This window comes from Heyndrickxia sp. FW510-T9 (genome assembly GCF_058781025.1).
In genome coordinates this window covers 26,118-83,788 of sequence record NZ_JBYSWK010000013.1, presented here as the reverse complement: position 1 = coordinate 83,788, position 57,671 = coordinate 26,118, and the positions used below count along the sequence as shown (strand labels likewise).

At 34.4% G+C, this 57,671-nt stretch carries 61 protein-coding genes and 1 pseudogene (1 of these 62 only partly in view); 24 read left to right on the top strand and 38 right to left on the bottom strand.

Annotation, left to right across the window (positions count from 1 at the left end):
- A protein-coding gene (locus tag AC3WJF_RS09245) for a Mur ligase family protein (RefSeq protein WP_492451424.1) crosses the window boundary here: on the bottom strand, positions 1 to 552 show its beginning. 933 nt of this gene lie to the left of the window's left edge; 552 of the gene's 1,485 nt are visible here — the first part of the coding sequence; its start codon is at positions 550 to 552; its stop codon lies beyond the left edge, outside the window.
- A gap of 388 nt (positions 553 to 940) precedes the next feature.
- Here AC3WJF_RS09245 and AC3WJF_RS09240 point away from each other — a divergent pair, with 388 nt between their 5' ends.
- Positions 941 to 2,185 (top strand): ATP-grasp domain-containing protein, encoded by a 1,245-nt coding sequence (locus tag AC3WJF_RS09240; RefSeq protein WP_492451423.1) that lies wholly within the window; start codon positions 941 to 943, stop codon positions 2,183 to 2,185.
- Positions 2,186 to 2,199: 14 nt separating this feature from the next.
- Here AC3WJF_RS09240 and AC3WJF_RS09235 read toward each other — a convergent pair whose 3' ends face one another.
- Positions 2,200 to 4,395, bottom strand: coding sequence for a YheC/YheD family protein (locus AC3WJF_RS09235; protein ID WP_492451421.1), 2,196 nt, complete (start codon positions 4,393 to 4,395; stop codon positions 2,200 to 2,202).
- 355 nt (positions 4,396 to 4,750) lie between these two features.
- Here AC3WJF_RS09235 and AC3WJF_RS09230 point away from each other — a divergent pair, with 355 nt between their 5' ends.
- The 8 genes from AC3WJF_RS09230 to AC3WJF_RS09195 all read left to right on the top strand — a co-directional run bounded on the left by AC3WJF_RS09230 (position 4,751) and on the right by AC3WJF_RS09195 (position 12,847).
- A complete protein-coding gene (locus tag AC3WJF_RS09230; RefSeq protein WP_492451419.1) occupies positions 4,751 to 6,427 on the top strand; it encodes a BC_2427 family protein in 1,677 nt (558 codons plus the stop codon).
- 151 nt (positions 6,428 to 6,578) lie between these two features.
- Complete coding sequence (locus AC3WJF_RS09225; protein WP_492451417.1) at positions 6,579 to 7,400, top strand: CsxC family protein; 822 nt, start codon at positions 6,579 to 6,581, stop codon at positions 7,398 to 7,400.
- 199 nt (positions 7,401 to 7,599) lie between these two features.
- Entirely contained in the window at positions 7,600 to 8,409 is an 810-nt protein-coding gene (locus tag AC3WJF_RS09220) for a CsxC family protein (protein ID WP_492451415.1), read from the top strand.
- A gap of 378 nt (positions 8,410 to 8,787) precedes the next feature.
- Positions 8,788 to 9,801 (top strand): YheC/YheD family endospore coat-associated protein, encoded by a 1,014-nt coding sequence (locus AC3WJF_RS09215; protein WP_492451413.1) that lies wholly within the window; start codon positions 8,788 to 8,790, stop codon positions 9,799 to 9,801.
- Between the two features lie 50 nt (positions 9,802 to 9,851).
- Positions 9,852 to 10,880, top strand: coding sequence for a YheC/YheD family endospore coat-associated protein (locus AC3WJF_RS09210; RefSeq protein WP_492451411.1), 1,029 nt, complete (start codon positions 9,852 to 9,854; stop codon positions 10,878 to 10,880).
- A gap of 171 nt (positions 10,881 to 11,051) precedes the next feature.
- The gene (locus AC3WJF_RS09205; RefSeq protein WP_492451409.1) at positions 11,052 to 11,774 is read left to right on the top strand and encodes an alpha/beta hydrolase; all 723 of its coding nucleotides are present in this window, start codon (positions 11,052 to 11,054) and stop codon (positions 11,772 to 11,774) included.
- A gap of 135 nt (positions 11,775 to 11,909) precedes the next feature.
- On the top strand, positions 11,910 to 12,419 hold the full coding sequence (locus AC3WJF_RS09200; protein WP_492451408.1) for a YjcG family protein: 510 nt from the start codon (positions 11,910 to 11,912) through the stop codon (positions 12,417 to 12,419).
- Positions 12,420 to 12,424: 5 nt separating this feature from the next.
- On the top strand, positions 12,425 to 12,847 hold the full coding sequence (locus AC3WJF_RS09195) for a GNAT family N-acetyltransferase (protein WP_492451407.1): 423 nt from the start codon (positions 12,425 to 12,427) through the stop codon (positions 12,845 to 12,847).
- Positions 12,848 to 13,027: 180 nt separating this feature from the next.
- On the opposite strand, the gene AC3WJF_RS09190 is transcribed toward AC3WJF_RS09195, so the two are convergent.
- The 11 genes from AC3WJF_RS09190 to AC3WJF_RS09140 form a co-directional block, all read right to left on the bottom strand.
- Positions 13,028 to 13,258 (bottom strand): hypothetical protein, encoded by a 231-nt coding sequence (locus AC3WJF_RS09190; protein ID WP_492451405.1) that lies wholly within the window; start codon positions 13,256 to 13,258, stop codon positions 13,028 to 13,030.
- A 74-nt stretch (positions 13,259 to 13,332) separates the two neighbouring features.
- Positions 13,333 to 13,602: a sporulation-specific transcription regulator SpoVIF gene (gene spoVIF / locus AC3WJF_RS09185; RefSeq protein WP_492451404.1), complete on the bottom strand. Its 270-nt coding sequence runs from the start codon at positions 13,600 to 13,602 to the stop codon at positions 13,333 to 13,335.
- Between the two features lie 140 nt (positions 13,603 to 13,742).
- Positions 13,743 to 13,883, bottom strand: a complete 141-nt coding sequence (locus tag AC3WJF_RS09180; protein ID WP_492451402.1) for a YjcZ family sporulation protein — start codon at positions 13,881 to 13,883, stop codon at positions 13,743 to 13,745.
- 98 nt (positions 13,884 to 13,981) lie between these two features.
- Positions 13,982 to 14,338, bottom strand: a complete 357-nt coding sequence (gene spoVAE, locus AC3WJF_RS09175; protein WP_492451400.1) for a stage V sporulation protein AE — start codon at positions 14,336 to 14,338, stop codon at positions 13,982 to 13,984.
- Positions 14,339 to 14,526: 188 nt separating this feature from the next.
- On the bottom strand, positions 14,527 to 15,543 hold the full coding sequence (gene spoVAD, locus AC3WJF_RS09170) for a stage V sporulation protein AD (protein ID WP_492451399.1): 1,017 nt from the start codon (positions 15,541 to 15,543) through the stop codon (positions 14,527 to 14,529).
- Positions 15,543 to 16,019, bottom strand: coding sequence for a stage V sporulation protein AC (spoVAC, locus tag AC3WJF_RS09165; RefSeq protein WP_492451397.1), 477 nt, complete (start codon positions 16,017 to 16,019; stop codon positions 15,543 to 15,545). The genes spoVAD and spoVAC overlap by 1 nt, the downstream gene beginning before the upstream one ends.
- 15 nt (positions 16,020 to 16,034) lie before the next feature.
- A complete protein-coding gene (locus AC3WJF_RS09160) occupies positions 16,035 to 16,508 on the bottom strand; it encodes a YhcN/YlaJ family sporulation lipoprotein (RefSeq protein WP_492451395.1) in 474 nt (157 codons plus the stop codon).
- Between the two features lie 151 nt (positions 16,509 to 16,659).
- Positions 16,660 to 16,791: a hypothetical protein gene (locus tag AC3WJF_RS09155; protein ID WP_492451393.1), complete on the bottom strand. Its 132-nt coding sequence runs from the start codon at positions 16,789 to 16,791 to the stop codon at positions 16,660 to 16,662.
- An 81-nt stretch (positions 16,792 to 16,872) separates the two neighbouring features.
- Positions 16,873 to 17,226: a DUF1360 domain-containing protein gene (locus AC3WJF_RS09150; protein ID WP_492451391.1), complete on the bottom strand. Its 354-nt coding sequence runs from the start codon at positions 17,224 to 17,226 to the stop codon at positions 16,873 to 16,875.
- 236 nt (positions 17,227 to 17,462) lie between these two features.
- Complete coding sequence (gene fabI / locus AC3WJF_RS09145) at positions 17,463 to 18,242, bottom strand: enoyl-ACP reductase FabI (RefSeq protein ID WP_492451389.1); 780 nt, start codon at positions 18,240 to 18,242, stop codon at positions 17,463 to 17,465.
- A 94-nt stretch (positions 18,243 to 18,336) separates the two neighbouring features.
- Entirely contained in the window at positions 18,337 to 20,187 is a 1,851-nt protein-coding gene (locus tag AC3WJF_RS09140; protein ID WP_492451387.1) for a monovalent cation:proton antiporter family protein, read from the bottom strand.
- 196 nt (positions 20,188 to 20,383) lie between these two features.
- Here AC3WJF_RS09140 and prpE point away from each other — a divergent pair, with 196 nt between their 5' ends.
- Positions 20,384 to 21,124, top strand: coding sequence for a bis(5'-nucleosyl)-tetraphosphatase PrpE (gene prpE, locus AC3WJF_RS09135; protein ID WP_492451385.1), 741 nt, complete (start codon positions 20,384 to 20,386; stop codon positions 21,122 to 21,124).
- A 469-nt stretch (positions 21,125 to 21,593) separates the two neighbouring features.
- On the opposite strand, the gene AC3WJF_RS09130 is transcribed toward prpE, so the two are convergent.
- The 3 genes from AC3WJF_RS09130 to yjbM form a co-directional block, all read right to left on the bottom strand.
- Positions 21,594 to 22,472 carry an RluA family pseudouridine synthase gene (locus AC3WJF_RS09130; RefSeq protein ID WP_492451383.1) on the bottom strand — a complete coding sequence of 293 codons (879 nt, stop codon included), beginning with the start codon at positions 22,470 to 22,472 and terminating at the stop codon, positions 21,594 to 21,596.
- 16 nt (positions 22,473 to 22,488) lie between these two features.
- A complete protein-coding gene (locus AC3WJF_RS09125) occupies positions 22,489 to 23,283 on the bottom strand; it encodes an NAD kinase (RefSeq protein ID WP_492451381.1) in 795 nt (264 codons plus the stop codon).
- Positions 23,284 to 23,464: 181 nt separating this feature from the next.
- Entirely contained in the window at positions 23,465 to 24,112 is a 648-nt protein-coding gene (yjbM, locus tag AC3WJF_RS09120) for a GTP diphosphokinase (protein ID WP_492451379.1), read from the bottom strand.
- Positions 24,113 to 24,353: 241 nt separating this feature from the next.
- Here yjbM and AC3WJF_RS09115 point away from each other — a divergent pair, with 241 nt between their 5' ends.
- The 5 genes and pseudogenes from AC3WJF_RS09115 (at position 24,354) to AC3WJF_RS09095 (ending at position 27,688) form a co-directional block, all read left to right on the top strand.
- Positions 24,354 to 24,938: a CYTH domain-containing protein gene (locus tag AC3WJF_RS09115; protein ID WP_492451377.1), complete on the top strand. Its 585-nt coding sequence runs from the start codon at positions 24,354 to 24,356 to the stop codon at positions 24,936 to 24,938.
- Between the two features lie 39 nt (positions 24,939 to 24,977).
- Complete coding sequence (locus AC3WJF_RS09110; RefSeq protein ID WP_492451375.1) at positions 24,978 to 25,601, top strand: lytic transglycosylase domain-containing protein; 624 nt, start codon at positions 24,978 to 24,980, stop codon at positions 25,599 to 25,601.
- Between the two features lie 175 nt (positions 25,602 to 25,776).
- Entirely contained in the window at positions 25,777 to 26,178 is a 402-nt protein-coding gene (locus AC3WJF_RS09105) for a globin domain-containing protein (RefSeq protein ID WP_492451373.1), read from the top strand.
- 23 nt (positions 26,179 to 26,201) lie between these two features.
- Positions 26,202 to 27,040: pseudogene (locus AC3WJF_RS09100) on the top strand (ClpXP adapter SpxH family protein).
- A gap of 471 nt (positions 27,041 to 27,511) precedes the next feature.
- Complete coding sequence (locus AC3WJF_RS09095) at positions 27,512 to 27,688, top strand: hypothetical protein (protein ID WP_492451371.1); 177 nt, start codon at positions 27,512 to 27,514, stop codon at positions 27,686 to 27,688.
- A 187-nt stretch (positions 27,689 to 27,875) separates the two neighbouring features.
- On the opposite strand, the gene pepF is transcribed toward AC3WJF_RS09095, so the two are convergent.
- The 9 genes from pepF to AC3WJF_RS09050 all read right to left on the bottom strand — a co-directional run bounded on the left by pepF (position 27,876) and on the right by AC3WJF_RS09050 (position 39,221).
- Positions 27,876 to 29,696 carry an oligoendopeptidase F gene (gene pepF / locus AC3WJF_RS09090; protein WP_492451369.1) on the bottom strand — a complete coding sequence of 607 codons (1,821 nt, stop codon included), beginning with the start codon at positions 29,694 to 29,696 and terminating at the stop codon, positions 27,876 to 27,878.
- A gap of 87 nt (positions 29,697 to 29,783) precedes the next feature.
- Entirely contained in the window at positions 29,784 to 30,971 is a 1,188-nt protein-coding gene (locus AC3WJF_RS09085) for a competence protein CoiA (RefSeq protein ID WP_492451367.1), read from the bottom strand.
- A gap of 208 nt (positions 30,972 to 31,179) precedes the next feature.
- The gene (gene mecA / locus AC3WJF_RS09080) at positions 31,180 to 31,839 is read right to left on the bottom strand and encodes an adaptor protein MecA (protein ID WP_492451366.1); all 660 of its coding nucleotides are present in this window, start codon (positions 31,837 to 31,839) and stop codon (positions 31,180 to 31,182) included.
- 689 nt (positions 31,840 to 32,528) lie between these two features.
- Positions 32,529 to 32,924, bottom strand: a complete 396-nt coding sequence (gene spxA, locus AC3WJF_RS09075; protein ID WP_492451364.1) for a transcriptional regulator SpxA — start codon at positions 32,922 to 32,924, stop codon at positions 32,529 to 32,531.
- Positions 32,925 to 33,444: 520 nt separating this feature from the next.
- A complete protein-coding gene (locus AC3WJF_RS09070) occupies positions 33,445 to 34,383 on the bottom strand; it encodes an ABC transporter ATP-binding protein (protein ID WP_492451362.1) in 939 nt (312 codons plus the stop codon).
- A complete protein-coding gene (locus tag AC3WJF_RS09065) occupies positions 34,376 to 35,446 on the bottom strand; it encodes an ABC transporter ATP-binding protein (RefSeq protein WP_492451360.1) in 1,071 nt (356 codons plus the stop codon). Before AC3WJF_RS09065 ends, AC3WJF_RS09070 begins: the two co-directional genes overlap by 8 nt.
- Positions 35,447 to 35,462: 16 nt before the next feature.
- Positions 35,463 to 36,479, bottom strand: a complete 1,017-nt coding sequence (gene opp3C / locus AC3WJF_RS09060; protein WP_492451359.1) for an oligopeptide ABC transporter permease — start codon at positions 36,477 to 36,479, stop codon at positions 35,463 to 35,465.
- Positions 36,479 to 37,408 (bottom strand): oligopeptide ABC transporter permease, encoded by a 930-nt coding sequence (gene opp3b, locus AC3WJF_RS09055; RefSeq protein WP_492451357.1) that lies wholly within the window; start codon positions 37,406 to 37,408, stop codon positions 36,479 to 36,481. The genes opp3C and opp3b overlap by 1 nt, the downstream gene beginning before the upstream one ends.
- Positions 37,409 to 37,532: 124 nt before the next feature.
- Complete coding sequence (locus AC3WJF_RS09050; protein ID WP_492451355.1) at positions 37,533 to 39,221, bottom strand: peptide ABC transporter substrate-binding protein; 1,689 nt, start codon at positions 39,219 to 39,221, stop codon at positions 37,533 to 37,535.
- Between the two features lie 386 nt (positions 39,222 to 39,607).
- On the opposite strand from AC3WJF_RS09050, the gene AC3WJF_RS09045 reads away from it, so the two are divergent.
- Together AC3WJF_RS09045 and trpS are read left to right on the top strand one after the other, a co-directional pair.
- The gene (locus tag AC3WJF_RS09045) at positions 39,608 to 39,970 is read left to right on the top strand and encodes a DUF3899 domain-containing protein (RefSeq protein ID WP_492451353.1); all 363 of its coding nucleotides are present in this window, start codon (positions 39,608 to 39,610) and stop codon (positions 39,968 to 39,970) included.
- Between the two features lie 17 nt (positions 39,971 to 39,987).
- Positions 39,988 to 40,974 (top strand): tryptophan--tRNA ligase, encoded by a 987-nt coding sequence (gene trpS / locus AC3WJF_RS09040; RefSeq protein WP_492451352.1) that lies wholly within the window; start codon positions 39,988 to 39,990, stop codon positions 40,972 to 40,974.
- 83 nt (positions 40,975 to 41,057) lie between these two features.
- On the opposite strand, the gene AC3WJF_RS09035 is transcribed toward trpS, so the two are convergent.
- The 4 genes from AC3WJF_RS09035 to AC3WJF_RS09020 all read right to left on the bottom strand — a co-directional run bounded on the left by AC3WJF_RS09035 (position 41,058) and on the right by AC3WJF_RS09020 (position 45,081).
- The gene (locus AC3WJF_RS09035) at positions 41,058 to 41,810 is read right to left on the bottom strand and encodes a YjbA family protein (protein WP_492451350.1); all 753 of its coding nucleotides are present in this window, start codon (positions 41,808 to 41,810) and stop codon (positions 41,058 to 41,060) included.
- Positions 41,811 to 41,945: 135 nt separating this feature from the next.
- Complete coding sequence (locus AC3WJF_RS09030; protein ID WP_492451348.1) at positions 41,946 to 42,737, bottom strand: DUF2268 domain-containing putative Zn-dependent protease; 792 nt, start codon at positions 42,735 to 42,737, stop codon at positions 41,946 to 41,948.
- 85 nt (positions 42,738 to 42,822) lie between these two features.
- Entirely contained in the window at positions 42,823 to 44,064 is a 1,242-nt protein-coding gene (gene fabF / locus AC3WJF_RS09025) for a beta-ketoacyl-ACP synthase II (protein ID WP_492451347.1), read from the bottom strand.
- A 78-nt stretch (positions 44,065 to 44,142) separates the two neighbouring features.
- On the bottom strand, positions 44,143 to 45,081 hold the full coding sequence (locus AC3WJF_RS09020) for a beta-ketoacyl-ACP synthase III (RefSeq protein ID WP_492451346.1): 939 nt from the start codon (positions 45,079 to 45,081) through the stop codon (positions 44,143 to 44,145).
- Between the two features lie 534 nt (positions 45,082 to 45,615).
- Here AC3WJF_RS09020 and AC3WJF_RS09015 point away from each other — a divergent pair.
- Positions 45,616 to 45,975, top strand: coding sequence for a hypothetical protein (locus tag AC3WJF_RS09015; protein ID WP_492451344.1), 360 nt, complete (start codon positions 45,616 to 45,618; stop codon positions 45,973 to 45,975).
- A 249-nt stretch (positions 45,976 to 46,224) separates the two neighbouring features.
- Here AC3WJF_RS09015 and AC3WJF_RS09010 read toward each other — a convergent pair whose 3' ends face one another.
- From AC3WJF_RS09010 to AC3WJF_RS09000, 3 genes are all read right to left on the bottom strand, one after another.
- Entirely contained in the window at positions 46,225 to 46,416 is a 192-nt protein-coding gene (locus AC3WJF_RS09010; RefSeq protein ID WP_492451342.1) for a ComZ family protein, read from the bottom strand.
- 95 nt (positions 46,417 to 46,511) lie between these two features.
- The gene (locus AC3WJF_RS09005) at positions 46,512 to 47,303 is read right to left on the bottom strand and encodes a hypothetical protein (RefSeq protein WP_492451340.1); all 792 of its coding nucleotides are present in this window, start codon (positions 47,301 to 47,303) and stop codon (positions 46,512 to 46,514) included.
- A 60-nt stretch (positions 47,304 to 47,363) separates the two neighbouring features.
- Positions 47,364 to 48,101, bottom strand: a complete 738-nt coding sequence (locus AC3WJF_RS09000; protein WP_492451338.1) for a hydrolase — start codon at positions 48,099 to 48,101, stop codon at positions 47,364 to 47,366.
- A 376-nt stretch (positions 48,102 to 48,477) separates the two neighbouring features.
- Here AC3WJF_RS09000 and AC3WJF_RS08995 point away from each other — a divergent pair, with 376 nt between their 5' ends.
- Positions 48,478 to 48,660 (top strand): YjzD family protein, encoded by a 183-nt coding sequence (locus AC3WJF_RS08995; protein ID WP_492451336.1) that lies wholly within the window; start codon positions 48,478 to 48,480, stop codon positions 48,658 to 48,660.
- A gap of 72 nt (positions 48,661 to 48,732) precedes the next feature.
- On the opposite strand, the gene clpB is transcribed toward AC3WJF_RS08995, so the two are convergent.
- From clpB to AC3WJF_RS08975, 4 genes are all read right to left on the bottom strand, one after another.
- A complete protein-coding gene (gene clpB / locus AC3WJF_RS08990) occupies positions 48,733 to 51,330 on the bottom strand; it encodes an ATP-dependent chaperone ClpB (RefSeq protein WP_492451334.1) in 2,598 nt (865 codons plus the stop codon).
- A gap of 284 nt (positions 51,331 to 51,614) precedes the next feature.
- Positions 51,615 to 51,794: a YjzC family protein gene (locus AC3WJF_RS08985; RefSeq protein ID WP_492451332.1), complete on the bottom strand. Its 180-nt coding sequence runs from the start codon at positions 51,792 to 51,794 to the stop codon at positions 51,615 to 51,617.
- A gap of 79 nt (positions 51,795 to 51,873) precedes the next feature.
- Complete coding sequence (locus AC3WJF_RS08980) at positions 51,874 to 52,182, bottom strand: metal-sulfur cluster assembly factor (RefSeq protein WP_492451331.1); 309 nt, start codon at positions 52,180 to 52,182, stop codon at positions 51,874 to 51,876.
- 69 nt (positions 52,183 to 52,251) lie between these two features.
- A complete protein-coding gene (locus AC3WJF_RS08975; RefSeq protein WP_492451329.1) occupies positions 52,252 to 53,019 on the bottom strand; it encodes an alpha/beta fold hydrolase in 768 nt (255 codons plus the stop codon).
- Between the two features lie 141 nt (positions 53,020 to 53,160).
- Between AC3WJF_RS08975 and AC3WJF_RS08970 the strand changes: the two genes are divergently transcribed.
- The 3 genes from AC3WJF_RS08970 (at position 53,161) to AC3WJF_RS08960 (ending at position 54,413) form a co-directional block, all read left to right on the top strand.
- Entirely contained in the window at positions 53,161 to 53,973 is an 813-nt protein-coding gene (locus AC3WJF_RS08970) for a Cof-type HAD-IIB family hydrolase (protein WP_492451327.1), read from the top strand.
- A gap of 105 nt (positions 53,974 to 54,078) precedes the next feature.
- Positions 54,079 to 54,234 (top strand): hypothetical protein, encoded by a 156-nt coding sequence (locus AC3WJF_RS08965; protein WP_492451325.1) that lies wholly within the window; start codon positions 54,079 to 54,081, stop codon positions 54,232 to 54,234.
- Positions 54,234 to 54,413: a DUF3813 domain-containing protein gene (locus AC3WJF_RS08960; RefSeq protein ID WP_492451323.1), complete on the top strand. Its 180-nt coding sequence runs from the start codon at positions 54,234 to 54,236 to the stop codon at positions 54,411 to 54,413. Before AC3WJF_RS08965 ends, AC3WJF_RS08960 begins: the two co-directional genes overlap by 1 nt.
- 14 nt (positions 54,414 to 54,427) lie before the next feature.
- Here AC3WJF_RS08960 and AC3WJF_RS08955 read toward each other — a convergent pair whose 3' ends face one another.
- Both AC3WJF_RS08955 and AC3WJF_RS08950 read right to left on the bottom strand, forming a co-directional pair.
- On the bottom strand, positions 54,428 to 55,150 hold the full coding sequence (locus AC3WJF_RS08955; protein ID WP_492451321.1) for a BsuPI-related putative proteinase inhibitor: 723 nt from the start codon (positions 55,148 to 55,150) through the stop codon (positions 54,428 to 54,430).
- A gap of 64 nt (positions 55,151 to 55,214) precedes the next feature.
- A complete protein-coding gene (locus AC3WJF_RS08950) occupies positions 55,215 to 56,069 on the bottom strand; it encodes a YitT family protein (protein ID WP_492451319.1) in 855 nt (284 codons plus the stop codon).
- A gap of 130 nt (positions 56,070 to 56,199) precedes the next feature.
- Here AC3WJF_RS08950 and AC3WJF_RS08945 point away from each other — a divergent pair, with 130 nt between their 5' ends.
- Both AC3WJF_RS08945 and AC3WJF_RS08940 read left to right on the top strand, forming a co-directional pair.
- Positions 56,200 to 57,060, top strand: a complete 861-nt coding sequence (locus AC3WJF_RS08945; protein ID WP_492451317.1) for a DegV family protein — start codon at positions 56,200 to 56,202, stop codon at positions 57,058 to 57,060.
- Between the two features lie 63 nt (positions 57,061 to 57,123).
- Entirely contained in the window at positions 57,124 to 57,255 is a 132-nt protein-coding gene (locus AC3WJF_RS08940; RefSeq protein ID WP_492451316.1) for a DUF3941 domain-containing protein, read from the top strand.
- Positions 57,256 to 57,671 lie beyond the last annotated feature (416 nt).

Genomic DNA, 57,671 nt, shown 5'->3' with positions numbered 1-57,671 from the left:
AATAATTCCAATTGTTGGTTTGAAATATTTGCCTGCTTTTAATACATCACCAGGAGCCCCAACAGCCGTTTCAAATACAGCGGCTTCTGTTGTATCATCAATGCTGAGCAGATAATGTAAATGAGCTGTTCGAGAATTGTTGCTGCTATTGGTTGCTGCTATTGTCTTATCTGCCTCCAGAATGTGCTTTATCATTTCTTTTGTAGTAGTCTTTCCAGACGTTCCGGTAACGGCTACAACAGGAATTTGAAACAAGCTGCGGTAATAATTCACAAAATTCCAGTATGCTTCATCGGTATCTTTCACTTGAATTATGGATAAATTATCAAACTGTATTTCTTGTTTCATTTCATAATCTGTTACAACGACTAGAGGAGAGTATTTCTTTAGACTTTCCCAATTAAGAATGATTGTTTTAGAAAAAAAAATAGTATTTGGTTTTTTTATTTGTCTAAGGCGGTAGGCACCATAATGAACCCTTACCTCATCAGACCCTTGAATCAGGTTACCACCAAGTATCGTACGAATCTCTTTAACTGAGAGATGATTCATCTTGGAAACGTCACTCCTTTCTCTTTTCAGTTTATGATTCTGGTATTTTTTTGCTTGTACGATAAACCATAATGAAGATGTGGTGTCTGACACCAGTTCGGATTTATTGATTTTCTTTATTTAATTACTTGCAAGGATATATGACCAAGCAAAATGAAGACAATGTCATAAACATATATTGCTGGTTGTATTATTAGAGGCTGTATTTCTCAAGCCAGTTGTTTTCGTAGATGACTGTAAATACTAATGTAGATTTAGTTTCGGGGCTTTTCTTAAAAAGGTTATTTATTCTTAACCAAAATAAGGATGTTCGGGAGGGTTTCTTCTACAAAAGCAGCAAAGTTTAAGAAAAGAGCCTTATTAGAAGAGAATATAGGGGTGAAAGTTTTTGAGAGCGATTATCTTCATAGGCACTAATAAATCTGGGTCGAGTAGGGAAGCAGTAAAAACAGCGGAACGACTGGGTTACTTTACAGTAGTCTTTACAAACAATAGAAAACAAATGAAACAAAGAAATGAGTACAAAGATGTTCATGAAATGATTTATATTGATACAAATAATCTTTCCAAAATGAAAGAAGAATTAAATAAATTACTTTTAAGAGGAAAAAAAATAGAAGCCATTGTTAGCTTTATTGATTCAAATGTATATACAGCCTCCACTCTTAATGATGAATATTGTCAAAATTATACCTCACCAAAGGCTATAGAAATAATGGAAGATAAAATAAAAACAAGATTATTTTTAAAGGAGCAACCATTCACACCTAAATTTCTAATCATTGAACCTAATAAACAATTTTCTTTTCAATCAATAGATGAAACGCTAAAATACCCTGTAATGGTAAAATTCCCAAAATCTACGGGATCGAAAGATGTATTACTTGCAGGAAACAGAAAGCAATTAGAGAAACAATTAGTTGAATTACAAGAAAAATATCCAGATGAAACGATTATTATTGAAGAATATATTGAAGGAGATCAGTATTTAGTAGAGGCACTTGTATATAAAAACAAAATACACATCGCTGGAATTATTGAACAAGAAATAACTCAAGGTAAAAGATTCATTATTACCGGTTATGGTGTACTTGCCGAGGTTCCAAGTGATATACAGAATGGAATTAATAATGTATTACAATCTGTAGTCTCACAATTAGGAATTAAAGATGGTGCCCTACACATGGAATTAAGGCACACAAAAGATGGTTGGAAACTTATTGAGATCAATCCAAGAATCTCAGGTGGGGCAATGAATAACATGATCCAAGCGGCATTTGGTTATAGTTTGGTAAAAGAAACGCTTAGACTACATTTAGGGAAGATTCCTTCTTTAAATCCTAAACACAGAAAGTATGTTTTTACTCAATATCTCATTGTTTCAAAAAAAGGGATTTTAGATAAAATTACAGGAAAAAATAGAGCATTGAAGTCTGATGGGGTTGTAGAAGTGTATGTCAAGCCTAAAAGTGGTACTCTATTAACTCCTCCTTTATCGATGGGGCATAGATATGCTTACGTGATTGCTGCTGCAAATAGTATGGCGGAAGCTAAAAAACTTGCCAAAAATGCTGCGAAAGAAATTACCTTCCATTTAAAAGATGAACGAAATAAAATAACGCCAGTAGAATAAACTGGCGTTATTTTTTATTTGGAGGGCAATTTAAATGTTTGATCTAAAAAATTCACTGTATCAAACATATTGGTTTTACTTGCTCCTTTGACTAGGATCGTATCACCCTTTGTAGTAATTTTCAATAATAGCGCATGTAACTCATCTTTATTGGTAAAATGATATATATTTTTTTTCGGAAACCCCTTTTTTTCCGCTTGATTTCCAATTTCCTCTGTTTGATAACCATAGGTAATGAGTACATCAATATTATTATCAAAAATATAGTCTCCAAGTTTTCGATATTCTCCCTGTCTCAAATCCCCTAACTCTCTCATTTGACCAATTATAGCTATTTTGCGCTGCTTTCCAATATTGCAAAGGACATCAATTGCTGCTTTAACTCCTTGGGGATGGGAGTGTACGGTATCATCAATAACGGTAATATTGTCACGGCAATTATAGATTGTTAATCTTCTTGGAGGTTTTCTAAAAAGTAGTCCGGTTTTTATATCCATTGGAGAAATTCCTAAATAATCAGCAGCAGCAATAGCATTTAAAGCATTGTAGACATGATGTTCACCAAAAATAGGAATGAACAGCGTTATTTCCTGACCCTGTAACTTCATTTTAAATTCCATTCCATTTTCTTTATATTTAACTTCATAAGCACGATAATCAGCAGATGTTGATTTTATCCCGGTAGTAATTATTTTTCCTTTAAATCGGCTAGTTTCTAAATATTTTGAATTTGGATCATCCAAATTAATAAATAAAACTCCATTCTGATCCATTCCATGGATTAATTCAGATTTAGCTTTGGCAACTTTTTTCACATCATTATCAAAATTCCCAACATGAGCAAGACCAACATTTGTAATAATACTAATATTCGGTTTGATAATACTGCAATGTTCGGTAATAACTCCCGAATATGCCATGCCATATTCTAATACAACCGCTTCATGAGATGCATTAATTTCAGATGCATGCTTCTTTGTATGCTCTGTTGTATTCCAATAATCTTTTGATGCGAAGGTTTTCCATTTCTTCTCTAGAATGGATGCAAGAAAAGCCTTTGTTGTTGTTTTTCCTGCACTACCTGTAATAGCAATAATAGGTAATTCTCTTTCCCTTTCCCTATTTTTTTCCTCAATACTTTTCATCTTTAATTTCTTTATTTTTTCATTTAATTTCTTTTTGCTCTCTGCTAAGTACATAGCATATTTAATACCATTGATTACAACATCCATCTCCAAGTAAAATGCTGGGGGACATCCTGGTCTCCAATTAACCTCATATATCCATATTTTTAGGTTCTCATCTAGTCCAACATCTACTCCAATTTCATCAATAACTTCCCCATATTTTAAAATTTGAATTTCGTCTAAATGATTTGCTAATGATAGGGAGAAATGTTCTAGTGTACGTCTTATATTAAACGCGTCTTCCTTAAATTCTTGTTGTAAGAATGGATCTAAATAATTTGTGAAGCCCCCATTATTTATATTAGGAATAAAGGAACCCATCGGAGCAACTCGAGGGTATATAGTGGTGATAACCCATTTTCCATCTCCATTTTTTTGTACATGTAGCCTAAAGTCAAATACTTGGCCAGATTTAGTAACGGATCGAATATAAGGTTGCATAATGTAAGTTCCTGTTGAAACTTTTGATTGGATAAAATCATTCAATTTTTCTTTTGTATAATCATAACTATGCGAATCTATTTTAAGTTGAAAATAATTTCCCTTGTTAGTAATAAAATAAATTCCTTTCCCTTTTCTTCCATCAATAGGTTTTAATACAACGGTTTCAAATGCATTTATAAATTTAAAAAACTCCTCAGGTTTCTTTACTATTTTTGAAGGGATCAAATAATCGGAGAATTCTCCTGCTTCTCTTAGCCTTTCGCTTATATTCCATTTGTTCCCGATTGAATTTGTAGTAAAAGGAATCTTCGCTTTTAATTTTTGTATAATTTGTTTATACTGTGCTAGTTTCTCCGGACTTCCGGCATTATAGATGACATCCGGAAATGGCATTATTCGCTCTACCCACTTGCCATCCTCATAAACTTGTCCTCTAATAGAATTATTGGTGAAATTTACAGTTTTCGGTGAAAAATAGAAAAAACGAGCTCCTTCCGCCTTTGCCACTGCAGCATAAGCATAAGACTTGATTACAGTTTTCGGATCTTTACGATGATGTAGCATTCCTATTAATGTCATATAATAAACTCCTTTTTCATTTCTTAATTCCTCCTTTATTTAATTCAATATGCAATACATTTGATACGGACAAATGTTCAATCTTGGCTTAATTCAGGTTAATATATTAAAGAAAATTGCTTAATCGATAATGTATTTGTAAATCAGATTAAATTAGTAATGGCAATGAAATCACAAAATAAATACATGGAATTAACTTTTGAATGTATTCATTTTCTCTTAATGAAGTAAAACTACAAAAAAAGATGCGGTTTACGGAAAAACTAATACCGAAAAAACAAGTACAGGAACATTAGCGGAGAAAGAGCATAAAAAAGTATTAGGAACAATTTGTTTAAAATAGGAGTGGAATAGCATGAAGACTCCGTGGATTAACCATAGTAAAATGCAGAAAATATGTTCTAAACAAATGATTATTTTTAAATATACAATTTCAAGAGTTCAAAACAAATCCTTAGATATGAATTTTTTTAGTATTAATGAAAAGGGTAAAGAAACAGAAAAGGATGTTTGTAAATTAGATTCTGAGCAAAGCTGTGATCATATAAATGAAACTAATAATCCAAATAAGAATGAAGATATGAATAATTTGCTCCACGAAAAAAAACATACAGACAGTACAAATGACCTCTCTGAATTAACTGATGGCATAGATTCTGAAAATGTTTCCAAAGTAGATGAGTTTATTGAAACTGATACTATTTTTGAACTTGCTGATTCCACTGATTGTAAGTTTAATACTAAACCTGCGAATGAAACGAAAGATAAACCTCTAGTAGATTTTACTATTGAACCTTTACGTCCATCTGAATCAGATGTTGTTGATGAAATAAACGAACTGATTGATAAGGAAGAAATAGAAGAAACCCCTACTGCAGATGAAACGAATTATTCATCTCAAACAGATCATACAAATGAATTTGAACATCCATCCGAATCAAATGTTAAAGATGAAATAAACGAACTTATTGATAAGGAAGAAATAGAAGAAACCCATCCTGCAGATGAAACGAATTATTCAACTCAAACAGATCATACAAATGAATTTGAACATCCATCCGAATCAAATGTTAAAGATGAAATAAACGAACTTTTTGATAAGGAAGATGGAGAAGAAACCTATCCTGAAGATGAAATGAATTATACATCACAAACAGATCATACAATTGAATTTGAACATCCATCCGAATCAGATCTTGTGGATGAAATAAACGAACTTTTTGATAAGGAAGAAATAGAAGAAACCCATACTACAGATGAAATGAGGGATTTTTTTAATAATGAAGTGAAGGATGAACCCTATCCAACTGGTAATATTAATGGGCTTAAGTATGGACAAGGAAAAGTGACTAAAAAAAGTCCATTCTCCATTCATGTAGAAATTGATGATTTTCTTCATGCTCCAATCTGTGGAGATATACTTCAAAATACATTTGAATTTCTTGACCTAAACAATAAACAAACCCCTGATTTAGATACAAAACTAAGTAATACAACAACTTATTATCCTGAACAACCTGAATGTTGTTTGGTTTGCTCTAATATTCATGAAATTGTATTTTTAAGTGATAATCAAAATGAAGGTAATAATAGCAAGGGTAATCAATATAAATCAGTTGCAGTTCCTTTGCATGACTCACAATTTACGAAAGGAGAAGAATCAAATAATAATTCTTATGTGCATATAAGGGTTCCTGTTATATTAGGTGAGTACAAGATTGAGATAAGTTTGGAAGAAAATATTACGTTTAAAGAAGAAATTATGCGGATTCAAGAAATCTCTAAAGAGATAATATTAACCAATTTTAAATTAGTACCTACTGTATTATCACCATTGTTAAATAACGGGACGAGTACAGTATTAAAAGGAATTTTATTAATTGAAGGACATATTTGTCAGGAAATTGAGTACTCTGTATTTCTTAATAAAAATACGGAGTACTCCATTCCTTTAAAACAATTAAATCAGAAAATGGTAGTGGAATTAATCATTCAAATCCTACAAGACCAAAAAGTCCGGGTCAAAAGATAACTTATTTATGATTTACGCACAAAATACCTCATTTCTTTAAAAATATGCTAGTGACTATCATATTTGTCCAATTCTTTTACAAAAATATAGAATATTATACCAATGTAATAAGCGCTTATTACAAAAAATATAAAGAAAAGAGGTCATTTTTTTGGCGAGTAATAATAATCCGCAAGTAAATCAAATCCCAGGTCCTTGTCCACCAACAACAACAGTAACATTAACACCATTAACGGCTGTAAATACCACAACAACAGTTGGGCCGACTGCTACTAGGGTTAAAATACCTGTTGTACTAGCAGAGCCAACACTTCAAATTCCTGTTGAGGCAATTATTACCCTTGCTGGTACAGGAGCAACGGAAATTAAAAGAGTGACAAAAAATGTATTTCTTACTCAAGTGAAACTTGTCCCTGTTGCACCATTTACACGTATTGACACCACTGACTATTTTACCGTTTCAACAGCTAAATTGTTTGTAGCAGGGCATATTCGTAAAGATATTGAATATACTACGGCTGCAGCTCCAGGGGTTGGATGTACTACAGCACTTACGGATCAAATTGTCGATATTCCATTCTCTGGATTTACAGAACTTAGTACAGCAGCTGGAACGCTCTTAAATTTACCAATTTTAGGTGTTAACGAAACTTCAACTTCCAGTTTCCTAAGTGATGCAAACAACTTAAATGCTCGGTTGGATAAATTCTTCTTCAACAATCTGGTCAAATATAACGAACAGCCATTTGGAGAGTTAGTAGCTGCAGACTTCTTTGAACTTGACTTTTCGTTAACCGAACCAGCACCTGAGGGAGCCTTTACCACGTTGACTGAAAAAATTGTCTTGGACCTTACGGTAAAAGTATTACAAACTCAGCAACTTACAGTTGCTTTACCGACAGTCGTGCCTGTGCTTCCAGTTATTCCTACTCCTCCAACTACAACTGCAACTACAACTTCAGCTTCTTCCTAATAGATGTTCTTTTAGCGAATGTAAGAAAAAGGGGTCTGTTTCTTGTGAACAGATCCTTTTTTTGTTACATTTGCCTAATTTCCTAAATATGTGCCAATGTCCTATTATAAATACCCATTCTTTAAGACAAATGCGGAATACTCTAACAGTGTAAATAGGAGAGTATCTCTTAAAAATATAAAGAAATGGGGTAAAATTAATGGGTAATCAACCATGTGAACAAAATTCGGAGCATCATCATCCAACGGAGCATCATCATCAACCAGAACACTCCCCGGTCCCCGGAGGTCCATGTCCAGTAGAAACAACAGAATTAGTGCCATTTACAAATGAAGGTACCACACTATTTGTTGGACCCGCTGTTACGACAACGATTAAAGTTCCTGTTGTAACAGTAGAACCAACGCTTCAAATCGTGGTAGAGTCAAATGTTGAACTTTGTCCTGCAGCAACAGAAATTAAAAGAGTGAAGAAAAACGTATTTATAGATCAAGTTAAACTTGTCCCAGTCGCATTTAAACGTATTGACAACACTGACTTTTTTAATGTGACAAGAGGTAAATTATTTGTAGCAGGACATATTCGAAAAAATATTGAATATGCTTCGCATGAATGTAAAGGAACCCTCCATGATCGAATTGTCGATGTTCCATTTTCTGGTTTTACTGACATTACAACTTTCACAAATCCCCCAATCATAGGGATTGCAGAAACAGCTGAGGCTAATTTCCTTAATGAGAAAACCAACTTAGATGCTCGTTTGGATAAATTTTTCTTCCAAAATCTTGTCAAATACAATGAACAGCCATTTGGTGAGTTAGTTGCAGCAAACTTCTTTGAACTGGACTTTTCACCAAAAATGGTATCTCCTGAGGGGACTTTTAAAACATTGCGTGAAAAAATTGTCTTGGAACTTACTCTAAAATTATTACAGGTTCAGCAAATTCGGTTTGCTGCTAGTCCAGTAGTTCCAGTGCTTACTGGCCTTACTCCGCCTGTTAGTCCGTAATTACGAAAATGGAATCTGTTTTATAAACAGATTCCTTTTACTTGTACACCTCCAGGAAATAGTTAAAATTGGGGACGCAAATATGTGCAAATCTTAAAAGTTATGAAACAGAGATTCGTTTCAAATAAAAATAATATACTGGTGATCAACTCAATCTTCCTACTATTGAAGAGCGGTTTGCATAAATTGCAGACGCTCTTTCATTTTTTATAAATTTTCTAATTTACATATCTTAAGTATTATGACGATTGTCCAGGCAGTTCTTGTCTCAAAACAATATATTATAAAGGTAAGTTGAGTGCGTTTTCACTTCAACATTAGGTGGGCAAGGATTCTTTTTTCTAGGAAAAGAATTTGGAGAGGTGGGAAAGAAGGACAATGACGCTAGTAGGCATGCTTCATCATCGTGCAGATCCAAGGAATGTAATGAAAGCATATGCTTATGCCTCTGTAGCCAAAGCAGAAGGTGTTAATTTTTTTTACTTTACCCCAAGTATGGTAAATATAAAAGATCAAAAAATTTTAGGAAAAGCGTATGAAAATGGCCAATGGATTGAAAGGGAATTTCCCTTTCCTGATGTCATTTATAATGCAAGTTATCCTGTAAGTGATAAAGCTGAGCAAATCGTTGATTATTTGATTGATAGGATTCCGTTTACAAGTCATTCTATTGGGAACAAATTAAATGTATATAACAGAATTAATAAGGCAAAAGAATTTAAACAATATCTTATACCCTTTTATAAATTAACGAACGTTCAAATTTTTTTTGACATGATTAGAAGCTATGAAAAAGTTATTATTAAACCATTGTCTGGTCATCAAGGCATAGGCGTTGTTTTTATTGAAAAAGATGGAGTAGATCACTACAAAGTTAATGATACAAGAGTAGTATCATCGATAAATGGAAAACAGTTGATAAACTTGATATCCAATAAAATACATGAACAAGATTATCTAGTTCAACAGTTTATTTCAAGTCAAACAAAAGCTGGTCAAGTTTTTAATTTCCGTTTACATGTACAAAAAAACGGAGAAGGAAATTGGGTTATTACCTCTATTTATCCAAGGATAGGACTATTTGGATCCATAACATCTAATTTGGGTAGTTATAGTACTTACCTGGATATTTTTTTAAAAACAGAGTTTGGTGACTCTTGGTATGATATTAAAAGGGATCTTGAACAGTTTGCGATAAGTTTTTCCAACCATTTTGATTCTTTATATGATAATGAACTAGATGAATTAGGAATTGATGTCGGAGTTGATGCAAGACAAAAACTATGGCTTTTTGAGGTAAATTGGAGACCAAGTTCACCTATTTTATATAATGTTGAATTAGATGTAGCTAAAAATACGATTCTGTATGCTAAATATTTAGCATATAAATAATTATTAAATCGGAAAAATTCAGTAATATCAAGAGGTGGTAAATAAGGATAATGACGCTAATTGGCATGCTCCTTCATCGTGCGAATCCAAGTAATATAATAAAAGCATATACTTATGCCTCTGTAGCCAAAGCAGAAGGTGTAAACTTTTTTTTCTTTACTTCAAGTATGGTAAATATAAAAGAACATAAAATTTTAGGGAAAGCGTACGAAAATGGCCAATGGATTGAAAAGGAATTTCCCTTTCCTGATGTCATTTACAATGCAAGTTATCCTGTAAGTGATAAAGCTGAGCAAATCATTGATTATTTATCTGATAGGATTCCGTTTACAAGTCACTCTATTGGGGACAAATTAACTGTATATAACAGAATAAATAAGGCAAAAGAATTTAAACAATACCTTATTCCTTTTTCTACGTTGTCTAATATGCAATTTTTTTATGACATGATTAATCGTTATAAAAAAGTTATTATCAAACCATTAACTGAACATCAAGGTGGGAGCGTTGTTTTTATTGAATATGATGGATCAAATCTTTACAAAATTAATGATGCTGGATTCGTATCATCTATTAGTGAAAAAAAATTGTTAAGTTTGATATATCATAAAATACAAGAACAAGACTATCTGGTTCAACAGTTTATTTCCAGTCAAACAAAATCTGGACATGTTTTTGATTTCCGATTGCATGTACAAAAAAATGGAGAAGGAAATTGGGTTATTACCTCTATTTATCCAAGGATAGGGCGGTCGGGTACCATAACAACTAATATGAGTAGTGGTGGATATAGTGCTTACCTGGATACTTTTCTAAAAACAGAGTTTGGTGACTCCTGGTATAATATGCAAAGGTATCTTGAACAGTTTGCGATAAGTTTTGCAAATCATTTTGATTCTTTATATGACAGTGAATTAGGTGAATTAGGAATTGATGTTGGAGTTGATGGGAAACAAAAACTATGGCTTTTTGACGTAAACTGGAGACCCGGTCCACCTAGTATGTATAATGTTGATTTAGATGTAGCTAAAAATACAATTCTATATGCTAAATATTTAGCAGATAAAAATAAACTTTGACCGAAAATTTTCCGACGTCTATTACATCGAGTTAAAAAATATGACCTTCAAAAATTCCTCATTTAAACTAATCCGAAAATAAAATAGAGAATCAATTTTTATCATATACAAACTAACTATGGTAAAATATAGCCATTACCTTTGATAAGCATAAAATGGAGGTCAACATCAATGTCAGCAACAATAGGAACTGTTAAAGAAATTACGTTTGAAAGTCATGAATTAGGGGAAACCATAACTATACTAGTGTATCTTCCTGCCAACTTCTCACCTTTGTATAAATACCATCTGTTAATAGCACAGGATGGAAAAGATTATTTTCAGCTTGGAAGGATTGCACGTGTTGCGGATGAACTGTTAGATAGTCAAGAAATAGAGAACCTTATTATCGTAGGGATCCCTTATAAAAATGTTCAAGATCGTAGGACCAAATATCATCCTGATGGGGAACAAAATCAAGCATATATCCGTTTTCTTGCTCATGAACTTGTACCTTATTTAGATCAGGAATATCCAACCTTCCAAATGGGAATGGGAAGGGTTTTAATTGGAGATTCATTAGGTGCCACTGTTTCTTTAATGACAGTAGCAAAATATCCAAATATTTTTGGTAAGGTAATCTTACAATCACCAATGGTGGATGACAAAGTGTTAGTTGCAGTGGAGAACCATACAAATCCATCCTTGCTTTCCGTTTATCATATAATTGGACAAGGAGAAACAAAAGTGAAAACAACAAATGGACAGGTTCAAGACTTTCTTACTCCAAACCGCAAACTTCACCAATTATTTAATGAGAAGGGCTTTTCATCCTTTTATGAAGAATTTGCTGGTGATCACACATGGAAATATTGGCAGCCAGATTTAAAAAGAGCATTAAAATATATGTTTTAATTATGCTCTTTTCTTAAACTAAGTTGCTTTCTGTTTACGAAATTCTGGGTAACATTTTATTGAGGTATATTAAAAATTCCGAAAATTTGTTATAATAATGATATGTACGCAAAATAGACAAGGAGGTAGAAATTTATGAAATATGGAATAGCGGTGTTCCCATCAAAAAAACTACAAGATCTTGCAAACTCTTACAGAATGCGATACGATCCCCATTATGCTCTTATTCCTCCACACTTAACTCTTAAACCTGCTTTTGAATTATCTGATGGAGAAATTGAACAATTTACAGCAAAGCTAAATCACATTGCAAAAAATCACCTACCAATTCATTTAAAGATTTCTAAAGTAAGTTCCTTTCAGCCAGTAAATAATACGATTTATTTTAAAGTGGAATCAACACCCGAATTGTCAGATCTACAAAAAAATGTTGAAGAAGAATTACCCGGAGTAACAGAATATCCTTTTGTTCCACATATTACGGTTGCTCAAAAGTTATCGAGTGAAGAACATTCAGATGTTTTCGGTCAATTAAGTATGCTTGGTATTAACCATGAAGAAGTTATCGATCGTTTTCACCTTCTATACCAACTCGATAATGGAGCTTGGACTGTATATGAGACATACCATTTAGGAAAGGAATAGTTTATGTGAATATTGTTAAAGTCACAACAGAAGATGAACTAAAAGATGCATTCAGCGTAAGAAAAATTGTTTTTGTAGAAGAGCAAAATGTTCCTGAAGAAGAGGAAATTGATCAGTATGAAGAGGGGTCTGAGCATTTTGTGCTATATGACGATGATAGCCCAATAGGTGCTGGTCGCTTTAGAGTAGTGGATGGCAAAGGAAAAGTGGAGCGAATTTGCATTCTTCCTCCATTTAGAGGAAAAGGTGCTGGAAAAATCATAATGGACGCGATTGAACAATTTGCTTCCAAGCATGGTCTTAAGAAGTTAAAATTAAATGCGCAAACACATGCCATTCCATTTTACGAAAAATTAAGTTATGAAATTGTTTCCGAAGAGTTCCTTGATGCAGGGATTCCACATAAGACAATGGAGAAAACTTTATAGAAAATGCCTTATTATAGGTATTTTCTTTTTTTATGGCTCTTTTCTTAATCTTTGATGCTTTTAAAACGACAACATAAATAACAACCTTTTTGGGTTAAATTGAAATAGACCTCCAATTCCAGTCTGGCTAGAATTAATAATAGTTTTCAAAAAGTAAAAATTAATACGAAAAATTCCTATTTATATTAATTCATTAATATCTCTTCCCTTTCCAGTTAATCTAAAATAAGTTTCAGCAGAAACGATAATTTCATTGAAAATTCGCTTTTCCTTCTTCAGAGCTGTCATATAAACTTTTTTCTTGTAAGGTTGAAAAAGAAGCGTTGTCTTTTTGGATGGATATAATCTTAATGGTGATTTCTCTATTTTCCAATTATGATTATAATTTGGAATCTGTAAAATATATCCCATATTCATTCCTCCTATTAAAATATATGTGATTGTACATTAAAAAAGACTTGCAACCATGCAAGCCTTGATAACGCTTATTTTTTTTTCGCATTTGGATTGTTCATCATTTTAGATAAAGTGTTAAAATCTAAATTCTTTCCATCTTGGATAATAGATTTTACAAGTTTATCTTCTAATTCCTTTGGAACCTTTTTATTGGCAATTTGTGAAACTCTTTGTATGATCCCGCGAACAGTTCCTTCATCTTTAAAATTGGCATTTTGCAAAGAATTGGCTAATTCTAAGATTTCCTTCATATTTACGCCTGTTTTTTTCTCAATATTTTTAAATAAAGGATTATCCATTATCGTCTCGCCCTCCCTTTCAACTACATTATGTTATGTAAAAAATTCATAAATGGTGAAAGAAATAGGGACAAATCTATGCTCCGACAAAAAAATGGAGTAATCCTTTATGGTTTACTCCATCTTATGTTGGTCTTAGTTTACAAAAAGCATGTTCCAACGATAATTAACAATATGAATAGAACAACAATTAACACAAATGTGTTTCCACCGCCGAATCCGCCGTATCCATATCCGCAGCATCCACCGCCACCATATCCGTATCCGCCATAACCAAACATTCATACTCACCTCACTTTTTTTTCTCAATATAGAGTATGTAAAGTAGTATAAATGTGTATGGGCTCTAGAAAATTCCCATTATATTCAACTAAATTTCCTAACCTTTTGGCTTAAATAATAATGCTCCAATGAAAGCAAATATGATTGCTGCCGAAATTCCTGATGATGTTACCTCAAACATTCCTGTCAATACACCGACAAGACCATGTTTCTGGGCTTCATTCATTGCCCCCTCCACAAGTGAGTTTCCAAAGCTTGTAATTGGTATTGTTGCTCCAGCTCCTGCAAAATCAATTAATGGTTCATATAAGCCGAATCCAGCAAGTACTGATCCGATCGAAACTAATAAGGATAATGTATGTCCCGGCGTTAGTTTTGCTACATCAAATAGCAATTGGCCAATGACACAAACTATTCCTCCAATGACAAATGCCCAAAAAAACATTGCAAGCATACTTTTCATCCCCTCTTTTAAAAAGACTCTTTTCTAACGTTTGTTGTTTTTAAATCGTAAATATCATAATTTTTCATTCAGTTTTAGAATGGGTAAACCTTAAAGTATAGATGTTTCGAAACCACACTTTATTAAAAATTTAATCAAAGTAAGAAAATCACCCATTTATATAAACATCCATTTAATTCCTATATATACTCAATGGCAACTGCATGAGCGATACATGGAATTGTATCTTTCTGCTGAAAGGAAAGGGGTGATAATAATGCACCTGTTGCTACGACTAAGATCCTTTTTAATTTACCGCTTTTCATTTGATTCAAAAGATGGCCATATAGTACGGTTGCAGAACAACCTGGACCACTAGCACCAGATAGGACTGGTTGACCTTCTTTATAAATAAGCAATCCACAATCCTTAAATTTCTCCTCACTAATTTGGATACCCTTCTGTTGAAATAGTTCTAATGCAACATTTCGTCCAATTGTCGCTAAATCTCCAGTAATAATTAAATCATAATAAGATGGATCGACTTGAAGGTCCTGTAGATGGCGCTCAATTGTATCGACGGCTGCCGGTGCCATCGCACCACCCATGTTAAATGGATCAGAAATTCCGAGATCAATTACCTTCCCAATAGTTGCAGAAAGGATTCTCGGATGTGGCTTGGCAGCCTCACTACCTGCACCTACTAAAGCAAAACCTGCACCTGTTACGGTCCATTGAGCTGTTGGCGGCTTTTGCCCACCATATTCGGTCGGATAGCGAAACTGTTTTTCTGCTGATGCATTATGGCTTGAGGCGCCTGTAATAATCATATCTGCACCTTGATAATTAATGATAAAAGCGGCTAAGGCTAGACCTTCCATCGAAGTAGCACATGCACTAAATAATCCTAAATTAGGAATTTGATTTGTCCTTGCTGCAAAGCTTGACGGTGTAATCTGATTAATTAAGTCACCGGTGAGAAAGAATTGAACTTTTTCCTCTTTTATACCTTGTTTTTTCAATATAATATCAACAGCATCTTCAATTAAGATGCGTTGTGCTTTTTCATAGGAATCCTGTCCCATCCAAAGATCCTCATAAAATTTATCAAAATCGTTAGTAAGATTTCCGTTTTTCTCAAATGGCCCCCCTACTACTCCCGTTGATAATATCGCAGGTTTACTATTGAAGACCCATGTTTGTGAACCTTTTAGCATTAAAATCCCCCCCACATGATGAGGACTGTTTTTATTAAGGCAACAATAAACGCGGAAAAGACACCAAACAAAATAACAGACCCGGCAAGTTTAAACATATTTCCACCTACTCCAAGTACAAATCCTTCCGTCCGATGTTCAATAGCAGCGGAAATTACGGCATTACCAAATCCGGTGACAGGTACTGCACTTCCAGCACCTCCAAATTGCCCAATCCGATCATAGACACCTAAACCTGTTAATATCATTGCAATAAAAACCATCGTTGCTACAGTTGGATTACCGGCAGTTTGTTCGGTAAAATTAAAAAAGTAAATATAGATATATGTAACGGCTTGTCCAATTAAACATATTAGCCCTCCAATAAAGAATGCACGTATACAATTTTTTAATACTGGACGCTTTAGCTCATGTTTTTTTTGTAATTGATCATATTGGAGTTGCTCTGGTGTTTTTGCTTTGTTTTTATTGGCCATATACACCCACACTTTCTAGGTTAATTCTTCTTTTAATTTCACAATCATATTAAAACGCTTTTTTGCATCCTTTTTCGAAATCTTTCCAGATTTAAGCCCCTCTCTTAGTCGGACAGCTTCTAGAAAGATTTTATAATCACTGGAGACAACAAATTTTTCATCGGGGTATTCTTTTTCCAGTCGATTTGTTAATCTTTTTTCAATACTTTTCATTCGAAAACGATATAAGTGTTTGACTTTATATGCCACTAATATTGTTTTATTTCCTTCTATCACGGCAACATCGTATATTTCCTTTATCCCTGCCACTTCTCTTTTTACTTTAGTAGGCATTGATTCGTCATTTTTACTACTAAGCTTCATCGGGGTTGGTTGCGTTTTTTTAATCAGAGCCATCCTGCTTTTTTTATTGTCGTTTTGATTACTGCAACCAACTATCAACAACATGATAGAAAAAATTAGCAAAGCGTACTTGTACCCTTTTTTCATACTTTATTCCTCACTTATAGAATCAATTGTCTAGTGTATATTTTTAGCAGAAATCAACATTTTATGAGAGATGGTAGAGTGGAAAATATAGGAGATAATTATAAAACAAAGGATGGGAGCATGAAAAAACAGGCAATAACGTTTTGCCTGCTTATCTTATTTTCTTATTCCCACAGCCACAGCCGCCTTTTTTAATTAATTTTCTATCAGTTGTATTAATCACTTGTTTTACATATGGAGGTGGCATTACGGGGGTTTTTATAATAGTTTTTTTCATATTCATATTCAATTTCTCTCATCCTCTCTAGTTGCTTAAAAACTTTAGCATTATTATATGATGCGTTGAAACTATGCGTTCCCCACGTCACCCAATCAATTTGGAAGTGACTGTCTCCAGCATTCCTGCAAGTCCTGCAATGGCTAATATAATAATGAAAATCTGAGAAATGGACGGAATCGCTAACCAAAAAATATATAAAAAGGCGGAACACCAAACACCTGTACACCAATAACAGCTTAATAATTCACCGATCCAATGCCTCAATCCAATACCTTTTATTTTAATATATGTAACAGCTGTACCATCTTCTGCGATCTCATCGATTTCTTCGTGGAAGGGTCTTCGAATGAAAGCAGTAATCTTATCGTAAACAATTAATCGTGTGAGGCGGAAAGTTGCTAACGAAAATAACATTAATAAAGTCCAGGAATGAATCATGTTTTCCCCTTCTTTTTCAGTCATCTCTTCTTATAAATATGCGACTAGTCACCATAATAATCCCTTACTTTTATAAAATTAGTATGGTCTACCCTTCGTGGGAAAAGTATATTAATGTTGGGACTTCTTTGTTATTTGGCATTTCTTAAGCCTGTTCAAACAGATTGACCAACAATCAAATTTTTACATAGAAAAAGCTGTATTCCTAAGAATACAGCTTTTTTCTTTCTAATTATTTATCCAACAATATTATAACCTGAATCCACATAAATTACTTCACCAGTTACACCTCTTGAAAGATGACTAAGTAAGGCAAGTGTCATATCGCCAACTTCTTCTTGTGTAACATTTTTCTTTAATGGCGCTTTTTCTTCAATTATTCTCATTATATCATTAAATCCAGGTACACCTTTTGCAGCAAGTGTACGAATTGGACCAGCGGAAATAGCATTAATCCTAATGTTTTCATTTCCTAAATCAAATGTTAAGTATCTCATGCTTGCTTCTAGTGCAGCTTTTGCTACTCCCATCACATTATATCCATTTACAGCACGGACAGCCCCAAGATAACTCATCGTGACAATGGATCCGCCTTCTGTCATATATGGTTTTGCAGCTTTAGAAACAGCCACTAAGGAATAAGCACTAGTATCCTGTGCAAAAGCATATCCTTCTCTAGATGTATTAATAAAGTCATCCTTTAGATCTTCGGCATGTGCAAATGCGACAGAATGAACAACTCCATGGATAACTCCTACCTTTTCGCCGATTTCATTAAAGGCATTTTGAATGCTTTCATCATCATTTACATCACATTGTACAACCATGCTTGATGGATAATTATATTTAGCAAGCAACTGATTTAATTTTCCAAGTGAACGTTCTAATCTATATGTAAAAATTAAGTTAGCCCCCGCTTGATGAAGTGATTGGGCTACACCCCATGCAATACTACGTTCATTTGCAACACCCATGATAACAATATTTTTATTTTTCAGTCTCAATAAATCTTCCATTATATCCTCCAATTACATCTCTTTAATATGTTCTAATTATATTATACCTGGTTTTAGCATCTGTTACTATATTTGAGCATAACTTGTTCAAGAATTACTCGCAAAATTCAAGTTCTCGCTTTAGTTCATCTGCATATTCCTTTGAACCGGTAATAATCAGACGATCATGTAAATACAGCTGTGTATCCCCATGCGGAACAATCGAATCATTCCCCCTAAAAATCCTCACGAAAATAATGTCTCCTGTGAAAGGGAAGCGCCTTAATGTCATTCCTTCAAAATGTTCATTTAACATCGTAATTTCAAATAGGGATGTTTCTTTATTAGTTAATAAATTGATAATATGGGGTGATTCGATGAAAGCCCTTAGCAATGCTTGAGTAGATAATAATGTAGAAAACACCTCTACTCCCGCCTCTTTTGTTAACTCTTCTAGGTTTGGACTTTCAATGCGCGCAATGACTCGTTCCACCCCTTTTTCTTTGGCAATGTGAGCCAACTTAGAATTAACCTCTTCGTTTCCAGTCATAATTACCACAATATCAGATGCAAAAATCCCTGCATGTTCAAGAGTAGGAACTTCATAATTTTCTATTTCTATGACATCAAAAAGAGAATCGGCAATTTGATTATCATGCTTATCCAAAGTCGTGTGATACAGTGTTGGTGAATACAGTGATGACTTTAATTCTCTTGTAACAGACATCGTTAATTGATTTGCTCCAACAAGCGAAACCATCAATTTCCTTACATGACTATTTTCTTTCGGAAATAACTTCCTAAAGATAACAGGGGTAATAATACATGTTATTACTGCAACTAATATTAATGTACCGCTCATGCTTGCTGAAATTACACCAATTCGTTCTGCAATTTTGGAAGCAGCGATGACTAAAGAAAGTGTAGATGTTAACAAAAACGCAGTTGATATGACGGTTTTGTTATAATACCATTTTTTCAAAAACAGAACGGGAATGATTTTTGAAATAAAAAAAGCAATCATTAACAGCGGAATAAATAAAAGTAATTTAGGATCATTTAACATTGAACCCAAATCCAAATCAACTCCGACCATCACAAAGAAAATTGGGATCAGAAAACCATATCCGAAGGAATCAAGCTGTCGGACCATTTCTTGATTAGGTGATAATAATGATACAAGTGTCCCTGCTAAAAAAGCACCAAGTATATTTTCCGCTCCAACTGATTCAGATAATGCCACTAAAATGATAATTAGTGTAAATATTGCCCTTGTTCCGATTTGTACAGTTCCTGTTGAGAGTTTTTTAAATAAAGATCTCCTTTTGAATCTCTTTGCTATAAAATATAACAAAACTCCGCAAGCAAATAATATTAATAACAGCCACATATTTCCTGTCCCTTTATCCGAGATGGACACAAATACCGCCAATAAAATCATCGTAACTAAATCCGCAATAACTGCCACCAATAAAATGATCTGTCCTATTCCTGTTTTCATAATATGAGCATCTTTCAAAGTCGGGACAACCACACCTAGTGAAATAGTTGATATAATTAATGTCATTAAGAATGCATTATTTACAAGTCCTATTAACACAAAAACATAGGATAAAAGCACGGACACAATAAATATCCCGATAAAAATGAGAAATGCTACTTTCAAACGATTTGGTTCAGGTTTTCCATTCGGTAAAGTTGCAGACTTTTTACTGCTTACAAATGCCGAGAAGTCTATTTCAAGACCACTTAAAAACATTAAGAAAATAAATCCTAATGTTGAAAGAGTATTTAGCCAGGAATCTTTTTCAATTAAATTAAATCCGCTTTTTCCAATAATTAACCCAACGATAATTTCACCGATCACAACAGGAATGAATGGCAATTTCAATCGGTGTAACAGTATTGGCGTAAGAAATGCGGCAACAATTACTATTAATAATGAAGCTACAGATGTATGTACCATTGTTTAACTCCTTTCTTAGCTTTTCATTTTCGGTGACGGCTTATCATTATGAGGAGGATTTCGGTAATATTTCAGCCAATCCAAAAATCGCAGGCATAAAAATGTTTTTTTATATCCTAACAAGATTCTTTTATTTTAGCTAATAATAACCATATTCATTTTTATTTTTATTTTAACCATTTAAAAGGAGATCCCTATGAAAATTGATATTATCGGAGATATTCACGGATGTTTTCGTGAGTTTCAACAATTAACATTGAATTTAGGCTATGTATGGAATGAAGGGTATCCCGTACACCCAGGTAACCGTCTTATTGGTTTTGTTGGTGATTTAACAGATCGAGGACCAGAATCATTAAAAGTGGTGGAGATTGTTTATAACCTTTGGAAACAAAAGCTTGCCCACTATGTTCCAGGAAATCATTGCAATAAATTGTATCGTTATTTTTTAGGAAACAATGTTCAAGTAACCCATGGACTGGAGACAACTGTGGCAGAGCTATCTGCTATCACAGAACAGGAAAAGAATATTTATCGTAAAATGTTCATCGAAATGTATGAAAATTCTCCACTATATTTGCAAATGGATGAAAAAAAGCTCGTGATTACCCATGCTGGCATTCGTGAAGATTATATAGGAAAAATGAATAACAAAGTAAAAACCTTTGTTCTGTATGGTGATATTACAGGTGAAAAGCATGCGGATGGGTCACCTGTAAGAAGGGATTGGGCAAAAATATATAATGGTAAACCTACCATCGTCTATGGCCATACTCCTGTATCAGATCCAAGGTTTGTTGGCAACACAGTCAACATTGATACAGGGGCCGTATTTGGAGGAAAGTTAACCGCTCTTAGGTATCCAGAGATGGAAGTTGTATCAGTGCCATCTTCCATGCCTTTTGTAAAAGAAAAATTTAATACCTTTGACACTTAAGGACAGAGTGATTATGGACATTTGCAGATTGATATCTTCACGAATGGATTAGTTTATCTAACTTTCCTTTTTTCTTCATATTGTCCTTCATTACTCCTATGAAGGACACTTCGGGTCTCTTTTTTCACCATATTGTCCTTCATACTCTAAATGAAGGACACTTCACGTTTCTTTTTTCTCCATATTGTCCTTCATACTCTGAATGAAGGACACTTCCGGTTTCCTCCTTCTTCAGTTTGTCCTTCACTACTCCCATGATGGACACTTCCCGTTTCTTTTTTCATAATTTTGTCCTTCATTTCTACCATGAAGGACACCTCTAGCCTCTTTTTTCACCATATTGTCCTTCATTTCCCCCCTGAAGGAAATTTCCGGTTTCTTTTTTCACAATATTTTCCTTCATTACTCCGATGATTCAACTAGTACCACAATAAAAAACAGCACTCTATATAAAAAAGTACTGTTTATCCTACGGCCTAATGTCTATCGGAATCTCACTGTGAAACATTATTTCTTTTTTCGTTATCGGATGAGCAAATTGTAAATCACTGCAATGCAATGCTTGTCTTGTAAACTGGGTAGTACTTCCACCGTATAGGTCATCCCCTAGCAAAGGATGCCCGATATGTGACATATGTACACGAATTTGATGTGTTCTTCCAGTATCTAACCACACTTTCACATGGCTAAATCCTTCATACTGTTCCAAAACCTCGAAGTGAGTGCGGGCAAATTGTCCGTCAGGCCGAACTTCTCTTTCAATGATACTCGTTTCTTTTCGGCCGATTGGAGCCTCTATTGTTCCAGAGTTTTCAATAAAAAAACCTTCAACCAATGCTTGGTACGTTCTCTTGATTTTTCTTTTTTGCTGCAATATACTGCATAAATGATGAATATATCGATGCTTAGCAACCAGTACTAGTCCGGAAGTATTTCGGTCTAGCCTAGTCACAACATGAACAGCTGATTCAATATTATGCTCCCTATAATAGCCCATTAATGCATTTGCTAAACTTCCTGATGGGTGCTCTCTTGAAGGAATGGTATTCATAAATGGCGGCTTATTAATCACTAAAATAAAGGGATCCTCAAAAATGATTTGTAGTGGAATAACTTCACTAATTAAGGTATCGCTTTTTTCTTCCGGTGGAAAAATAACTTCTATCATATCTCCGATTACAAGCTTATAAAGAACATTTTCTTCCTTTCCATTAACTTTAATAAATCCGCCATTAAATTTTATATCTGTCAATGCTCTCCGTGAAATGTCATGCTCTAATAAAAAGTGTTTGATTAATTTTTGATCATTTTCTTTATCAATTACCCATTGAAGTTTAAATGGCGCCACAAGAACCCTCCATCAATCAATCTGAAATAAACGAATCATGCACTCTTTTCCAGAAAGGAAACGGACGGAATCTGGCAAACCGAACTTTTTCATTTGCGACACGAAACTGTATGGACTTTACATCTTTATGAAGCAAAGTAAGATGATCAATCGTAATCATAAAATCCTGCTCACGGACAGGTTTTAATGTACATGTATGGTGGGCAGGCAAAATCAAAGGCGATCCTACTGTCCGGAACACTTTATTATTAATTGATGCCATTTCCGCTAATTGAATGGCTTGGATGGATGGATGGATAATCGCCCCGCCAAGAGCTTTATTATAAGCTGTACTGCCAGATGGTGTAGATACACATAAGCCATCTCCTCTAAATCTCTCAAAATGTTGGCCCTTGATATCAATGTCCATTACTAATGTACCTTCCACACACTTTACAGTTGATTCATTCAAAGCTAAATATCTCGTTTCCTTCCCACCATGCTGATAACGAATGATCACTTCCAATGTCGGGTACTCGACAATTTGATAAGGTGTTTTCGCAATCGCTATAACTAGCTTTTCAATTTCCTCAGGAACCCAATCCGCGTAGAAACCGAGATGTCCTGTGTGTACACCTACAAAGGCAGTTTTATCAAGTCTAGAGCTATAGCGGTGAAAAGCATAAAGCAAAGTTCCATCCCCACCAACAGAGATAACAATATCTGGCTGAGATTCATCATATGTCATACCAAAGTCTTGCAAATATGTACGGATTTTGTGCATTAATGCATTTGATTGCGCATTTCCTTTCGAAGTAATCGAAAACTTCAAATTGCTACACCTTCCTTCAATACTTAGAAATTGTTTCTTATGACTGATTTCGTTTTGATTGTTATTTTTCGTACTTTGTTATAACTCCTAATTTGGACTGAGTTTCGGGGCATCTTGTTCTTAATCTAAAAAATGTTTATAACATCTACTAAAACAACATAGTTTAAGAAAAGTGCCTTTCTTAATTGCGGTTATCTTTATTCGATTTATTTAGTTCTTTATTCTTTGAGAAAAAAGCCTGTGCCTCTTGGATCTCTTCACGGATTTCCGACATTTCCTCGTCTAATAAAAATGCCGCTTCAGCAGCTCTTTGCAAACGCATTTTTATATCCTCCGGAAATTGCCCTCGATATTTATAGTTTAAGGAATGCTCGATGGTTGCCCAAAAATTCATCGCTAAAGTTCGTATTTGGATTTCAGCTAATATTTTTTTCTCACCATGAATTGTTTGAACTGGATATTCGATTACAACATGGTAAGACCTGTAACCGCTTGACTTTTTATTCGTGATGTAATCTCGTTCTTCCACTATTTTGAAGTCATTTCTCAATCTTAATAAAGAAACAACTTTTTTGATATCATCTACAAATTGGCACATCATTCGAAGGCCAGCAATATCTTGTATTTCTGTTTCTAATTTATCAAGCGCTATTCGCTTTTGAGTTGCCTTATCTAAGATGCTAGAGATTGGTTTGACTCGCCCTGTAACAAATTCAATTGGCGAGTGGATATGTTCCTGTTCAAAAAGGGTTCTCATCCCCTTTAATTTTATTTTCAATTCATCTACTGCCTGCTTATACGGAGCTAGAAATTGGTCCCAATGATTCATAAGGCATAACCCCCTTCGTGATTCCTTGTGATTTATGCAATAGCTGAACCCTTTATAAAGAGCAGTGCAGAAACATCCAAATGTATATAATTACTATTGACATCAGCATATGTATATTCTTCATTCCTATTTTTTCAACATTTATTATATCTTATAATGGCTTGATATTGCGAATGAAATATTAGTGTTGATAAAATACAGTTATTGTATGGATTTTTTTAAAAGAGGAGTTTTATCAAATATGAGTAGTGAATTAGAAATTGAATTTAAAAACTTAGTTACGAAAGATGAAATGTTGCGAATGATGAGCGAATTTAATGTCCAGCCCAATGATATGCTCGAACAAAAGAATTATTATTTTGATACGTCGCAATTTGACATAAAAAATATAAACTGCGCCCTCAGAATTAGGCAAAAAAACAGAAATTATGAACTAACATTAAAACAGCCTGTTGAAGTTGGAAATTTAGAAACAAATCAGGAGATCGATGAATCGGATGCTGTCAAAATGATTGAAACAGGATATCTTCCTAATGGAGAGGTAAAAAAAGCACTAGAAAAGCTAAATATTCAGTATGAAAACCTTTTATCCTTTGGAAATTTAACGACGAAAAGAGCGGAAATTGTTTATTTAGAAGGTTTGTTAGTTTTTGATAATAGTTTCTATTTAAATAAAGAAGATTTTGAGATAGAATATGAAGTGAAGGATAGAAATAACGGGGAACAAAATTTCCTAGCTTTAATGGAACGTTTTCAAATCCCTATTCGTGCAACTGAAAATAAAATAATCCGATTTTATCGAGAATATAAAAATCTTGAAAGATAAGATTCTGTAAAATAATATATTTGGGAGCGATCATGGATCATGAATGTAAACCAGATTAAAACACTGATTGAGCTACAGGCTTTACAAAATTTATCCTCTACAAACACATCTGTCTCGCCAGAAAACAATAATAGCAGTTCTTTATTCCAGGAGCTATTAGCTAGTGCATTACAAAGTATAAGCGGGAATACAGAATCAAATACAGACTTTGAAACTGGATTAACATCATTACCGATGGATCTAAATACACTTTCTTTGATAAACACAAGTTCAAGTAATGTAACAATTCCTAAGGATCTAGATGAAATAATAAAAAATGCGGCAAGTAAATATAATCTTCCTGAGAATTTAATTAAATCTGTCATTCAACAGGAATCTAATTTTAATCCAGAGGCTACTAGTAGTTCTGGGGCTTCCGGTTTGATGCAATTGATGCCATCAACCGCTAAGAGCCTTGGTGTGACAAATATATTTGACCCAGCCGAAAATATTGATGCAGGATCAAAATATTTACGAAACATGATGGATCGTTTTGATGGTAATATCGAATTAGCTTTAGCGGCATATAATGCTGGTCCGGGTAATGTAGAACGCTTTAATGGAATTCCCCCCTTTAAAGAAACACAAAATTACGTGCAAAAAATTACAAGTCAATTAGTATAGAAGATAGTTACCGTTGCCTTATGGGCAGCGGTATTTTTTTTGTGAATTACCTGAATAAAGTATAGCCATTAAATATTTGCAAAAAATAAAACAATCATAAGGCTATTTGTTTGAGTTATTAATAGGTCATTGCTAAAATAAATATACATAATTCAACTGTAAAAGGAGCTATCATATGGTAGAGAAGCGAATAGTACCGTATGACATCATAGGGGAAGAAAAATTAAGCAAACTTATTGATGCTTTTTATTACCGGGTGGCAAGACATCCAGATTTAATCCCCATATTCCCAAAGGATTTAACTGAGGTAGCCAGAAAGCAGAAGCAGTTTTTAACACAATTTTTAGGTGGACCAACTTTTTATTCAGATGAACATGGACATCCAATGATGCGAGCCAGACATTTACCTCATGAAATTACACCGAAACGTGCTAAAGCATGGTTATCATGTATGAGTTCTGCAATGGACGAGGTAAATTTAGATGGACAAATTCGTGAGCAATTTTTTTCACGATTAGTTCTTACCGCGCAGCATATGGTCAATACTCCAGACAAAGCAATAGGTGAAGAAAATTGAAAGATTTCAAAATAGAAGTTAATATGCTTCAATCGTGTAACCAAGAGAAGAAGCCTTTAGAAATATATATTTTTGTCGATCCACTCTGTCCTGAATGCTGGGCATTAGAGCCAATTGTTAAAAAGCTATATTTGGAATACGGTACTTATTTCAGATTAAAACATGTATTGAGCAGTAAGCTTTCGTCATTAAATCTTACTGCAAAAAAGCATGAGTTTTTGGCACAGCTTTGGGAGAAAACAGCTAGTAGAACAGGCATGTCTTGTGATGGAAATATTTGGTTAGAAAATCCAATTTCATCGCCATATATTGCTTCTATAGCTATAAAAGCTGCGGAATTGCAAGGGAAACGAGCTGGTATGCAATTCTTACGAAAAATTCAAGAATTAGTTTTTTAAAGAAGCTGAATGTATCTAGTCTCGATGTTCTAACCGAATGTGCAAAGAGTGTTAATCTAGATATTGATGAGTTTATGAATGATATCCATTCTTCAAGCGCAGCAAAAGCGTTTCAATGTGATCTCAAAATTGTTTCTGAAATGGAAGTATCCGAATTTCCTTCTCTAGTTTTCTTTAATGAAAATATTGAAGATGAAGGATTAAAAGTTACCGGGTTGTATCCTTATGAGGTTTATGTCCAAATTATTTATGAACTCTTAGGAGATAAACCTGTGCCAGCTGCACTACCTCCTATTGAACGATTTCTAAAGCATTACGGGCTTGTTGCATCGAAAGAAATTGCTGTAGTGTATAACATGTCTATTTCTGAGGTAGAAAAAGAACTAAAAAAGTGGGTTTTGCAACAAAAGGTTCAAAAAATTTCGGGGAAGTACGGAGCATTTTGGAGATATATTAGCGATTAAGGCTCTTTTCTTAAGCTTTGTTGATTTTTCATGCAAGAACTCTTGGTTACAACCATATTTGGGTAAAAAATGAATAAACCTTATAAGAAAAGATGCCCCGTAACCAAGCACAGCTTAGAATTTATTACAAATGACGAAAAACAACAATTGATACGAAAACAGCCACGATTAAAAAGAACTTGGAAGTCCAAGTTCTTTTTTTCATGTAACAAGAAAAAGGCCTTGTAATAACAAGACCTTTTTCAACACGAACAAAGGGGATGGGAGAAATTTTTCACGGTCAAACAAAGGGGTATATGTTTGCTTGTGATCAACTTCACTTCTAAACTATAGCACGTTAAAGCATGTATATGCAAGGTGTTTGTTAATTCTTTCACAATATTGTCAAATACCTGTTATAGTAAGCTGATAGGATGAATATAATCTTCTTTAGAAACATGTACCAAAACATTTTTGAAAGGTGAATCAAACATGAAGAAGTACACTCTTTTCTTTCTTATCGTTTTTATTTTCTTTAGCTTCTGTTTCAATATTCTTGGGTTAATGAAGCTTATTCCGATCATCATAACCTCCCCTATCTTGTTTCTTTCATTATTTTTATTGTTAGTATATCTAAACAATCGAAATACATTTCGAGGTTTCCATTAAAGGCTCTTCTCTTATGCATTATTATAGGAGAAAATCTAATGATTTTCTCCTTCAGAATTAGGCAACATAATAAGAAAATATGCCTCGAAACTAACCATGATACGAATCTAAACTAAGTACGAAAAGAAACAATTAATACGAACCAACTTAATTAAATTAGCCAGGCAAAAAAGCCTGGCTAGTTTTTTTATGATAGTAGCTGTTCTAATTCTTCTAGTTTTTCTTCAAACACTTTAAGTGCCGCCTCAATTGGTTCTGCTGATGTCATATCGACACCGGCTTTCTTAAGAACTTCAATTGGATAATCAGAGCTTCCCGCCTTTAAAAATCCAAGATAACGTTCAACAGCAGGTTCACCTTCACTTAAAATTTGTGAACTTAACGCAGTTGCAGCACTGAATCCTGTTGCATACTGATATACATAGTAATTGTAATAAAAATGCGGAATTCGAGACCACTCTAAGCCAATTTCTTCATCAATAACGATGTCCTCTTCACCGAAATATCTTTTATTTAATTCATAGTATTCTTTTGTGAAAAGTTCTGCAGTGAGAGCTTCTCCGTTTTGGTCTTTCTGATGAATTAAATGCTCAAACTCAGCAAACATGGTTTGGCGGAAGACAGTTGCACGGAAACCTTCCAAATAATGATTCAATAAATATATTCTTTTCTTCTCGTCATCAATGGTTTTAAGTAAATAATCATTTAAAAGAGCCTCGTTACAAGTTGAAGCAACCTCCGCTACAAAAATGGAATAATCTCCATACGGATATGGTTGGTTTTTTCTAGTATAGTAACTATGGACACTGTGCCCAAATTCATGTGCAAGTGTATATAGATTGTTCACATTGTCCTGCCAGTTCATCAAAATATATGGATTCGTTCCATAAGTTCCGGAAGAATATGCGCCACTGCGCTTTCCTTTGTTCTCTACAACATCTACCCAGCGATTTTCAAATCCTTCTTGTAAAACATCGCAGTATTCTTCCCCTAGAGGCGCAAGTCCTTTTAACACAATATCCTTTGCTTCCTCATAAGGTATTTTCATTTCTACTTCTTTTACAAGTGGTGTATATAGATCATACATATGCAATTCATCAACACCTAAAACTTTTTTACGTAGCTTTACGTATTTATGTAAAAGGTGAAGGTTTTTGTTTACCGTATTAACAAGATTGTCATACACGCTTTCTGGAATATTATTATTGGATAATGCGGCATGTCTAGCAGAATCATAATTGCGGACTTTTGCATTAAAATTATCCTTCTTTACTTGTCCGCTTAATGTGCTGGAAAAAGTATTTTGGAATTTACCATATGTGTCATAAACTACTTTGAATGCATCGTGTCTGACCCTTTGATCCGCACTCTCTAGAAAACGAGAAAAACGTCCATGTGTTACTTGAACTTCGTCGCCACTTTCATCCTTAATAGTAGGGAATTCTAAATCTGCATTATTTAGCATTCCAAATGTGTTACTAGATGCATTCAGCACCTCTGATGCACTTGCAAGTAGTGCCTCTTGCTCCGCCGATAAAACATGTGGACGCTGAAGATTGATTTCCTCCAAAGAGTGTTTGTACAACTGTAAATCTTTGTTTTCATTAAGATATTCCTTCAATTTTTCTTCATCAATCGAAAGAATTTCAGGAACCACATATGCAAATAAGCTAGCTGTCTCTGCATATAGACTCTTCATACGACTATCTAATCCTTGGTAGAAGGAATTGGTCGTATCTTGGTCATAGCGCATATGTGCATATGTATATAATTTACTTAGTCTTTCAAAGACATTATCTTGAAAATTTAGTACTGCTAATAAATCATTTGCACTTTCCCCAAGTTTTCCTTGAAATTTCGGAGCATCACCCGTTAATTCTTTTACTTCCTTATATTCTTGTTCCCAAGCTTCATCTGTTGCAAAAATATCTTCCAATCGCCATGTTAATTCCTTAGCTACTTCTTTTCTGATAGGCAATGAGTTAATAGTTGCTGTTTCATTTGTCATATTCTGTTCCTCCTTTTTTCATACTACGAATAAACTTTACCACTTAATTTATTCGCTTTCTTTTTATAATATTCCTGCTATTGAACTTCATTTATCACCTAAATCATGAAGAAATTTTTTTTCAAATAAGAGGACTTCTTCCATATTCTTTGGAAAGCTTATTGTTTTATGCAGTACAAATGTCCCTTTCTTAATCTCCTTTATATATGAGAAACGAACAAGCTCTTGTAAATACATATAAATCATTCTGTTATGATAAGTATTGGATACAAAGGGAAGGCTTCTGAATTGTATATCACGGCTCTTAATCTTATTCCGAATTGCGTTACGAACTTCGTCGAACACTACTTTATCTCCAACTTTTAAAAATCGGAAACATTCTTTCCAAATATAAAATTGCCAGACGGAGGGATGGGTTTTACAAACCCCCATATATGCTACCGGTAATCCAATTACTGGCGGCAACAAAAGTGGGTGGCAATTACATTCATATAAAGCTAGAAGAAATGGTTCTTGAAACGTCTTACCATATATAATTTTGTGCTGTAGCCATTTACGCTTTTGTAAGAACCAGTATGCATCTGCACTCTGCTGTTGCTTAAGAGAATTTGAAATGTAAATAGGAAATGTCATATTACTGAGAGGAATTTTTTTATAATTTGCTTGAATTTTCCTTGAAGAAATCGGAGATATATTACTTAAATAGTGGAAGTTCTTCGTATCTGGTGTGTAACTAATTAAGGTGAGTCCATATTTTTCACTTGCTTGAATGAAGGACCAATGAAAATCACTTATTTGAAACAATGCCTCTTTTTTTCTTTGAAAGGGATACCCCCCTATAATCCATATTGGAGTAATATTAGATGAACGATATCCATTTGTACGTTGTTCCAATAATTTTAATGGAATAGGTGAGCATTGGTATTCAATCGTAAACCATTGCCCATTTTTAACGAGCAAGATATCAGGCCGTTGTTTTATTTTTGGTAAATACTTTTCCAAGTAAACCTTAAATCCTTGTTTCATTAGCCATAAATATAAATCTTTTTTACCTTGCATATGTTGAAAACTTTCCGGTTCTGTTAAAGTTGCACAGCTAGAAGATTTTTGATGGGAGAAATGGGCTATTTTGTGACTTCCAGCTCTTAATATTACTTGTTCCTTACAAACAGGGCAATAAAATTGTACTTTCTTTTTTAAATTACCTAAATAATGCATGTTATTACAGCCCGCTAAATTATACAATTTTCCTTCATTTGTTATTGCGGTTAGCATAACATCCCTCCTTTCTTCTCTATATTCCATATCCATTCATAAATTCCTTTATAAAATGTCAAAAAGTTAAATCAATAAAAAAAAAATGATTCTCCTTTCGCGCCACTTGTTACAACTGTAAAAAGGATCCTCCAGTGGAATTAATAGCTTCTGTGCGATTTTTGTGTCCCAAAAAATAAAAAAATCCGATTTTTAATCAAACCGGATTTCACTTAAAGTATTCATTTATTTTTGCAAATACATTACGGTCAATAATTATATTTCCGTATTCTTCTAAACGATGTACGGTATAAGGAGATTCCTCTCCGTATTCAAGTAATATACTTAGAATATTATCTATATCTTCTTCCTCGAATAATTCATCCGTAAATTCAACATATAAATAATATTTATTATTGTAAGAAAACAGTTTGGTCTTAATGCTATCAAGACCATTTCTTTTTGATAAAGAAATGACATCTTCAAAATCCTTAAAAGCAACCATGAATTCTAATAAATCATCTTCATTTTCCTGCAATGGTCTAGATTGGAAATGTTCATCTAAAAATTCTTCAATTTGCTCATTAATCGGAAAGTCCTTTAATTTATCCTCTGGAATAGGAAGTTCAAACCTTTGACCATCTATTGAGAGCTGAGCCTTTGTAACAAGTACTTCTAATCCTTTCTCCATTGCCTGCACTTGAATCCAGAGTGGACCTTCTGGTACAAATTCTTCTTCATGATGGATTTCATCCATCATCTCCCAGAATAATTCCTCGCTTCTTTCGCGATTATACCAAATTTCTTCACGATCGAAGCCTCTTTCTTCAATATCCATATATGATATATAAAATTTAACGGTATTTTCATTAATTCTTTCGATATCCATACATCAACTCTCCCTTCTATTTAAAAGTGTTGAACGGACATCTTTCCTGATAAAGTTTGTGTATGATATGAGATATAATTGTTTACACCTTGTACTCTTATTCTATGACAAAAGTGTGATAAATGGAAATAAAAATACTTCCATTTTTTCAAAATCCACATTTACCTATGGCTCTTTTCTTAAACTTTTTTTTATACAAAATTCTAGGTTATAACCTTATTTGGGATAAAGATGAATAAACTTGGTAAGAAAAGATACCCCGAAATCAAGCCTAATTAGGAAGTATAACAATTGACGAAAAGCAACAAGTTAAAATCGGCTTTAGGATTTTAAACAATCATTGTGAAAACAGTCTTACCTATTGAACACTATTAATTGTTATTCTGCTTATTTTAACGGAAATTCAGAAAATTTTCAAGATAAAAGGTCACAAAAATGGATTTAAATTAAAATATTTATGAGCAATTGAAGGTCTAGAATAATTTGTTCTTAATCGATCAAAATTCACTTACAAACATTAATATTAGGTGGTTTGCTTGAACAAATCCTTATGAGGGAAAAATAATTATAAAGCGTAAGCAAATTGCCAAAATTACTGAACGCTCATAATTTGTTTCTTTTACATAGAAAACGCCTTTATTCATATTGAATAGAAGGCGTTATTATTAGCAAATAATTTATTTAATTTATCAATTGACAAGCTTTCTTGCCTCTTGAAGTTGATAAGTTCTAACCTTACGAGGTAAAAATCTTCTGATTTCATCTTCATTATACCCAACTTGTAGTCTCTTTTCATCCAAAATTATAGGTCTTCTTAGTAATCCTGGATTTTGTTGAATTAAATTGAATAAATCAGGTAATGGTAATGTCTCTAAATCAACATTTAATTTTTGAAATGTTTTAGAACGAGTTGAAATAACTTCATCTGTACCATCTTCTGTCATTCTAAGAATTTCTTTAATTTCCTCTAAACTAAGTGGTTCCGAGAAAATATTACGTTCTTTATATGAAATATTATTTTCTTCAAGCCAATTCCTTGCTTTTCTACATGATGTACAACTTGGTGAAGTGTATAATGTTACCATATATCATTCACACTCCTTATATTTTTTAATGATACCAATAATGGTAACCATTCTAGATTAAAATTAGTTTAATTAGAAAATCTATATTATGTATTATACACTATTTGAAGTTCCATGAATATATCTTTTGAAAAATTGATGTGAGCATCGTGTAAACATGACTTTTCTGTGAATTGCTTTACATTTCTATGCCCCCTTTTGTACTTCGTTAAACACATTATATATCTTAAATATTAAAATTTCCTTAAACTGATTCTCACTCTCATTTAATTTATGAAAATTGTCGAAATTTCCCGGGAAAAAGAAAAGCGGAAGCGCCTTGCTCATCGGCGTACGGATTTCGTAATCTTCGACGCAAGATTTAGGAAACACGGCGAGGGACGAGTAGATGTTGACTTATCATAGGGAGAAGACGCAGAAATCCGCTAGCCGATAGGCGTTGGAGCTAGACAAAAAGAAAAACTACGGAGAAATGGTGTATATTTTTAAAAAAAAATCGATCCGAAAGGATCGATTTTTTTTATTTGTATATACTTTTATATTGTTTCATTTCCTTCTCTGAGCAATTAACAAAATGTCCTGGTGATATTTCTCGCATTTTCACTTCTTCACCTTCCGCATATTGGTGAATTTGTGGATCATATGTTTTTCTAATACGAGAACGCTCATAATCGGGATCCGGAAGCGGTATTGCTGAAAGTAATGATTGTGTATATGGATGTAATGGGTTTTTATATAGATCATCAGCTGGTGCTAATTCAACTAATTTCCCAAAATACATTACTCCAATACGATCACTAATATATTTGACCATCGAAAGATCATGAGCAATAAACAGATAAGTAAGCCCTTTTTCTTTTTGAAGTTTTTTCAGCAAGTTGACAACCTGAGCTTGGATTGATACGTCCAAAGCAGAAATTGGTTCGTCCGCAATAATAAATTGAGGCTCTACGGCTAACGCTCTTGCAATTCCGATACGCTGTCTCTGTCCACCACTAAATTCATGTGGATAACGATTTGCATGCTCACGATTCAAACCTACTGTTTCCAGCAATTGATATACTCTTTCCATTCTATCTTTTTTGGACTTGGCTAATCCGTGAATGTCAATACCTTCTGCAATTATGTCTGCAACCTTCATTCGCGGATTTAAGGATGCTTGGGGATCCTGAAAAATCATTTGCATTTTCTGATTGAATTTTTTTAATTCAGCTCGAGATTTTTTTGCATGAACATTTTCACCATTAAATAATACTTCTCCACCTGTTGCATTATATAAACGGATTATCGTTCTTCCGGTTGTGGACTTCCCGCAACCAGATTCACCAACAAGCCCTAATGTTTCACCTTTATAAATATCAAATGAAATATCATCAATCGCTTTAACTTCATTTGACTTTCCATTATTAAAATATTGCTTTAAATTTTTTATCTCTAATAATTTTTCTTTACTAGACATTTTTTACTTCCTCCTTATTCGGAGTGGTATCTGTCTGATTATTATATTTACGCATGCGCTTTTTCACCGCTTCTGGTGGTTCTACCTTTGGAGCATCAGGGTGCAATAGCCATGTAGCAGCATAATGTGTATCAGAAATCTTAAACATTGGTGGTTGTTTTTCCAAGTCTATCTCCATCGCATATTCGTTACGAGGTGCAAAAGCATCTCCAATTGGTGGATGCAATAGATCTGGAGGTGTTCCTGGTATTGCATATAACTCTTCATCTTCAGTATCCAAGCTTGGCATTGAACTTATTAAGCCCCAAGTATATGGATGCTGAGGATTATAAAAAATTTCATCAACTGTACCAACTTCGACAATCTTACCGCCATACATAACCGCAACGCGATCGGCAACATTAGCAACTACCCCTAAATCATGGGTAATAAAGATGATGGAAGTGTTAATTTTATTTTGCAAATCCTTCATTAGCTCTAGAATTTGTGCTTGAATCGTAACATCTAGTGCTGTAGTAGGCTCATCCGCAATAAGAATCTTTGGATTACATGCCAATGCAATTGCAATAACAACACGCTGTCTCATCCCACCTGAAAATTGATGTGGATATTGTTTAAAACGCAACTCCGCCTTTGGTATACCAACCAATTTCAAGAGTTCAATTACACGCTTCTTTGCTTCATGCTTGCTTAAGTTTTGATGCTTTAGTAACGGTTCCATGATTTGTTTTCCAACTGTCATCGTTGGATTTAACGATGTCATTGGATCCTGGAAAATCATTGATATTTCTTTCCCTCTTATTTTTTGCATTTCTTTTTCAGATAACTTTGCAATATCCTTACCGTCAAAAAATATCTCACCCGATTTAATTTCGGAATTGTGTGCAGGTAATAATCTCATAATTGTCTTTGTCGTAACAGACTTACCAGAACCTGATTCACCTACAATAGCTAGGGTCTCACCCTCGTTTAATTCGAAATTCACTCCACGAATCGCTTGAACCTCACCTGCAAATGTGTGGAATGAGATATGAAGATCATTTACTTCTAATACTTTACCCATTTGTTTCACCTCACTTTTAATCACGCATCTTCGGATCTAGTGCATCACGAAGACCATCGGCCAATAAATTAAATGCAATCATTGTTAAACTTAAGATAGCACCTGGGAATAACATTTGATAAGGCAGGAATCTCAGCACTTTATAGCCATCTTCGATTAGCGTTCCTAATGATGCTTGCGGTGCTTGAAGTCCAAGACTAATAAAGCTTAAGAATGATTCAAAAAATATCGCACTTGGAATGATGAACATTGTATTTATGATAATGACACTGGCCATGTTTGGAATCAAATGTTTAAAAATAATCGTCCCGTTTTTGGCACCTAATGTTTTGGCTGCCAATACATACTCTTGCGATTTTAATTTCAATATTTGCCCACGAACAACCCGAGCCATACCAACCCACCCGGTTATTGTCAATGCAATTGTAATGGACAAAATACCCGGCTGAAGTATTAAAATCATTAAGATTACGACAACTAAATCCGGAATACCAGATAATATTTCAATAATCCTTTGCATAATATTATCTACTCTGCCGCCATAATAACCTGAAATAGCCCCGTATGCAACACCAATAACCATATTAATAGCTGCAGCTAGAAATCCTATATATAAAGAAATTTGGGTTCCTTTCCAAACACGTGTGAAAAGGTCACGACCTAATGAGTCTGTTCCAAACCAGTAATTTTCTTTAACGCCTTTTTGTTCATAAACATTTACTTTATGTCCGCCAACTGTTTGCGTTCCATCAAAGATACCTAACTTCTCAAGCCCGGGAATACGAGGTGGCAAGTTGTTCTTTGCTGGATTTTGATCATTAAATCCATAGTGATTAATATGTGGGCCAACAAAAGCCATGATGATTATAAGAACCAGCACCACCATACTTACGATAGCACCTTTATTTTTGCGAACACGGAGCCATGCATCTTGCCAAAAGTTAAGGCTTGGTTTCTCAATGACTTCGCCTTTTGCTGCATCAATATGGGCGGGTTTGAATTTCTCAGGTGATATTTTTTCTTCCACTATCATTACTTTTTCCCTCCCGATAAACGGATACGCGGGTCAATTACTCCATACAGTAAATCAACTACTAAAATGATTACAATTAGCATAACTGCAAAAAGTAAAGTAGTACCCATGATGATTCCAAAGTCGTTTACAATAATAGCTTGTACGAACTGATATCCAATTCCCGGAATAGCAAAAATATTTTCAATTACAAGTGAACCAGTCATTAAACCGACAGCAAGTGGTCCCATAACTGTAATTAAAGGTATTAATGCATTTCTAAAACCATGTTTGAAAGCAATTTCAAAAGAATTTGCTCCCTTTGCTTTTGCTAATACGATATAATCCGAGCTTAAAACATCAATCATTTCTGTTCTCATAAACCTTGCTGCTATCGCAATTGGAAACATTGCTAAGGCGATGGAAGGCAGAATCGTATAGGAAAATCCATTCCAATAAGCTACTGGCAACCATTGTAATTTAACACCTACATAATATTGAAGCACTGCAGCGAAAACGAAGGATGGTATCGATTTTCCAAGGACAGCGATAAAAGTGCTTCCATAATCCAGCCAAGTATTTTGCTTTAATGCAGCTATTACACCTAAAAGTATACCGACAATAGAACCAAAAACTAATGCCTCAATACCTAGTGTTGCGGATGGTCCAATTCGTTCAGCTATAAGGGTGGAAACATCGCGGTTATCAAATTGGAAAGAAGTACCTAAGTCTCCTTTTAACAAATTCATCATGTAATGAGCATATTGTACAGGTACAGGATCGTTTAATCCGTATTTCTCATTCATAATGTGAATCTGTTCAGGCGATAATTTCGACTGAGCGGTAAAAGGAGTTCCCGGCAATAGCTTCATGAGGAAAAAGGTAATAGAAGCGATGAGAAATATTGTAATAATCATATAAATAACGCGTTGTAAAATATATTTCGCCATTACAGCACCTCCTAAAAACTCAAATTATAAAATATTCGTCAAAGTTCGACAATTTGATTACAGGGAAAAAGAGAGTACATTTGTTTATATACTCTCTTTCCCAACTGTACTAGTTAGTTAAATTTTACTTTTCAACAGATGCCCATTTGTAGCTGTAATCAGGACCAAATGGATGTTTTACAATACCTTTTACATAAGGCTTTTGTAATACTGCAAGTGCTCTTTGATATACTGGAGCAATTGCTGCATCTTTATCAATAAGAATTTTTTCTGCTTCTAATTGCATTTTTGTATATTGTTCAGGAGTAACTCCCTTACCAAGTTTTGTATATGCATCATTTACTAACTTATCATATTCAGGATCTGAGTAACCCATTTTGTTTTGGTCACTACCAGTAACGAAAAGATTAGAGAATGTGTACATGTCTTGGTAGTCAGGACCCCAACCAGCAAATTCGATATCATAATCTTGTTTTTGATCAAGATCTAGACGTACTTTAAATGGTGGTTCTTTTAATTTGATTGTTAAGCCTGGAAGATTCTTTTCTAACTGGCCTTTGAGATATTCATCCATTTTCTTAGAAAGGTCAGTGTCACCACTTAGTAATTCTAGTGTCACATTAGACTTTCCTTCTTCTTTCAAACCTTTTTTCCAAAGATCTGTTGCTGCTTTTGCATCATATTTTAGGAAATCGCCGTTTTCTTTACGAACATCTTCCCCATTTGATGGGTCTTTTAAGAAATCTTTTGGATATAGTCCATAAGTTGCGATTGAACCGTTTGCAAGAATATTAGTTGCCATTGATTCTTTATCAAATGCCATTGCAATCGCTTTACGAATATTTACGTTAGAAAGAATTGTTTTTTGTTTTAAACGTTCTTGATTTAATTTCAAATAGAACACTGTTGGTTCTGGTAACGTTTTGTAGTCTGCATCGCTTTTGTATTGAGCTGCATATTCACCGCTCAAGATTCCCCAATCTAGTTGGTTTGTTTCATAAAGATTCACCACTGTTCCAGGGTCTTTTACAACATTAACATTAATTTGAGAAAGTTTTACAGAATCTTTATCCCAATATGTTGGATTTTTAACATATGTCCAAGATTCACCAGTTCCGTTCCATTTTGTTAAAGTAAACGGTCCGTTGTAAACCATGTTATCGCTGTTAGAAGCGTAATCTTTGCCTTTAGATTCAACATATTTTTGATCTAATGGATAGAATAACGGGAATGTCATTAATGACTCGAAATAGTTGATAGGATGCACTAATGTAACTTCTAGAGTTTTATCATCTAGTGCTTTAACTCCTAATTTATCAGGGCTCATCTTTTTAGCACCGATTTCAGTTGCGTTTTTGATAACGCCACCCATCATATATGCCCCGTATGGTGAAGCATTCTTAGGGTCGATAGCTTGTCTCCAAGAATATACGAAATCGTTAGCTGTTACAGGGTCACCATTAGACCATTGTGCATCACGTAGTTTAAAAGTCCATACAGTCTGATCTGCATTTGCAGTTGGCTCTTCAGCAGCCATACCAAGTGTAGGTTTGTTGTCTTGATCAAGTCTCATTAATCCTTCGAATACTTGGTTCATCACAGTATATGATGCAGCGTCTTCTGCCATATAAGTATTCATTGTTGGAATTTCGGCCGTTTCCATAAGATTTAGAACTTGTTTTGCATTTGTATTACCTTTTGATGAACTTCCATTGCTGCTATCATTACTTTTGCTACCACAAGCACCAAGGATCATGCTCAAAACTAATGATAGTGCAAGTAATAATCCTAACTTACCTTTTGACTTTCTCATGTTGGACCTCCCTTTTTCTATTTTCTGAAAACTTTCTACATTGTCTATTATATATTTTTTTTTGAGTTTGTACATTATTTTTTATTTAATTATCATAAAAAAATAAAATTCAAAATATTTTCATCAACGAATTTACCAATATATGTGGGATTTTTGTATTGTTTTCACACTAATTATACTTTTCTGAAATAGTGTAATTATCTTATTTTATACTTTTCACCTCCTTAGTTGATTATTTGCTGTATACTATTTATTCTTTTAATATGGCTCTTTTCTTATACTAAGTTGCTATAGTAGATTGAACCCTATTAATTATCTTTATTTGTATATGAGTGAATAACCTTTTTAGGAAGAGATGCCGAAGCTATACTTAAGAGGTGATATTTTTGATTAAAAAAATTATTTGGTGGTTTTTCCCCTCACAAATAATAGTGTTTCTGATATCCTTTATTAAATACCATACAATTGGATTGCTACAATATATAAATATTTCCTTCATAATTGGTAGTATTCTTTTATTTATTACCGTTTCAGTCTTTCTTCTAAATACAGGATTTTTTGATGTAACAGCTGAAGGGTTCCGACGTGTATTTAATAAAAATAAATTAGCTGGGGAAGACTTGGAGGAAATGAGGCCATTATCAGAAATTATCACATTTAATTACTTACCAGTGCTAATCAATGCTTTAGTCATGATACTCCTCATGTCTCTAGCGTTAATCCTTTATTACAAAGTATATAATCTTTAACACTTGGAGGAATTCACATGAAAACTATATTTTCAGGTATACAGCCTAGCGGTACGATAACCCTTGGCAACTATATTGGGGCATTAAAACAATTTGTTGAATTACAAGAAGAGTATAATTGCTATTTTTGCATCGTAGACGAGCATGCTATTACCGTCCCACAAGATCGTTTAAACCTAAGAAAAAACATCAAAAGTCTAGCTGCTTTGTATTTGGCAGTTGGAATAGACCCGAATAAGGTCACACTTTTTATTCAATCAGAAGTACCTGCACATGCTCAAGCAGGCTGGATGCTTCAATGTGTTGCCTACATAGGTGAGCTGGAAAGAATGACACAATTTAAGGATAAATCAGCTGGAAAAGAAGCCGTTTCTGCAGGACTATTAACATATCCGCCGTTAATGGCTGCTGATATTCTCCTATACGGAACGGATTTAGTACCGGTCGGGGAAGATCAGAAGCAGCATATGGAATTAACGAGAGATTTAGCAGAAAGATTTAATAAAAAATATAATGACATATTCACTATTCCAGAGGTGAGCATACCGAAAGTAGGAGCAAGAATCATGTCATTACAGGATCCAATGAAGAAAATGAGCAAATCGGACCCAAATACAAAAGCATTTATTTCCATACTTGATGATGCTAAAACAATTGAAAAGAAGATTAAAAGCTCTGTTACGGATTCTGAAGGCAATGTTAAATACGATAAGGAAAATAAAGCTGGTATTTCAAATCTTCTTTCTATCTACTCTATCTTAAGTGGTCTGTCTATTAACGAAATAGAAGAAAAATATGTTGGTAAAGGATATGGTGATTTTAAGTCTGACTTGGCAAACGTAGTAATCGAAGCATTAACACCTATTCAAGAAAAATATTATTCGTTAATAGATTCAAAGGAATTGGACGATATTTTGGATATGGGTGCTGTGAAAGCAAATGCTACGGCAAATAAAATGCTTAAGAAAATGGAAAATGCTATGGGGCTCGGCAGAAAACGGTAAGTAAAAGAACCATTGCAGCATTATTGATTTAAACCGAAAATAGTAAAAAAAAGAACTGGGGCTCCAGTTCTTTTCTTTTTCCCTCACATTAGTTCACTCTTAGATCCATTCTCCATCTCCCAAAGCTTTTCAAAAAAAGGTTGTCCTTTTATAAGATTTTCACATAGATTTGCATGCTTTTCTGACCATCCGTTTTTTACCTCTGTAAAAAGTCTCTCCCAAACTGATTCAAATTTCATATCTTGTATTTCTTGATAACATTCTGGTGCCCATTCCGTATACCAATAACGGATCTCTGCAGTATTTTTAGTAGAAAACAGCTGATCTAAAGCCATAAATAGCAGTTGCTTTAATTGTCTTTCCTTCCTTGTCAATCCATTCATTAATAATGGCTCTGGTGAAAGAATATGGTATCCCTTTTCATTTTTCTTTATTTCAAATTTATAAGCTATTGGTTCATGATCTTGAATCATATCATATACAAGCTGTTCTTGCCTTGGTATTAAACGGCTTTTTCGAATTGGTATTTGATATCCGATCGTGTCCACTGCCATAATACCTTTACCATCCGTTACAACAAAACAATAATCAACCTGAATTCTTTCATGGTTTTTTCGCAAATATGCTTTTTGATAAATATCATTACGTAAGCCTTGAGGAAGCTCACCTAAATCATTTTCTATGTAATCAAATAATACAGATTCAATTAGTAAGAGCGGAACTTGATCTAATAGTTCAATAACATCATTACGACGCCACTCGTGAAAATGACAAACATTATATCCATTCTCTTCCCCTTCAAACCAATTCACCCATACATCATGAAGATACAGCATTTGATAACCCCTCGCTTCATAACTGTTTATCAAACAGTATAGGCAGCCATTAGTTAAATTATTCCTTTCACTATTATATTTGATAGTAAATGATAAATTTGCATGAAAAAACACAGTATGAATACTGTGCTTGAATTACTCTAAAAAACCGTCGATAAGAAATGAATCAGAAGGTATGGATAATGTTTTTTCAATAGAAAATGGATGGTCCTTTTTATACTCTGAAATGATTTTGTACCCAAGCGCATAGCCCATCATTCTTGGTACAAATTTTCTACCAAAAAGAAGATCATCATGCATCCAATTTCTTCTGTTAATGGTTAACCGTTCTTTAAAATCACTATTCCAAAAACGCTGTAATTGCCTTTCTGAATAGCCTCTAGTCCATTCGGCAAGGTATTTTACTCCACAATACTCTTCTACCGCTTGTTCGGCTAATCCTTCTAGTATCAATGAATCTAATAATGTGTAGTCTAGAGGTCTTTTTTTTAGTAAGTGCATCCTTGTAGCATGATGGTATTCATGGACAAAAAGTGCTTCTAATTCCTTTAGATCTGAGAGTGGGGAAAGAAATAAATAAAGAGTTTTTTCGAATGTAACACCAGATTTACCATTTGTTTGTCTCAAAAATGGACGATTTATTCCATTAATCGGGAAAATATAGACAGTTACCTCAGGTCCATTCCACAATTTACGGTATTTTTCATATATTTTATTTACTTTACTCCAGTACTCCCCTTCTTTTAGTGCTTCGAATATTTTTTTATTAACATACGAAGGCTGATACATTCCAAAGCTTTTTAAATATTGATAAAAACTTCGGTCACTATTTGCTTCAGTGCTTCCTCTAGCTTTTCCGCATAATTCTTCGGGATTATTAAAGGATTCATCTAACCATTTATCTGTTCTAACTACCCCATTTTTCAAACACCTCACTTATCCCTTACAGTATATGAATATAACTAAAAAAAAGAGATAGGCAGTAAAAACCTATCTCTTTTAGAAGTTCTATTTATTTTTCAAATTTCTTGAAAATAATGGTGGCATTATGACCGCCAAATCCAAGTGAATTACTCATGGCACTGGTAATTTCTTGCTTTCTCGCCTCATTTGGAATGTAATCTAAATCACATTCAGGATCTGGTGTTTCAATATTTATAGTTGGTGGTAGTATTCCATCTTTAATAGCTAAGACCGAGAATATCGCTTCCACTCCACCTGCTGCACCTAATAGGTGTCCAGTCATGGATTTTGTAGAACTAATCGGTAATTTATAAGCATGGTCACCAAATACAGTCTTTACCGCCATCGTTTCAAATTTATCGTTATATTCTGTACTAGTTCCATGGGCATTTATATAATCAATTTCCTCTGGGTTTAATCCAGCATCCTGAATAGCCATTTTCATCGCTCGGACACCACCTTCCCCACCAGGAGCAGGTGCTGTGATATGGTGTGCATCGCCTGTAGCTCCGTATCCAACTATTTCAGCATAGATTTTTGCACCACGTGCTAATGCATGCTCTAATTCTTCCAAAATAACAATCCCTGCGCCCTCACCGATAACAAAGCCATCACGGTTTAAATCAAATGGACGGCTTGCTGTATTTGGATCCGGATTATTGGAAAGTGCTGTATTTGCACAGAATCCAGCTACAGACATTCTTGTAATCGGAGCTTCGGCACCGCCCGTTACCATAACATCTGCATCACCGCGTTGAATCACTTTAAATGCATCACCAATAGAATTTGTACCTGTAGCACATGCAGTCACTGTACAAGAATTTATCCCTTTTGCACCAAGGAAAATAGACACTTGTCCTGCTGCCATGTCAGGAATTATCATAGGAACGAAAAATGGACTGACACGACGATATCCACGTTTTTGGAACATCTCAAATTGGTTTTCAAATGTTTCCATTCCACCAATTCCAGAACCAATCCAGACTCCAACACGGGAAGCATTCTCTTCATCTATCGTCAAATCCGCATCCTTCACAGCCATTGTAGACGCTGCAAGTGCATAATGCGTAAAACGGTCCATTTTTCTAGCTTCTTTTTTCTCAATATATTGTTCGATATCAAAATCTTTTACTTCAGCCGCAACCTTCGCAGGATAATCATCAGGATTTACCCTTGTTAACGGACCAACTCCTGATTTTCCTTCCAAAATGTTTTTCCAAGACGTCTCTACATCATTTCCTAGAGGAGTTACAGCTCCAAGTCCAGTTACAACAACACGTCGATTATTCATTTTATTCCATCTCCTTTTCATCAAAAACAAGAAGATTGTTTTTAAATGTTTAATTTAATAATTATTCTAATCTTCTTATTATCTTCCCCATCTTAAGGCAATCGCACCCCATGTAAGGCCGCCGCCAAAACCAACAAGTACTACTATATCATCTTCTTTAATTCTTCCATCCTCAACATCCTCCACAAGAGAAATAGGTATAGATGCGGAAGAGGTATTACCATATTTATGAACTGTTTTAGACATTTTTTCAATAGGAAGTTCCAAGCGTTGCCTAGAAGATTCCATAATACGAATGTTTGCTTGATGTGGAATAAGGAAATCTACATCCTCTTTCTTTAATCCAGCCTTCTCTATTACTTTAATACTAGATTCTCCCATTTGTCGAACAGCAAACTTAAATACTTCTCGACCATTCATATTAATATGCCCATGCTCATCTTCAAATAAATGCTTTGCACCAACACCTGCAGCACCTAAGTCAAATGATAGTATCCCTCTTCCTTCTGAAACGGGACCAATAATTGCCGCACCTGCACCATCACCAAATAGAACTGCTGTATTACGGTCTTCCCAATTTGTTATTTTGGAAAGCTTTTCAACCCCAATCACCAATACATGTTTATATGTATTAGTATCAATAAATTGCTTTGCCGTAACAACCCCATACATAAATCCTGAACATGCCGCGCTGATATCCATTGCTGCCGCATTCGTTGCACCAAGGCGATCTTGAAGGAGGCATGCGACAGATGGGAAAGGCATATCTGGCGTGACGGTACCTACTAAGATAAGATCAAGGTCTTCTGCGGTTAAGTTTGCATTTTCTAATGCCTTTAAGGCAGCTTCATATGCCATATCCGAAGTATTCATATCATCAGCAGCAATACGACGCTCTTCTATTCCAGTCCGCGTACGAATCCATTCATCTGAGGTGTCCACCATTTTTTCTAAGTCCAAATTCGTTAATACCTTATCTGGAGTATATTTACCAATTCCAATAATTCCAGCATTCATGTTGCCTTCCCTTCTTTCTGCAAAATAAAAATTTTTTCGTCTACACTATTTGTTATTCCATTTGGTTATTAGAATCGTTAAAAAAGTAGCAAGATAAACAAATCCGCTAGCCGATAGGCGCTGTAGCTAGACGTAGACAACTTTTTATAAAAGGTTATCCACTGTGTGAAATTTTATAATTTCCTAACGATAAACTAAGTATCAATTATTATGACCTGCTGCTAATTATAACAGGCTGACCTTTTTTTGTCACTTCATACGTTTAAGTAATGCTTCTTATACTTTGTTGCTTTTTTATACGAGAATCAAGGTAACAACCTTATTTAGGTTAATAAAGATTAAACTCTATAAGAAAAGATGCCCCGAAACCAAACTAGCCTAGGATTCATAACTATTGAAGAAAATCAACAGGTTAAAATCGCTTTTGGATTATAAGCAATAAATGTAAAAACAGCAATAAGTTACAATTATATGACAATCGTCTATTCTCCAATACCCAAATATGCATATCGTATCATGACAGGAGGTGTTCTATTGATGAATGAAGAAGAACTTAACCAGAATGGAGAGGAAATGGGACAACAACTGCAGCAAGATCAAAAACAAGAAAATAATACTCGACAAGTCCATCCATTCGATAATATGTTTTTTGGTAATAGGAATCGTCTAATGCGGAATGATAGTCAAAATCAAAGCCAGGGTGAAGCAAATCAACCCACTCCTTCGGATGGGTTGTTAGATAGTATTCTCAATAATAAACATTTAAGCAATGTAAATATCGATGAATTAATGACACATGTTGATCAATTGATCGTTTCTTTAAATGAATTAAAACCAATGTTTCAAAAAGTCTCCCCGTTGATTAAAAGTTTTATGCAGAAAGATAAAGACTAATACGCAATGCGTAGGCGCCTTGCATATCTGCGTACGGATGAGTGAAATTTGAAATGTAATTTCTCCGAGTTAAATTTGTACTCCCAATTTCACCTTCGTAGTCTTCGATGCAAGATTTAGGAAACACAGTGAGGTAGTTTACGTGCAGAAATTAGCTAGCCAAAGTCTAATAAAAAAATCAGCATCTATTAGCTGATTTTTTATCTTTACTTATGCTATTAAAAACAACAAAGTTTACAAAAAGAGCCTTTATTCATTGGTCTTTAATGCATCTTTTTTTCCTAATTCGTACGCTTCGTTCATTACATTCGTAAATAACTCCATAAAAGGGGACAACATTTCAAAAGACAACTCAATTCCTGCTTCATCCAGCTTTGCTTTTGCTTCAGGCAAGTATTTCATCGCTATTTGCATAAATTCCATCGATTTTTCTTGGTTCATTATGTACTATTCCTCCTGCAATATCGCCTAATTTTTTGCATTCGCAAAAACTATTTCCACTTTATTCTACCCTGCAACCCCCTTGTTGGGAAGAGTTATTCCTGAAATCGTTTGAAACACTCCAATTGTAAAGTTAATCCTTCCTGATAAGAATGCTTTTCTTTAACTGTCTTTATTTGTATATCACTATTTAGAAGATCGCTATTTGTCTCAGGTATAGAAAAGGTATCATCTAAATATTGGATACATTTCTTCCAAATATCTGAGTGAATATTTTTTAATAATATCCTTTGTTCATTTTCCGATTGTTTTGTTCCAGCTATAATTTGCTTTACAGCATCTTCAACGAAAATAGCATCATGTCGATCGTCGAGATAATCACTAGAAGGCTTACCTTCAATTAATTGCTGAAACAAATAAATGTTAGGTTGCCACGGACCATATAAAGTCGGTACATAAAATTCTACCAGTTTTATATTTCTTTTATTTTTCCGAAATACCTTTTCCAATTTAATCCTGTTCGTATCTGATAATGAATATTGATACTTGCTTGGATAAATGATGTTATACTCCGTAATTTTCTCTATTTGTAACAAATTATCAACCGTATATACAAAATCATCAATTTTATCAGGTGAAAGATGACATAGAAAATCAATAAAAGGGATAAAACAAACTGCCTCAGTATTTATTTCATCCCTTATTTCCTCTATTGTCACTTGCATTAAATTAGCATTTCTTCCGATTTCTAACCATTTTTCCTCATGTTTTCTTTCCAAATATTGTTCATTATCCATTATCAATACATTACAACCACGGTTTAAAAGTTCTTTACAAATCTCAAATCCAACAAAATGCTTTGCTCCACAAACGACTGCACTTTCCATTATATTCCCCCTTTCTCTCTATACTTGTATCGTATGCATCCATATCTTTTTCATGAATACTTACAATTCGTTTTCCTGTTCTTTTAAAAAAGCGATCAATTTATTAGTCATGTTATTCTGATGTTCTGTTAAAACAAAATGGTATTTTGATGGACGCTGACTCCTATCCCGCTGATCCATAATTTCTTTTAGGCTTTCAAATTGGTTTTTATAGCTGTTATTATCGATGCGTTGAAATACACATAAACCTTGCTTCATTTCTTTCAAATCTGATTCATGCTCATCCACGTATCCTTCAAATAATTCTGTTTTTTCTTGATTGAAGGCTATGTGCAATTCCCTTAATAATTTTTTGAAAAAGAATTTTCTCCTTTTCTCTTGATTGATATGTGTTTCTAGTGATATGCAAGGAGAGATTAGTACAAGGGAACGCAAATTTTCTTTTAGCAAAGGGATTAGTTTAATAGCTACTAATGCTCCCATTCCTTCCGCTATGACGTGAATTTTATTATTTAATATTTCTTGGCGGATAATGTACTGATACAAGCGAAATGTATGTTTAACCGCTGGGTCATTTCCCCAGTTTCGACCAAATAAATTGGAGTAAAAGACTAAATATCCTTCATTCTTAAAGGCACTTATCATCTTTTCCCTGCCTTTGTTTTCAAGCCAAAAACTTGTATTTTCATTTACAAAATGCTGTTGATCACCAATAATGAAAATAGCAAAGCCATTGGGCTTTTCGGGATAGTGAATCATACACCACTGCTGTTCAAATTGAAACGTTTCATTAAGCATAAAAATTTCTCCTCATTTGGTAATGATTTTTTGTCTTTTTTTCTTAACCATTGCTAAAAGGCATTTGTCATATTTCAATACAATGTATTCCACCGCTAAAAAAATGTAAGGAGAGAAGCCTATTTTTTCCTGAATTGGGCAAAAATTTAAAAAGTGCAAGTGTATTGCTCATCCGCTAGTCGATAGGCTCTGAAGCTAAACAAAATTAAACTCGTGAAATAATTTTTATGATGCAAAACTTATAATAATAATGGAACAATATAATAAACTTACTAGAAATTTCACTTTCTAAATGGAAGAAGCTATGATAAGATGTAACCGGATATATAAATTTACTATTAATATACATATTTTCTGCAGATTCGAGGTGTTATTAATGAAATATTTTTGGACTTTATTCTGGTCCTTCTTACTTGTTCAAATGCTAGCATATGTAGGAAGTTCTATGACGGATACTAACTATTCAATGGGTACTGCAGCGATTTTAGGTGTAGTTGTAGCCATCTTAATTTTTGTCGTTTCAGCCGTTATTCCAAATACACCGGCAACAGAAGAATAATTCAAATGTGGAAGCGCCGCTAGCCGATAGGCGCTGAAACTAGACGTAAAAATAACCTCGCCATTTGCGAGGTTATTTTTTTGACACTTCGATTTGATTATTTTCAAAACTTATTTTGATTGTTTCATATGGATGAACATGACCTGCAATAATTTCCCTTGCTAATTTTGTTTCAATATGATGTTGAATAAAGCGTTTTAACGGACGTGCACCATAGATTGGATCATAGGCGGAGCTTGCAATCCAACCCTTCGCTTCATCTGTAATTTCTAGGTTAATATATTGATCGCTAAGTCGCTTTTGTAGGTTTTCAATTAACTTAGAAACTATTCCTTTAATATCTTCCATAGATAATGACTTAAATAAAATAATATCATCAATTCTGTTTAAAAACTCAGGTCGGAAGGAAGCTCGAAGTTGTTTTAATACTTTATCCTTCGTACCCTCATCAATTTCATCTTCTATATTTTCTCTATCAAGCAAAAATGCAGATCCAATGTTGGAGGTCATAATGATAACAGTGTTTTTAAAATCAATCGTTCTTCCTTGTGAATCAGTAATTCGTCCATCGTCAAGCGCTTGTAATAATATATTAAAGACCTCTGGATGTGCCTTTTCAATTTCATCCATTAATACAACAGAATAAGGTTTTCTTCTGACGGCTTCTGTTAATTGACCGCCTTCCTCATATCCGACATATCCAGGGGGGGCACCTATAAGTCTGGATACAGCATGCTTTTCCATATATTCCGACATATCAATTCGAATCATTTGCTCTTCACTATCAAATAAAACTTGAGCTAATGCCTTAGCGAGCTCCGTTTTTCCGACACCAGTTGGTCCAAGGAAAATAAAGGAACCAATAGGCCGATTTGGATCTTTAATACCCGCTCTTGCTCTTAATACTGCATCGCTGACGGAACGTACTGCATCATCCTGTCCAATAACCCTTTCATGTAAAATACTTTCGAGTTTTAACAGCTTTTCCCGTTCCCCCTCCACTAATTTTGAAACAGGAATGCCCGTCCACCTTGCTACAATATCAGCAATCTCATCTTCGGTGACTTCCTCACGTATTAGCTTATTCTCCCCTTTATGATCAGCAAGCGTTCCTTCTAAGTCCTTAAGTTCTTTTTCTAAAGCAGGTATTTTTCCGTGGCGTAATTCTGCTGCTTTATTTAAGTCATATTCATTTTCCGCTTCTTCCAGCTTCCTTCTCATTTTCTCAAGTTGCTCGCGTTTTTCCTGAATGGTCTGTAGTTCATTTTTTTCAGCCTGCCATTTTGCTTTCATTCCACTTGCTTTTTCTTTAAAATCTGCAAGTTCTTTTTGCAATATTCCTAGACGTTCTTTGCTCGCTTCATCTGATTCCTTTTTTAATGCAGCTTCTTCAATTTCCAGTTGCATAACACGTCTTGTTACCTCATCGAGTTCACTGGGCATGGAGTCAATTTCGACCCGAATGGTTGCGCATGCCTCATCTACAAGATCAATTGCTTTGTCTGGTAAAAAGCGATCGGTGATATAGCGATTGGAGAGAGTAGCGGCCGCAACTAATGCACGGTCATGAATATTGACACCGTGATGAATTTCGAATCTTTCTTTCAGACCACGCAAAATAGAAACTGTATCTTCCAACGTTGGCTCCTGAACAAGCACCTGTTGAAATCTTCTTTCTAAGGCAGGGTCTTTTTCAATATATTTGCGGTATTCATCAAGTGTTGTCGCACCAATACAATGCAGTTCTCCTCTTGCAAGCATCGGTTTCAACATATTCCCTGCATCCATCGCACCTTCCGTTTTTCCTGCACCAACTATGGTATGTATTTCATCAATAAATAAGAGAATTTTCCCCTCACTTTTTTTAATTTCCTGAAGAACTGCCTTAAGTCTTTCTTCAAATTCTCCGCGAAATTTCGCACCAGCAATAAGTGATCCCATATCTAAGGCAAATATCGTTTTATCCTTTAAGCCTTCCGGTACATCCTTTCTAACAATACGCTGTGCCAAGCCTTCCACAATCGCCGTTTTTCCAACTCCAGGCTCCCCGATTAAAACAGGATTATTTTTCGTTTTTCTAGATAAAATTCGAATAACGTTACGAATTTCGCTGTCCCTACCAATTACTGGGTCAATTTTCCCTTCCTTTACAGCTGCTACTAAGTCTCGTCCATACTTTTTTAAAGTATCGTACGTTGCTTCTGGATTTTGTGATGTCACCTTTTGATTCCCCCTTATTTGCATGATTTCCGTAAGTAATTTATCTCTCGTAATTTGTTTATTTATTAAAAAGCTGGAGATCTCATTATGCTGTTGTGTGGTTAACCCAAGAATTAAATGTTCCACTGAAATATATTCATCTTCGAGCTTTGATGCTTCTTTGTCAGCATCAAGAAAAAGCTTTTGCATGTTCGCGGAAATATATTGGCCACCGGAACTGGTGCCAGACACTTGTGTTTTTTTCATTAATACATCGTTTATGATGGATTCCAATTCTTGTTTGGCAATGCCAACTCTCTCGTAAATGCTAACTAACAAACTATCCGGCTTTTCGGTTAGTGATTTCCATAAATGGACAATATCTACCTCCGGATTCTGCAAAGTGGTTGTAATTTGCCCAGCTTCTGCTAAGCCTTCCTGTACAGAAAAAGTCATTTTATTGATATCCACTTCATCATCACCTCAAGTGTGAATAATATTAAGACTATTTTATGCTACAAATTACCAAAGAGCAAAATTGGGCTAATGTTTGTTGTTTTATAAGGAATTAGTAATTTTATTTCGGTAAAATTACACATTAATTAAGCGAAATATTATTAATTCAGGCACTTCTGCAATTAATTCAGTCATAACTAAAAATAATTCAGGCATTTCTCAGAATAATTCAGACACTTCTCAAAATAATTCAGTCAAACACGATAATCCATAGAAAAAGCCATCCAAATTAGGATGGCTTAAGGTTTGCGCCTATATGTCCAATGACGCTCGTCATTTGAGGTTTCAGGGAAATGATCTCCCGCATTTAATTTGACACTCTTTGGGTTAATCACCATACTCCCATTTTCACCAACTTCTACATACACTCCATTGTTTGGCGCTTTATCTCCGGAATGAAATCTGCGACGTTGTCCCATATGGTCCCCTCCTGTTCAGGTAGCGTCAATAATATTTTGCGTTATTTCAGGACGGACATAAGTGGATAATTTACCCAAATCAACTAATACCTAATGCAATTTTTGCATAGCGTGAAAGGCGATCCTTTGTCCAAGGCGGATTCCAGACAATATTTACTTCCGTATCTTTCACTTCTGGTAAATCACGCAAGGCAGTTTGTACTTGATCTACAATAACTCCTGCAAGCGGACATCCCATAGCGGTTAAAGTCATTGTAACCGTTACTTTTCCTGCATCATCTATATCTAAATCATATACAAGTCCAAGATTGACAATATCTATTCCTAGTTCTGGGTCAATAACTTGTTCCAGAGCACCAAATATACTTTCTTTAAGTTCCTCATCCATTCCAATTCACTCCTTTATTTATTTAATTAATCATAACAAACTTAAAAGAAAAAACGAAATAAAGACACTTTACATCCAACTCTCAAACCAATCAACTGTTCTTAGTAAACCCTCTCTAGAAACTTTATGTCCCGCCTTTTTATCGGTTATAAATTCTAAACGTTCAGGAGCATTTAGGTAAAGGGCTTGAATCTTTTTATAAAAATTATATGTAGGTTGATATGGAACCATGTTATCATTTACACCGTGCCAGAATAAAATAGGACGCATCTTCAATAATTGTGGTTGTTTACTTAAATCATATTTATGCAAAAATGTAATCTGCTCATCCAATTGTCGATCTGTCAGAGGTATTTTAACACCACTATTTTGTAATTGCTCTATTTGACTAAGTGCAAATTCCTCATAATTTGGACTACCCATCAAAATAACAGCCGCTTTAATCCACGGATATTTGGTTAGTGCTCCACTAGTAATGATTCCTCCCATTGAGGTTCCGACCAAGCCAATTCTTTCTGGGTCTGTCAATTCATTATCCACATAATAATCCTTGATTTTCTCTATTTCTTCTATTGTCTGTAAAATCATGTCCCAAAATTTTAACATCATTTCCATTTTAGTGATCTCTATTTTTCTTTCCCCGTGGTGCATTATCTCCGGTAATACTACGCGAAATCCTTTTTCAGCCAATAAATACGCATAGTGGAGATTATGTTCCTTAGCGGATTCAAAACCATGGATAAAAATAATAAGAGGTATCTTTTCTTTATATAAATGATTCTTAATAACATGCAAAACCGGAATATCATCAATGTTCTCTTTATGTATTTGAATCACAAAACGCTCCTCCTGACACATATTCCTTCAAATTATCAATATTATTTAGTATATTGAAATTACAACTTTATTTTTACAATGTCAGTGTATCAAATTTACTTGACTATTCCTACGAATTTGATTCAGCAAAGGAGAAATGAAATGCCACAACCGTACCTAATTTCTTTAGACTTAGATGGAACATTATTAACTGATGAAAAAAATATATCTGATAGAAATCTTCGTACCCTAACTAATCTACAGCAGCAGGGGCATATCGTGATGATTTCTACTGGAAGACCGTTTCGTTCTAGTAAAAGATACTACCAAGAATTAAACTTAAATTCCCCAATTGTAAATTTTAACGGTGCATTTGTCCATCACCCATTAGAAGCAAGATGGGGCATGTACCACGAACCAATAGGTTTAGATGTGGCAAAAAATATCGTTGATACATGTCACCAATATAATATCCATAATATTATTGCGGAAGTATTAGATAATGTTTACTTTCATTATCATGATGAAAAATTATTGGAAGTTTTCCATCATGAAAGTCCGAAAATAACTACAGGAAACTTATTAAATTTCTTACAAGATAATCCTACTTCTTTATTAATTCATGCGGATGAAAAAGATGTACCAATGATTCGCCAGCATTTATCCGATGTTCATGCAGAGGTAATTGATCATAGACGCTGGGGTGCTCCATGGCATATTATTGAGATTGTTAAATATGGATTAAGTAAAGCAAGCGGAATTGAACGCGTAGCAAATTACTATAACATTCCACGTGAGAATATTATTGCCTTTGGTGATGAAGATAATGATTTTGAAATGATTGATTATGCCGGCGTGGGAGTAGCAATGGGTAATGCGATAAATCCGCTGAAAGATATAGCAAATCATGTAACATTAACGAATATGGAGGATGGAGTTTCCGTATTCTTGGAAGAATATTTCAAGATCAAATAGATAAGAATCTTCATTATTTTACCAGACTTGAAGGTAATATGAAGTCCATACTATTTAAAGAACGGATCTTCATTCGTTTAATTCTAGCGAAGGACGGTGTTTCGTTTGGGTAAAAGAAACAAATCGAAACGTTTTGTTCAGCAAGGAAAAGATGCAGTGTCAAAGCATGATGAGCGCTTTCCATACCGATCCACATATGCTGAAGCAGAAGAACGTCAGCTAGAGTTCATGAAAGAATCGTCATTAGGAGGAGCAGAATAATGGGAAATAAATTATTTCAACAAGCAAGATTTTTTGTTGAAAGAGCAAAAGGTTCTCCTAGTGATGAGCAAGCTATGCAAAAAGCCAAGAATGCACTTTCCTCCGCATTCGCTAATTCTACAATTGCCGAGCAAAATCAATTACGCGAGATGCAAATTGAGTTAGATCAATTGAAATAGCTGCCAGTTGGCAGCTATTTTTTTAAGCTTTGGACAAATATCGGCTCATCTTTAGAATTATAAATAGAAAAAATCAGCGTTTCGTTCTGAGTTACTATTTCATCCGGAAGCAGAAGCGAAATTTGAAATGTATTTGTATCACTCGCAAATGGAATGGCTTTTTTCCCAATCAAAATACGATGCCCATCATCCACTGTATAATAATACTTTTCCTTAGAAGAGTCCCTAACTCCAGTAATAACGTATTTTCCTCCACTTCCTTCGATCTGTATACTGTGTAAGGAAGGAACGGTAAAATCTTGTTTTGCAATCAATTGCTGTGTCCTTGGCATCCCATTAATTTTAGTAGGTAACAGTTGTGCAATGAAGGTGTATGTACCAGGTGAAATTCGTTTTCCATTACTTTGATAATCCCAATGAATGGTCCAACGTTTTTCCTCTCCACTAGCAAGATTTACATATTGAAATGCTTGTAAATAAAATCTCCCTTTACTAAATCGGAAAACTTCTCTGTTTTTGTCCATTATTGAATAATCGTATAATTTACTTGTTGGAAATTCCAGATGTACTGGACGTTCAGAAATATTTCGAACAATTAATGTAATTTCCAGCTGATCTGCATATGGTCTAAGTTTAGCATCCCATGATACCACCCCTATATCATCCTCCCCTGTGGCATAAGCTAATTTAGGAAAAAGAAGCATTATCAAAAAAAGAAAACCATAGTATTTTTTCATTAAGTGATCTCCTTTCCAAAACTGGAAAAATCTCACCTAATAGTATATTCTATTCAACTTGAAATTAATCCTTTCTGAAAAAACCATATACTCCTGCCGTCTGCACAACATTAGTAAAAGCATTTGGATCAATCGTCCTTATGATATGCTCCATTTCATACAATTCATATCGAGTAATAACGATCATTAACATTTCCTTTGTTTCATTCGAAAATGCTCCCTTAGCAGGAATTAAGGTTATTCCCCGTACTAGCTTTGCATGTATGGCCTGCTTCATCTCATTAGACATTTTTGTAATAATCATGACCGTTAGCTTTTGATGACGCGTATGAATGGCATCTATAACCCTTGTCGATGCATATAATGAGACAAGGGTATAGAGTGCTTTGTCCCACCCAAATAAATATCCTGTTGTTAAAATAATTACTGCATTTAAGGCAAAATAATAGACTCCAACTGGTTTGTCCTTCATACGCGATAGAACCATCGCAATTATATCTAATCCACCAGTCGATGCTCCAAATTTCAAAGTAATTCCGACACCAACTGCTAGCAGAACTCCACCGAATACAGCATATAATAGAATATCGCCTGAGGCTTTATGGACAGGAATAATTTCTAAAAAAGCCGACATTAATACTACTGACACAAAGCTATATAATGTAAATAACTTTCCTACCTTCACCCACCCTAGGATCGCTACTGGAATATTTAATATTAGTAATAGTAATCCTGTGGAAACATTTATAGGTGTGTATTGAGTAAAAATATTGGATAAAAGCTGGGCGGCCCCTGTAAAACCACTTGCGTAAACATTCGCTGGCTTTAAAAAATAGTTCATGGCAAATGCATTTAATATGGCTCCAACTAAGACGACGATTATTTTTTTACCATGCTCCAATAAAAGTTCTTTCTTCATAAACACCCCTCCTTATTATTATTATTCTCTATATCCGTAATAACGAAACTTCATACCAAAAATGATTGTGAATTTTAGGTAAAATAGATAGAATAAAAGAAATAAAAAACGAAAGCATAGGTGAATACGTATGACAGCTATTAAGTTGTTTGCTGATAGTGCTTGTGATTTACCAATAGAATTTTTTGAAGAAAATGATGTAACGTTAATTCCACTAAATGTTTATATGGATGAAAAAGAATATCTAGATATACAAACAATCAATCCGAAGCAGGTTTTTGATGGAATTCGTGCAGGAAAGGTTCCAAAAACCTCCCAGCCATCACCGGAGGTTTTTGAAAAGGTCTTCGTTGATCTTGCAAAATCAAAACAATCAGGGATTTACGTGGCTTTTTCTTCTGCATTATCAGGAACGTACCAAACAGCTGTAATGGTCCGTGAACAAGTAGTAGAAGAATATCCGGATTTAGATCTAACGATTATTGATTCAAAATGTGCTTCAGTAGGTTACGGTCTCGTTGTAATGAATGCTGTTAGCATGTTAAAGGCAAATGCCTCTCAAGAGGAAATTATTAAAGCAACACTTTTTAATAGTGAACATATGGAACATTTATTTACGGTAGATGACCTGGATTATCTTGCAAAAGGCGGAAGATTATCGAAAGCCTCTGCTTTTTTAGGTGGACTATTAAATATAAAACCGCTTCTCCATGTCGAGGATGGAAAGCTTATACCGCTTGAAAAAATTAGAGGAAAGAAAAAATTACTCGGGCGAATGCTCGATATAATGCAAGAAAGAGGCGATCGACTGCAGAAGCAATGTATCGGGATTTGTCATGGTGATGACGAAGAAGCGGCTTTGAATTTAAAGAAATTAATCGAAGAGCGTTTTGGAGTAACTGACTTTTATATCAATATAATAGGATCTGCTGTAGGATCCCATGCTGGTCCGAGTACATTAGCTGTTTTCTTTTTGAATAAGCTCCGATAATTAATAAAATCCTCCTACCTTGGTAATATTAAGGATGACCAATTTGAAGGGGGAATTTCTTTCATGTCACACACATCCGACAATGATAAAAAAGCAAAGGATAATAATGCGTTAAGACACGAGAAAAATATGGAGCGAGAAAAAAATCGTAAAGCCGGAAAACATCAATATTCAAAGAAAACCGATCATTTGTAAGACAGGGAATTTTCCTTGTCTTTTTTTATTTTAAATTGTGGTTTATACCACCTATAAAGGACAATTGAACCATTTTTTACTAGGTGGTGACCTTTATTTTGGTTCTTAAGGACATCTTGACAACGATTCTGCTCGAAAGTGTCCTTTATACTGCTTCTTAAGGACAACCCGAACACTATTTTGCTCGAAGGTGTCCTTTATACTGCTTCTTAAGGACATCTCGACATCGATTCTGCTCGAAAGTGGCCTTTATAACGCTTCTTAAGGACATCTTGACAACGATTTTGCTCGAAAATGTCCTTTATACTGCTTCTTAAGGACAACTCGAACACTATTTTGCTCGAAAGTGTCCTTTATACTGCTTCTTAAGGACAACCCGAACACTATTTTGCTCGAAGGTGTCCTTTATACTGCTT

What these genes read in the sequence shown, in the direction of transcription:
- trpS (WP_492451352.1), top strand. Translation starts at nt 39,988, where the DNA reads ATGAAAACTATATTTTCAGGTATACAGCCTAGCGGTACGATAACCCTT.
- fabF (WP_492451347.1), bottom strand. Translation starts at nt 44,064, where the DNA reads ATGAATAATCGACGTGTTGTTGTAACTGGACTTGGAGCTGTAACTCCT.
- AC3WJF_RS09220 (WP_492451415.1), top strand. Translation starts at nt 7,600, where the DNA reads ATGGGTAATCAACCATGTGAACAAAATTCGGAGCATCATCATCCAACG.
- AC3WJF_RS08960 (WP_492451323.1), top strand. Translation starts at nt 54,234, where the DNA reads ATGGGAAATAAATTATTTCAACAAGCAAGATTTTTTGTTGAAAGAGCA.
- AC3WJF_RS09115 (WP_492451377.1), top strand. Translation starts at nt 24,354, where the DNA reads ATGAGTAGTGAATTAGAAATTGAATTTAAAAACTTAGTTACGAAAGAT.
- AC3WJF_RS09190 (WP_492451405.1), bottom strand. Translation starts at nt 13,258, where the DNA reads ATGGGATATATTTTACAGATTCCAAATTATAATCATAATTGGAAAATA.
- AC3WJF_RS08970 (WP_492451327.1), top strand. Translation starts at nt 53,161, where the DNA reads ATGCCACAACCGTACCTAATTTCTTTAGACTTAGATGGAACATTATTA.
- opp3C (WP_492451359.1), bottom strand. Translation starts at nt 36,479, where the DNA reads ATGATAGTGGAAGAAAAAATATCACCTGAGAAATTCAAACCCGCCCAT.
- AC3WJF_RS08940 (WP_492451316.1), top strand. Translation starts at nt 57,124, where the DNA reads ATGTCACACACATCCGACAATGATAAAAAAGCAAAGGATAATAATGCG.
- AC3WJF_RS08995 (WP_492451336.1), top strand. Translation starts at nt 48,478, where the DNA reads ATGAAATATTTTTGGACTTTATTCTGGTCCTTCTTACTTGTTCAAATG.
- prpE (WP_492451385.1), top strand. Translation starts at nt 20,384, where the DNA reads ATGAAAATTGATATTATCGGAGATATTCACGGATGTTTTCGTGAGTTT.
- opp3b (WP_492451357.1), bottom strand. Translation starts at nt 37,408, where the DNA reads ATGGCGAAATATATTTTACAACGCGTTATTTATATGATTATTACAATA.
- AC3WJF_RS09205 (WP_492451409.1), top strand. Translation starts at nt 11,052, where the DNA reads ATGTCAGCAACAATAGGAACTGTTAAAGAAATTACGTTTGAAAGTCAT.
- AC3WJF_RS09020 (WP_492451346.1), bottom strand. Translation starts at nt 45,081, where the DNA reads ATGAATGCTGGAATTATTGGAATTGGTAAATATACTCCAGATAAGGTA.
- AC3WJF_RS09210 (WP_492451411.1), top strand. Translation starts at nt 9,852, where the DNA reads ATGACGCTAATTGGCATGCTCCTTCATCGTGCGAATCCAAGTAATATA.
- pepF (WP_492451369.1), bottom strand. Translation starts at nt 29,696, where the DNA reads ATGACAAATGAAACAGCAACTATTAACTCATTGCCTATCAGAAAAGAA.
- spoVAE (WP_492451400.1), bottom strand. Translation starts at nt 14,338, where the DNA reads ATGCTTGCAATGTTTTTTTGGGCATTTGTCATTGGAGGAATAGTTTGT.
- AC3WJF_RS08980 (WP_492451331.1), bottom strand. Translation starts at nt 52,182, where the DNA reads ATGGATGAGGAACTTAAAGAAAGTATATTTGGTGCTCTGGAACAAGTT.
- yjbM (WP_492451379.1), bottom strand. Translation starts at nt 24,112, where the DNA reads ATGAATCATTGGGACCAATTTCTAGCTCCGTATAAGCAGGCAGTAGAT.
- AC3WJF_RS09110 (WP_492451375.1), top strand. Translation starts at nt 24,978, where the DNA reads ATGAATGTAAACCAGATTAAAACACTGATTGAGCTACAGGCTTTACAA.
- AC3WJF_RS09095 (WP_492451371.1), top strand. Translation starts at nt 27,512, where the DNA reads ATGAAGAAGTACACTCTTTTCTTTCTTATCGTTTTTATTTTCTTTAGC.
- AC3WJF_RS09215 (WP_492451413.1), top strand. Translation starts at nt 8,788, where the DNA reads ATGACGCTAGTAGGCATGCTTCATCATCGTGCAGATCCAAGGAATGTA.
- AC3WJF_RS09035 (WP_492451350.1), bottom strand. Translation starts at nt 41,810, where the DNA reads ATGCTGTATCTTCATGATGTATGGGTGAATTGGTTTGAAGGGGAAGAG.
- fabI (WP_492451389.1), bottom strand. Translation starts at nt 18,242, where the DNA reads ATGGAAGATTTATTGAGACTGAAAAATAAAAATATTGTTATCATGGGT.
- AC3WJF_RS09200 (WP_492451408.1), top strand. Translation starts at nt 11,910, where the DNA reads ATGAAATATGGAATAGCGGTGTTCCCATCAAAAAAACTACAAGATCTT.
- spxA (WP_492451364.1), bottom strand. Translation starts at nt 32,924, where the DNA reads ATGGTAACATTATACACTTCACCAAGTTGTACATCATGTAGAAAAGCA.
- mecA (WP_492451366.1), bottom strand. Translation starts at nt 31,839, where the DNA reads ATGGATATCGAAAGAATTAATGAAAATACCGTTAAATTTTATATATCA.
- AC3WJF_RS08955 (WP_492451321.1), bottom strand. Translation starts at nt 55,150, where the DNA reads ATGAAAAAATACTATGGTTTTCTTTTTTTGATAATGCTTCTTTTTCCT.
- AC3WJF_RS09155 (WP_492451393.1), bottom strand. Translation starts at nt 16,791, where the DNA reads ATGAATATGAAAAAAACTATTATAAAAACCCCCGTAATGCCACCTCCA.
- spoVAD (WP_492451399.1), bottom strand. Translation starts at nt 15,543, where the DNA reads ATGCTAAAAGGTTCACAAACATGGGTCTTCAATAGTAAACCTGCGATA.
- AC3WJF_RS09235 (WP_492451421.1), bottom strand. Translation starts at nt 4,395, where the DNA reads ATGACATTAATAGGAATGCTACATCATCGTAAAGATCCGAAAACTGTA.
- AC3WJF_RS09065 (WP_492451360.1), bottom strand. Translation starts at nt 35,446, where the DNA reads ATGGGTAAAGTATTAGAAGTAAATGATCTTCATATCTCATTCCACACA.
- AC3WJF_RS09005 (WP_492451340.1), bottom strand. Translation starts at nt 47,303, where the DNA reads ATGGAAAGTGCAGTCGTTTGTGGAGCAAAGCATTTTGTTGGATTTGAG.
- AC3WJF_RS08985 (WP_492451332.1), bottom strand. Translation starts at nt 51,794, where the DNA reads ATGGGACAACGTCGCAGATTTCATTCCGGAGATAAAGCGCCAAACAAT.
- AC3WJF_RS08945 (WP_492451317.1), top strand. Translation starts at nt 56,200, where the DNA reads ATGACAGCTATTAAGTTGTTTGCTGATAGTGCTTGTGATTTACCAATA.
- AC3WJF_RS09140 (WP_492451387.1), bottom strand. Translation starts at nt 20,187, where the DNA reads ATGGTACATACATCTGTAGCTTCATTATTAATAGTAATTGTTGCCGCA.
- spoVIF (WP_492451404.1), bottom strand. Translation starts at nt 13,602, where the DNA reads ATGGATAATCCTTTATTTAAAAATATTGAGAAAAAAACAGGCGTAAAT.
- AC3WJF_RS09050 (WP_492451355.1), bottom strand. Translation starts at nt 39,221, where the DNA reads ATGAGAAAGTCAAAAGGTAAGTTAGGATTATTACTTGCACTATCATTA.
- AC3WJF_RS09085 (WP_492451367.1), bottom strand. Translation starts at nt 30,971, where the DNA reads ATGCTAACCGCAATAACAAATGAAGGAAAATTGTATAATTTAGCGGGC.
- AC3WJF_RS09150 (WP_492451391.1), bottom strand. Translation starts at nt 17,226, where the DNA reads ATGATTCATTCCTGGACTTTATTAATGTTATTTTCGTTAGCAACTTTC.
- AC3WJF_RS09230 (WP_492451419.1), top strand. Translation starts at nt 4,751, where the DNA reads ATGAAGACTCCGTGGATTAACCATAGTAAAATGCAGAAAATATGTTCT.
- spoVAC (WP_492451397.1), bottom strand. Translation starts at nt 16,019, where the DNA reads ATGGCCAATAAAAACAAAGCAAAAACACCAGAGCAACTCCAATATGAT.
- AC3WJF_RS09010 (WP_492451342.1), bottom strand. Translation starts at nt 46,416, where the DNA reads ATGAACCAAGAAAAATCGATGGAATTTATGCAAATAGCGATGAAATAC.
- AC3WJF_RS09105 (WP_492451373.1), top strand. Translation starts at nt 25,777, where the DNA reads ATGGTAGAGAAGCGAATAGTACCGTATGACATCATAGGGGAAGAAAAA.
- AC3WJF_RS09180 (WP_492451402.1), bottom strand. Translation starts at nt 13,883, where the DNA reads ATGTTTGGTTATGGCGGATACGGATATGGTGGCGGTGGATGCTGCGGA.
- AC3WJF_RS09000 (WP_492451338.1), bottom strand. Translation starts at nt 48,101, where the DNA reads ATGCTTAATGAAACGTTTCAATTTGAACAGCAGTGGTGTATGATTCAC.
- AC3WJF_RS09070 (WP_492451362.1), bottom strand. Translation starts at nt 34,383, where the DNA reads ATGTCTAGTAAAGAAAAATTATTAGAGATAAAAAATTTAAAGCAATAT.
- AC3WJF_RS09160 (WP_492451395.1), bottom strand. Translation starts at nt 16,508, where the DNA reads ATGAAAAAAGGGTACAAGTACGCTTTGCTAATTTTTTCTATCATGTTG.
- AC3WJF_RS08950 (WP_492451319.1), bottom strand. Translation starts at nt 56,069, where the DNA reads ATGAAGAAAGAACTTTTATTGGAGCATGGTAAAAAAATAATCGTCGTC.